Origin of the sequence: Streptomyces sp. Ag109_O5-10, from assembly GCF_900105755.1 — a bacterium.
In the GTDB taxonomy this organism is placed as follows: Bacteria; Actinomycetota; Actinomycetes; order Streptomycetales; family Streptomycetaceae; genus Streptomyces.
In genome coordinates this window covers 8,386,140-8,443,165 of the sequence record NZ_FNTQ01000001.1, presented here as the reverse complement: position 1 = coordinate 8,443,165, position 57,026 = coordinate 8,386,140, and the positions used below count along the sequence as shown (strand labels likewise).

Here is a 57,026-nt window from a genome sequence, read left to right as displayed (position 1 = left end):
CGAGCCGCTGAAGCCGAACACCTTCGTGCTGCAGATGGCGCCCGGCGGGAGCCAGCTGCCCAACGGCGAGTCCGCTCCCGGCGGTGACGCCCTCACCGTCGCTCCCGAGGCGGCGAAGGCCGGCGCGAAGGTCGTCGTACGGATGCCTGACTGGTATCCGGACTTCCCCTACAAGTGGGTGAGCTGGAGCGACTGGCTGTCGGCCGTGGACAAGCAGGTCGCGTCGGTGAGGTCCTCCGTGGCCACGAACATCGCCGCGTACGAGCTGTGGAACGAGCCCGACGGCACCTGGGACACCTCGGCGGCGGGCGCCTTCGACGACGGCTGGTCGCGGACGTACAAGGAGGTCCGCGCGAAGGACGCCGGCACCCCCGTCCAGGGGCCCAGCTTCGCGACGTACACCGACGGCAAGATGAGGACGTTCCTCCAGGACGCCGTCGCGAACAACGCCGTGCCCGACGTCATCAGCTGGCACGAGCTGCAGAGCAGCGCGAACATCGCCGCGCACGTGGCCGACTACCGGGCGCTGGAGTCGAGCCTCGGCCTCAGCCCCCGCCCGATCGCCATCGAGGAGTACGGCACCACGGGCGAGGTCGGCGTCCCGGGCCCGCTCGCGAGCTACGTCGCCAAGTTCGAGCGGGCCGGAGTGCACGACGCCGAGCTGGCCTTCTGGAACCACTACGGCACCCTCGGCGACACCCTCACCGACACCGGCGGCTCACCCAACGGCGCCTACTGGCTCTACGAGTGGTACGGCGAGATGTCCGGGAACATGCTGGTCACCAGGCCTCCGGCGCAGACCGGCATCGACGGCTTCGCCGCCCGCAACGGCGCGGGCAACCGGATCAGCGTGGTCACCGGCGGCTGCACCGGTTCGTGTGCCGTCACCGTCAACGGGCTGTCGTCGCTCTCCGCCTTCGGCAGCACCGTGCACGTCAAGCTGGAGCACACGCCGTCCAGGGGTCGTACGACCGCCGTCTCCGGTCCGGTGACGATCTCCGACACCGACTACCGGGTCAGCGGCGGCTCGATCACCGTACCGGTCACGATGAACGCCTCCGACGGCTACCGCCTGACCATCACGCCGAGCGGCACCGCCACCTCGCTGGCCGGCCGCTACCGGATCACCAACAGGAACAGCGGCCTCGCCCTGGACACCAGCGGCGCGGGCACCGCGCAGGGCACCCCCGTCGTGCAGGCCGCCGTCACCTCTGGCACCGACCAGAACTGGACCCTGGTCGCCGCGGGCAGCGGCCTCTACAAGATCCAGCAGCAGGCGAGCGGACTGCTCCTCGGCGTCACCAACGCGGGCACGAGCGCCGGCGGCACCGCCCTGATCTGGGGCGACAACGGCACCGCCGACCACCTCTGGCAGCTGATCCCGTCCGGCGACGGGTACTACAAGATCGCCAACTACAACAGCGGGCTGCTGCTCGGGGTGACCGGCATGAGCACCTCCCCCGGCGCCCAGGTCCTCCAGTGGGACGACAACGGCACCGCCGACCACCTGTGGAAACTGACCGCCCGCTGACGTACGCCACGACGAACCCGAGCACACCCGTGCGGGGCGGCGACCGGCAGTCACCGCCCCGTACGGCCCGCTCCGTGACGAACCGGAGCACGGTCGTCGTGACGGGGGCTGCTCGCACGCGGACGGAGCCGTCCTCGACAACCTGAGGGACGGATTCCGTACGACCGGCCCACCGCTCGGCAACCGAGACCTCGGGCCGCTAAGTTGTCCGACATGAGCAACCTTGACCGCGCGCCCGTTCCGAGCGTGTGCGGCGGCCGCGGATTCGTCGTCGCCGAACCCGTCCGCGAGCTGCTGAGCCCCCGCCACGTGCAACTCGGCGAGTCGACCGAGGTGCGCCGGCTGCTGCCGAACCTCGGCCGCCGCATGATCGGTGCCTGGGCGTTCGTCGACCACTACGGCCCCGACGACATCGCCGACGAGCCCGGGATGCAGGTTCCGCCGCACCCGCACATCGGACTGCAGACGGTCAGCTGGCTGCACCAGGGTGAGGTCCTGCACCGCGACTCCACCGGCAGCCTGCAGACGATCCGCCCGCGTGAGCTGGGGCTGATGACCTCGGGACGGGCGATCAGCCACTCCGAGGAGAGCCCCCGGCCGCACGCCCGGTACCTGCACGGCGCCCAGCTGTGGGTGGCCCTCCCGGACGCCCACCGCCACACGGACCCGGGGTTCGAACACCACCCCGACCTGCCGACGGTCACGGCCCCCGGCCTGACCGCCACGGTCATCCTCGGCTCCCTCGACGGCGCGACGTCCCCCGGTACGACGTTCACCCCCATCGTCGGCGCGGACCTGGCCCTCGCCCAGGGCGCCGACCTCCGCCTGCCGCTGCAATCCGACTTCGAGTACGGCGTCCTCGCCATGTCCGGCGAGGTACACGTCGACGACGTGCCGGTGCTCCCGGGTTCCATGCTCTACCTGGGCTGCGGCCGCACCGAACTCCCCCTGCGCGCCGAGTCGGACGCGGCGATCATGCTCCTGGGCGGCGAGCCGTTCGAGGAGGAGCTGATCATGTGGTGGAACTTCGTCGGACGCACCCAGGAGGACATCCAGCGGGCCCGCGAGGACTGGATGAACGGGACGCGATTCGGGGAAGTGAAGGGTTACGACGGAGCGCCCCTGCCCGCCCCCGAACTACCGCCGGTGCCGCTGAAGCCACGAGGCCGAGTGCGCTGAGCCGGGATCCCGCGCAGTCAGCCGAATCCCACCGTGGCAAGCTGCGCGGCCGGCATCCCACTGCAGGAGCACCGGCGTCGCACGCCTTCGCCGCCTCGTCCTTGCCGGACAGATCGACGGGACATGGCCACGGAGCCGGCTGACTCGGCTGCTCGCTCCATTGCGGGAGCTCCTTGCGATCTCCCCGGGCGGACGGTGGACGCGAGGCCTGCCGCCCGACCGGCGCGGCGCGGGGCCGGAACGGGGCGGTGCTGCTGGGGTGCGGTGGGTGTTCATGCGCCGATCCCGTACCAGTGGCCGGCTGTGCTGCCGAAGACCGCATCGTGCTCGTGAGTGCTCAAATCCTGGGTGAGTGCCTCGGCGAGGGTGATCACCTCGTCGTAGGGAGCCGCGAGGAGGCACACCGGCCAGTCCGAGCCGTACATGAGGCGATGCGGTCCCAGGACCGACAACAGGACCTCCGTGTAGGGGCGCAAGGCGCGCAAAGGGGGCGCGTCGGTCCGGGTGACCAGGCCGGACAGCTTGACAGCGACATTGGGAGAGGCGGCCAGCTCGGTCATGAGCGCCGTCCAGGCGGACAGGCCGTCCGCGTCGATCACAGGATTACCCGCGTGGTCCAGCACAAAGCGGACTTCGGGCAGTCCGCGAACGGCCTCTACGGCGTCAGGTAGTTGATCCGGACGGACGAGCAGTTCGTAGACGAGCCCCGCAGTGGCCACCGCCCGCAGGCCACGGCGGACGTCCGGCTGCGACAGCCAGCCGGGATCGGTCTCACTCTGTGTCGCGTGCCGGATGCCGACGAGGGCCGACCCTCCCGGCCCGTCCCGTAGCGCGGCGAGGCGTTCCGCGACGGCGGCGTCGGCGAGATCGGTCCAGCCCACGACCGCCTTGACGTGCAGGTCCGCGGCAGCCAGGGCGAGCAGTTCCGCCGTCTCCTGCTCGGTGGGCAGCGTCTGCACGACGACGGTGGCGTCGATCGCGTGCCGGTTCAGCGCCGGGCGCAGGTCGTCGGCTGAGAACGTGCGGTTCAGGGCGGCGAGACCATGGGTCCAGGGCTGGTCACGGACCTTGAGGTCCCACACATGGTGGTGGGCGTCGATGCGCGGGACGTGCGGGGCTCCCGCTGCGCGCTCCGCTTCTGAGGGGTCTGGCTCAGTGGCCGGGGGCACCAGCGGAGCGGGGTGCCGTCCCGTGGCGCTCACTCCTCCCTCCGCAGCCGCAGGCCGTCCATTCCGCCGTCCACGGCCAGGCACGATCCGGTGGTGGACGCGGCAGCGGGAGAAGCCAGGTACGCGATCGCGGCAGCGATTTCGTCGGCACTGACCAAACGGCCGTGCGGCTGTCGAGCCGCCAGCATCGCGTACTCGGCCGCCGGGTCCGGAGCCCGCTCAAGAAGTCGGCCGATCCACGGGGTGTCCGCGGTGCCGGGGTTGACAGCATTGACCCGGATGCCGTCCGGCAACAGATCGGCGGCCATGGCCCGGGTCATCGCCACCACTGCTCCTTTCCCGGCCGAATACAGTACCCGCTGCGGCAGCCCGGCCGTGGCGGCGACGGAGCCGACGTTGACGACCGCCGCGTGTGCCGAGGCACGCAGGGCCGGCAGCACGGCCCGGGTCACCCGCACCATGCCGACGACGTTGGTATCCAGTACCCGGTGCCACTCCTCGTCGGAATTGTCCTCGACCTTCCCCTGCGCCCCGATCCCCGCGTTGTTGACCAGGACGTCGAGCCCACCCAGCACGGAGACCGCCTCGTGGACGGCGGCCACGACCGCGGCGTCGTCGCGAATGTCGGCCCGCAGGTGGGCGGCGAACCGCCCGGGAGCCCGCTCGGCCAGGTCGAGTACGACCACACGTGCCCCTTCGGCGGTCAGCAGTCGGGCGGTGGCCAGGCCGATGCCCGAGGCACCGCCGGTGACCAGGGCGGTGAGTCCGCCGAACGTACCCCCCTCATGACCTGCGGAACGAGTCGATGTCATGTGCGGCACCTTCCTTGGGTGGGTTTCCGGTTGCTGCCGTACGGCGGCGCACGGCTCTTGTCCGGTGCACGGACCGCGCTCAGGGGACCGGCGTGGCCGAGTCCAGCAGCCCCGCCTCGCGGAGCTGCGCCCACATCTCGGCCGGAATCGGGTGGCGGGCCAGTTCCAGGTTGCCCGCCACCTCCGCAGGCGAGACGGCACCCACGACGACCGAGACGACGGCCGGGTGCCCGAGAGGGAACTGCTGGGCCGCGGCCCTGAGCGGCACGTCGTACCGGGCGCACACCTCCCGGAGGGCCAGCGCCCGGCGCAGCACCGCGTCCGGGGCGGGCCGGTAGTTGTACGGCGCGCCCGGACGGGGGTCGGCGAGCAGGCCCGAGTTGTATACACCGCCTGCAATGACCCCGACACCTCGCGAGGTGCACTGGGGCAGCAGGTCGCCGAGCGCCGGCTGCTCGAGCAAGGTGTACCGGCCGGCTATCAGCACCACGTCCAGGTCGGCCCGCCGAACGAGTTCCGCGAGCGGGGCGCTGTGGTTCATCCCGGCTCCGACGGCGCCCACGACACCCTCGTCCCGCAGCCGCAGCAGGGCCGGCACCGCGTGCCGCACCGCCTCGTCCAGGTGCTGCTCCGCATCGTGCACGTGCACCACGTCGAACCGGTCGACGCCAAGACGCTTCATACTGCCTTCGAGACTGCGCAGTATGTCGTCACGTCCGAAGGAGGGCCGGGGCGCCGTGCCCGCGCCGATCAGCCAGCCGACCTTCGTCGAGAGCTGCACCCGCGCCCGGTCCACGGTAGCCAGTGCCCGACCGACCCGCTCTTCCGACAGGCCGTCGCCGTACAGAGGTGCCGTGTCCAGCAGCGTCGCACCGAGCTCGACACTTGTACGCACGGTGGCCGTCGCGGTGTCCGGATCCACGGAGCCGTAGAGGTTGCCGATAGGGGCGCAGCCGAGTCCGAACCGGGGCAGGGCGGGCCGGTCCGGGCCGCCCTGCCCCCGTTCGGACCGGTCCTGGCCGGCCCTCAGTTCTCCCGTGCCGCGCGCCATTGCTCGAACTCCTCCCTGCTGTCCGGGGTCAGGGGGTAGTAGTCCGACAGCCGTGCCCCCGCGTCTATCCGCGTGCGACTGAACTCCTCCCACTGTTCGTGGTCGAAGGCACTGTCGATGACCTGCTGGGCCTTCGACACCGGGACCACCACGGCACCGTCGTCATCCGCCACGACCAGGTCGCCCGGGAGGGTGAGCACGCCTCCCGCTGCCACGGGTACGTCGTACGCCCAGGGAAACAGTTCGGACTGCGACGCGTAGTGCGGGGTGCTGCCCGCGCACCAGATGGGAACGCCCAGCTGCCGCACTCGGGGCGCGTCCCGGATCCGCCCGTCGACGACGATGCCGGCACCGCCTCGGCGCTTGAAGTAGCGCACCAGCATGTCGCCCAGGCATCCGGTGAAAGCACTGCCGTAGGCCTGCACCACGAGGACGTCGCCCGGCTGGACAGCCTCCAGCACCGCCCACAGGGCGGTGCTGCGCTCGACGTACTCCTGCGCGAGGCCGCTGGCCACGTCCTCGCGCTGCGGCATGAACTGCAGGGTGCGGGCCGGGCCCGTGATCTTGTTGCCCGGCTGCAGGGCGGTCGGTCCGGCCATGTAGGTGCGCCGGATGCCCAGTTCGTGCATCTTGGCGCAGGCGGTGGCCGAGCTCACCCGGTTCAGCCGCTGCACCAGTGCGTCGTCGGGTCGCTCCCACGGCTCGCCGCGCACCGGAAGGTCCCACACGGGGGGAGCCTCGGGGCCGGCACAGGAACCGGCGTCGGGGTCGGTGGAGTGCGGAACGGTCGCTTCCATCAAGGTCTCCGGAAGGTCGTGGGGGAGGTGTGATGTGTAAAGGGGCGGGCGTGGAGCTGCATGTCCAGGCGCAGTCGGATGCGGCGCCCCGGGGGCAGGGTGACGTGGAGACTGTTGTCGTGCACCGGGGCCGAGTCGCTGATCTCCTCGCCGGCCGGCAGGTGGTAGTCGTGGGAGTCGCCCGGGTACCGGCCGTCCCCGCGGTTCCAGCGCGCCGAGGTGATCAGGTGCTCGCCGAAACCGCCCGCCAGCAGCCGCAGTCGGCGCGTGTGCACCGCACTGACGTTGACCAGGTGCACGGTGGTGCTCCCGGCGTCGAGGTGTTCGACGAGGGCCGCGACGTCGGGAGGCAGGCCCGGGCGCGCGGCGTCCAGATCGTCGTAACGGATCCGGGTGAGGGGCAGACCGCCGTTGTAGAGGGTCTGCGGCGCTCCGGTGGTGAGCTGGGTGAGCACCTCGGTCACCACCGGGTTGACTCGCTGCCACCGGTGCAGGTCCTGGTCGTCCGACCCGGGGGTGTCGGCCGCGATGAGGGCTGTCCGGTGGGACACCTGTGCCAGGGCCATCCGCAGTGCCCGCTCGGGGTAGTCGGAGTTGTCGCCGTCGAGGTAAGCCAGCCACGGAGGTTCGTGTCCGGCCTCCTCCTTGTCACGGAAGGCATGTACGGTGCTCCACTCGTAACCGGAGTGGGCGCGAACCGCCTCCAGGCGTGCGCGGTCCTGATCCTGCATGCCGAACCACCACAGCCAGGTCCAGTAGGCGACTTGCGCGGGCTGATGGTCGAACCATCCGTCCGGGCCCAGGCGGGTGGGCAGCGCGTTGACGGTCCGCCCGTCACCCAGGCCCACGGCGTGGGCCCAGCCGGGACGGCGGGTGGCGTGGGTGTCGAACGGCATGCCGGTGCGGCGCTGGTCCCACACCTGGTCCAGAGGCCGCCGTGCGAGGTCCAGCCGGTCGGCGCCGCCGTCCACCATTCCGGCGCTGATGGCCCCCACCAGCGCGGCCGCACCGACCGAATGCACACCGTGCGGCCAGGTCCAGCCGTAGTGGCCGCCGAACCACCGGCCGTCGTGGTACTCACCGACCCGGCCGGACAGGCCGACGTTGTCGGGCATGGCGCCCAGTGCGTCCGCTCTCTCGCGCCAGGCGTCGACGTATTCCAGCACCCAGGCCGCCAGGCGCGGGTCGTGGTCGTAGAGCCAGGCGTTGACGACGAGAGCGGCGGCCGCGAGGTTGACCGCAGTGTCCCCGCGGCCCAGCCGCTCGCGCATGTGCCGACCCATCCGGGCGGCGTTGTCCCCGTGGGCCAGGTCGTCCCACGTACGAACGCCGGGCACGTCACGCAGGGGCAGGCCGTAGGGCCGCATCGTCTTCTGCTCATGACCGAACCGGTCGTCCCACTGGGGTCCGAGACCGGGCCGCGGGCCGTCCGAGCCGTTGTGCGGAGCGCGCAGGGCGCGGATGCCGGCGTCGTAGTTGCCGGTGTCGCTTCCGGGGAGGTACTGCTCGGCGAAGCGGACGGCCCGCTCCCGGAAGCGCCGGTCGGCGGGGTCCGCAGCGCAGATGCCGTAGAACATCAGCAGCGCCTCACCCTGGTGGAACCAGTCGTATCCCCGCTCGAACTCGTCCCGGTACAGGCCCAGTTCCGTGAGCTGCCGGGTCACTCCTTCCCAGTGGTGCTTCGCGGCGGGCAACAGGTCGTCGGCGCCGCCCAGGCGGTACAGGGCGGGCCAATTGAAGAACGCTTCGTAGAAGTCGTCCCCGCCGTCCCGGTCGACGAGGGCGCCGGAGAAGCGCAGCCGTCCGTCGGCCTCGGTGTAGCGGTCGCTGAACAGCCGCCACGCGGCGTCGAGTTCGTCGAAGAGCCGGCGCTGGAGCACGGCCCAGGCGGGAGGTGGTCCGGTAGGCACGGAGGCGGTGATCTCGATGGGCGCCGAGCAGGCCGGGGTGGCACCGTCGTGTGCGGTCATGTCAGCCCTTCATTGCGCCGGAGGTGAGGCCGCCGATGATGTGCCGTTGCATGATCGCGAAGAAGGCGAGTGCGGGAGCGACGGCCAGGAGCAGGTTGGGGAAGACCACCTCGTAGTGCGTCGAGTATTTGCCGACCGCCGCGTAGACGCCGGTGGTGACGGTGTACAACCCGCTTCCGGGCCCCAGGATGATCTGCGGGTTGGCGAAGTCGTTCCACACGCTGAGGCTGTGCAGAATCACCGCCGTCGCCACGATCGGCCGCATCAGCGGCAGTACGACCAACTGGAAAGTGCGCAGCCTTCCCAGGCCGTCCACGGCGGCGGCCTGGTCCAGCTCCCTGGGGATGGTCCGGATGTAGGCGCTGTACAAGAACACCGACACCGGGAGCGTCAGCGCGGTCTCGAAGAGCACGAAGCCGGTGACGGTGCCCATCAGCCCCAGGTACTTCAGGACGTAGACCACCGGGATCAGCAGCACCTGGCTCGGTACGAAGGTCCCCGCCACGAACAGCAGCAGCAGCGCGGTGTGCCACCGGGTCGTGCCGCGGGCGATCACGAACGACACGGGGGCGGAGACCACCAGCGAGAGGACGTTGACGAGCAGGACGAAGAGCAGCGTGATGGCGTAAGCCCGCGCGACGTCGAAGTCCGGATCGGTGAGGGCGGCACGCAGAGGCGCCAGGGTCAGGCGGCCCAGCGGCAGGCCGAACGGGGCGTCGCGGATGTCCTGTTCGGACTTGAAGGCGTTGACCACCAGCAGCCACAGCGGGATCACCATGAAGGAGACGGCAAGCAGGAGCAGCGGCAACCGCCAGAACGGCGCCTTCGACAGCATGTGGTGCCGGCGGCGTCCGGGCCCGGTGGGGGACGCCGGCTGCGGCAGGTCCGCGGCCGGGACGATGACGGGTGCCACGCCACGGGACGCCAGGGGCGGTCCGGTGGTGGGTTCGGCAACCATGGTCACGCCCCCGCTCTCTCGTCGGCGCGGCGCCGCAGGAACGTGATCGCCAGCGCGGCGATGCCGGTCACCACCGTCAGCACCATCGACTGGGCGGAGCCGTACCCCAGGGCGTTGTTCTGGAAGGACTGGGCCAGGATCAGGTAGGCGGCCGTCTCCGTGCTGCCCGCGGGGCCGCCTCCCGTCAGCGAAAGCACCAGATCGTAGGAGCGCAGCAGGGTCACCAGGGTCAGCACGACGTTGACGGTGACCACCGGCGCGATCATCGGGAGAGTCACGCTGCGCAGGATTCGGCCCCGGCCGGCGCCGTCGATCCGGGCGGCTTCCAGCAGGGATGCAGGAACGGTGTGCAGACCGGCGATGTACAGCACCAGGGTGAAACCGGACCCCGACCAGACCACGACACCGATCAGGCTCGCCAGTGCCCATCCGGGCTGGGAGAGGAAGGGCAGGCCGGCATGTCCGGCCGCGCGCAGCGCACTGTTGACGGCCCCGTTCGTCGACAGCAGGGCCGACCAGAGGAAGCCGATGATCAGTGCGCTGATGACGTACGGGTAGAAGAACACGGTGCGCAGCAGGGTGTTCGTGCGGCTCGGGGCGGAGATGGCGAGCGCGAGTGCGAGGCCCACGGCGTTGACGGCGACGGTACCGACGACCGCCAGCACGCCGGTGATCCAGGCCGCCTGGCGCACCTCCGGGTCGTGCAGCAGGCTGCGGTAGTGATCCAGGCCGACCATCGCGGGATGCGCCGTGTAGCCGTCCCAGTCGGTCAGGCTGAGATAACCCGACAGCACCAACGGCACGATCACCATGACAGCGAAGAGAACAACCGCCGGAATGGTCATGACCAGCCCCGTCAGGCGGTCCCGTCCGCGTGCGGTCGCGAACAGACCCCGCAGGGCCCGCACCGGCCGGGCGGTGGTGGAAAGGCTCATCTCGCGTGCGCCTTCAGCCAGGTGTCCACCTTGTTCAGCCCGGTGGTCGCGTCGCCGCCCGTGTACAGGCCCTGCACCTGCCTGTTCTGCTCGGCCTCGAACCCGGCCGGCATCTGGTAGGCGCCGCTGCCGACGATTGCCTGGTGGCCCGCCGAGTCGTCGAGGAGCTTTTGCACTTCGTCGGCCAGCGGGGAGAGCTTGTAGGGGTAGCCGGTGCGGAACGAGGAGTCCTGCTTGAGCTGGCCGGCCACGGCGGCGTGGTCGGTGGTCAGGAACTGAACGAGTTTCTCCGCGGCTTTCTGGCGGTTGCTCGCCTTGAAGATGCGGTAGTTCGCTCCCGGCGTCACCGACAGCCTCGGCGTGGCGGAGTCGTTCAGCTGGGGCGCTGGGAATACGCCCACTTTGAAGTCCTTCTTCGCCTGCGCCTCCGCGGCCACGAACCAGCAGCCCATGGGGTACATCGCTGCCTTGCCCGAGAGGAAGTCCGTCTCCGCTTCGGCATACTTGGTGCCCAGAGCCTGCTTGTCGAGGTAGCCCTTGTCCAGCCACGACTTGTACAGCTTCATGGACGCGCCCAGGTCTGTGCTCAGGGACCGTTCGCCTCGTGCGGCCTGCTTGAACCACTCCGGATCGGCCGTGGTCACCGTCGGCGCGAAAAGCATCATCACCTGGGCCTGGGTGACCCACTCGCCGGCCGTCTGCATGGGCAGGTATCCGGAGGCCCTGAGCTTCCTCATCGCCGCCGTCAGCTCCCCCATGGTGGTGGGCGGTGCGGTGACACCTGCCTTGGTGAACGCCTCCTTGTTGTAGAAGACGAGCGACTGCACCTGCTGCCCGATCGCGACGTCGTACAGGTGGCCGTCCAGACGCTGGGCGTCCGCCATGGGTGCGTTCGCGGCCCAGTTCAGCTTCGACAGGTCCCGCAGGTACGGAACCACCTTGTCGCTGTGGGAACCCTCCACGACGTCGGGAGCGTTCCCGGCCGCCAGCAGCTGCTGGAGCGTGCTGTCCACGGAACCGTCGGCGGCCGTGGGGGAGTCGATCTGGACCTTGATACCCGGATTGGCCTTCTCGAAGGGAGCAACCAGCTCTCGCCAGTAGGCCCTGGTCAGGTTCGGCGTGATGTTCACCAGCATCCGTACGGTGCCGGTGGCCCCCGAGTCCGGGTCGCCGGACGAGTCCCCTGCGAACCCCCCGCCCCCGCAGGCCGTCGTCAGACTCAGGCCCAGAAGGATGCCGACCGCAGCGTTGATGGATCTTCTTCGGCCCATGTTCGCTCCTATCGATTATCGTCTATCGATAGGCGATATGATGAACCTCGTCGTTCAGCGGTTGTCAAGAGCTGCACCGCAGACGCACGATCATCGATAAGATGTGAAAACGTTCCGAGACCCAAGGGGGCTGTCATGGCGGGCGTCGGTGAACCGTTGACGCGGGTGCTGCTGTCCGACCAGGTGTACACCCGGGTCAGGGGTCTGATCATCGGCGGAGACCTCAAGGCCGGGGATCGGCTCGTCGAAGCGGAGATCGCCCGCGACCTGGGGGTGAGCCAGGCTCCGGTTCGGGAAGCGGTGAAGCGGCTCGTCCACGAGGGCCTGGCCGATCACATCCCTCGGCGCGGCAGCTTCGTCGCCGACGTGTCCTCGCAGGACGCGGACGCCGCGCGGGCCGTACGGGTCATCATCGAGGAGTTCGCGGCCCGCGCGGTCGCTGAGCGCTGCACCGCTGCAGCCATGGAGGGCCTGAGCTCCCAGGTGCGGGCCATGCGGGAAGCCGCCGCCGCAGGCGACATCGGACGGTTCAGGGACGCTGACATCGGCTTTCACAGAAGCCTGTGCGAAGCCAGTGGCAACCCGTTTCTCACGCGGATCTGGAGCCTGATGGAGCCCAGCCTCCGTGCTCTGCGCGTTGTCTCCGACCCCCTGTTCACCGGTGACTGGACACAGATGGCGGACCACCACGGCGTGCTGCTGGAAATCCTCGAGTCGGCCGACGCCGATCGTGCCGCCGCCGCGTTCGCGGCACACGCCCGCGGGGACGACGGCATCCTCGACCACGGCTGAGCGCCGGCGGCGACGCCGCCGGACACCCCCTGCTGCTCGGACAGTCGTCCCCGCCACCCTCTCCTGACCTCCGCCCCGGCCCTTTCACGAGGTGCGGTGTGAAGCGGAGGCGATCAGCCCCGCGCACAACACTGCGGGTCACTCCACCTGGTCGGCTCCGATGACGTCGGGTGCGCGCCTCCATCGGCCGGCCTTGCGCACCCGGAACACGCAGCCTGCGCAACCTCCGACCGCACCGTCCTGCCCTCCGCCGCAGTCGAGGCCGTGTCCGCCAGGCCCGCGCCGCACACCGCTCGGTTCGTGTCTTACGCGATCCCGCGCTGGAGTCCTATATTGACCATCGACTCGCGATTATCGATAGGCGATGGGATAGACCATGCAATGGAGACATCGCGCACTGGCCATCGGAACCACGGCAGCGACCGTGGTGACCGCACTGGCGACCGCCCTCCCGGCAACCGCGCAGGCAGCCGCCCACACCACCCGCTATGTGAGCAGTACCGGATCCGACAGGAACCCCGGCACCGCTCACCGTCCCTTCCGCACCGTGCAGGAATGCGCCTCCGCCGCCCTGCCCGGCGACACCTGTGTGATTGCTTCCGGTATCTACCGGGAGTCCATCAGGCCGGCCCGGAGCGGCACCGACTCCGCCCGCATCACCTATCGCGCCGCGCCCGGTGCGGACGTCGTCGTCGACGGCAGTGACCCGGTCACCGGCTGGGCCCCCGTCACGGCTTCCGACGTGACCCAGCTCCAGCAAGCAGACCCGACGCTGACCGGCTCGGACTTCGCCGTGGCAGCGGCCGCCGGCAAGATCTACCGGACCGACATCGACCTCGACCCCTCACTGCCCGGCAACCAGCTCTTCCTCGACGGCACCATGCTCGGCGAGGCCCAGTGGCCCTACCCCGGCACCGACCCGACCAGGCCCGAGTACAACTCGGCCGACGCAGGCACCGACGACACGCTGTACGACGACGCCTTGACCCAGCCCGACGGGTACTGGAAGGGAGCCCGGCTGACTTCGCACAACTGGTTCGTCAGCCAGACCGGCACGGTCACCGGTTCGCGTGCCGGTTCCGTGACCGCGACGGGTCTGTCCACCGCGTGCGTCAGCCTCAGCCCCAACCAGCGGAACCTGTACGCCCTCACCGGCAAGCTCCAGGCGTTCAGCCACGCCGGTCAGTGGTTCTACGACCAGGACGCGCACCGCCTCTACATATGGATGCCGGACGGCGGCAGCCCGGTCGCACACACCGTCGAGGCCAAACAGCGCAATGTCGCCGTCGACCTGTCGGGACGTTCCTACGTCTCCGTGGTCGGCATCGGTGTCAGGGCAGCGACCGTCCGGACCTCTTCGACGTCGACCCACAATGTCCTGGACGGCATCGAGGCCACATACGTCTCCCACTACATGGACCTGAAGACCGACCCCGCCAAGGTCACACCGGCCGACCCCTGCGACGTGCTGACGGCGGGAGAGACGACCAGCGGCATCCTCCTGGGCGGTAGGTCGAACACCCTGAGGAACAGCCGGATCGACTACAGCGCCGGCAACGGGGTCGTGCTGTCCGGCTCCGGCAACGTGGTGACGAACAACCTCATCACCCGGGTCGACTACCGAGGCAGCTACGCCGCCGGGATCAACGTGCTCGGACGCGACCAGACCATCACGCACAACACTGTGATCAACAGCGGCCGAAGCGACATCAACATCGACAACAAGGTCGCCGGCACCACGGCCTCCGGCCACGAGATCGCCTACAACGACCTCTCCGACTACGGGAACCTGGTCGTCGACGTCGGCGCGATCTACATCTGTTGCCAGGTGAATCTCGCGGGGACGGCCATCCACCACAACCACCTGCACGACGCAGCGCTTTTCGCGGCCAGTGCCCCGGCTCCCGGCGTCTACCTGGACCTTTCGACCTACAACAGCACCGTGTACGACAACGTCGCGTGGAATCGCACGACCTACGGGGTCGTGCTGATCAACCCCAACGGGGGCAGCACGACCGGCAACCGTATTCTGAACAACACCAGTGGCACGGACCGCAAGTCCGTCAGTCTCTTCGGCGGCACCTACTCGGACACCGAGGTGGCCAACAACATCGGGGACGCCGACACCATGGAGGGCGTGTCGTCCACCAACAACCTGCCTCAGTCGGCCGGCCCGCAGTTCACCGATCCTGCGGCCCACGACTTCACCCTCACTTCCGCCTCACCGGCCCGCGATTACGGCTTGGTACGGCCCCCGGCCACCGACGGATACACGGATCCGCAGCCCAGTGCGGGTGCCTACCAGTACGGTGCGCCGGTCTGGCGCGCGGGCATCGCCGCCGAGACGACAACGGTGCAGGCGGAGTCGTACGCCGACGCAAGCGGAGTGACCACCCACGCCGCCGGCACGGGCACCGTCCTCGGCAGCTTCGACGGCGGCGACTGGACCCGGTACGACAACGTCGACTTCGGCAGCGGCCGTGACCTCCTCATCGCGAGCATCGGCAGTGAACAGCCGTACTCCGGAGGCAGTTTCGAGATCCGGATCGACTCCGCCACCGGCCCGCTAATCGGCACCGTCACCGTGGAGAGCACCGGCGCCTGGGACACCTATCTGGATCAGACATCCACGATCACGTCCACGAGCGGGACGCACGATGTGTACATCAAGGCCCTCGGTACCGCTCCGGGTGTCGCCAACATCGACAACTTCTCGCTGGCACGACTGATCCATCGCTAGCGGGCACCGGACCCATGTCCGCCGTGACCGGGTGAACGGAAGGACAGCGGCGCACGGCAGTGATCCAGCCCGTGCGCCGCAGGTCCGACACCTCGGAAGCGGTGTCCGTTCAATGGGCAACGGTCAAGGCCCTCGCCTCGGTGATCCGCTCGCCCGAGTAGGTGATCTCCGACGCCTTCGACCAGCCGAGGCCCGTGACCGACACACCTGCGGCCGTGAGTCGTGCTGGTGGACAGCGCCCGCCACCAGATCGACCTGATCAGTTCCGAGACCGGCCGCGGCGACGCCCGGTCCACGTCCCGGTCTGCTTGGCACCGAGCGGTCTCGCTGCCCGAGACGGCGTCAGACGAGTTCCAGGCCGCCGTCCACGGTGACGACCTGGCCGGTGGCGTGCCGTCCCGCGGGGTCGGCCATCCGCAGGACCCAGTGGGCGATCTCTTGGGTGCCCGCGATGCGGTGGGTGGGGATGCGGTCGCGTTCGTAGGCGTACATGTCGTCGGCGGCCTCGGGGGTGAGTCCGGCGTGCAGCATGACGTCGGTGAGGGTGGGGCCGGGGGCGACCGCGTTGACGCGGACTCCCTCCTCCGCCAATTCCAGTGCCCAGCTGCGGGTCAGCTGTTCGACGGCGGCCTTGGTGGCCGCGTAGTGCGCGCCGCCCGGCATAGGCCGGTGCCCGTAGGTGCTGGAGAGGTTGATGATGGTGCCGGAGGTCTCGCGCAGGTGTGGCAGGGCGGCGTGGGCGAGGAGACTCGGCGCAACGACGTTCAGGGCGAGCAAGTTCGTGACAGTCTGCTCGTCGGTGTCGGCGAGTCTCATCACCGCTGTGGCACCCGCGTTGTTGACCAGGTGGTCAATGCGTCCCCACCGCCGTACGGCGGTCCTGATCACCTCGGCGGGGGCTCCCTCGGCGCAGACGTCGATCGCCAGGACGCCGATGCGAGGGTGAAGTGCGGCGGTCTCCGTCAGCGGTGCCTCGCGCCGTCCCACACCGAGCACGTGCGCGCCCGCTTCGGCGAAGGCGACTGCCGTGGCCCGGCCGATGCCGGAACCGGCTCCGGTCACGATGGCCACATGGCCCGCGAAGGTCAAGGCGGAAAGGTCTGCGGACATCACATGTTCCTTCTGTCTTCACTGGTATGCACACTCAAAACAGTGTGACCCCCTCAGCGATCGTACATCGAACAGTGTGACACGGTTGGCGACTCGTCACGCGGCGGGGCAAGCACCTTCACCAGGCCGCCCAGGTCGCCGGTGTGGGCGGCCGTCCGGAACACCACGGCGAGGCGGTGGTGCGACTCGACGGGGACCGGGCGCTCCCGACCGGACTCCAGCCGGGCCTGTGCCCGGTGCACCACCACGCGCGCGTTCGGGGCGGTGGTCCGCAGCAGGGACGCGAGTTCGGCGCTGGCGTGGCCGAATCCCTTGCGCAGGACGTAGCCAGGTGGAGTCCGTGGGCCCCGTGAGATTTCCCCCCGGGGACCGCTCCCCGAACCAGTGGGGTTTCCGTGGGCCACCCCGTGGGGGCCCCGCGGCCGAGCCCACGGGGTTCACTCATGATCCGCCGTCCGACCCAGCCTGTACCCGCCACGGCACGAGGACGTTGATGTCGTGGTCGGCAAAGATCTCACTGACGGTCGCTCTGGTGTGGTCCCCGGCACCGGCGTGCGGCGGGGTGCCGTTCTGCCGACGCCGGGGTCGCCGCGGCGGCTCATCTGAGCCGGGGAGGGCGCGTCCGGTTCAGTTCCTGGCGCGGCGCTGGGGGGCGGCCGGTGTTTCGGGCAGGTGGCGGGACGCCCAGCCCGCCAGCTCGCCGAGGATGGGCATGAGGGCCGTCCCGTCCGGGGTGAGCCGGTAGCGGACCATGACCGGTGGTCCGGACTCGACCTCGCGCACGGTGAGCCCCGCGCCGGACAGCTCGGAGAGGCGCTCCGAGAGGACGGAGTCACTGATGCCCTCCACCGCGCGCCGCAAGTCGGCGTAGCCCAGGGGCCCGTGCTGCAGCGTGGCCAGGATGATGCCGTTCCACCGTTTACCGAGGAAGCCGAACGCCCTCGTCAGCGCCCCGTCGCAGGACGCCGGGTGGTGCTGCCCGGTGAGGGCGTCGCCCGTGCGGGGCGACCGGGGGTCCGCTGCTTCCGTCATGTCTCCAGGATAGCGAGGGTGCTACGCTCCGCCTTGCCACTCTGTTTTCCGAAGTAGCATTGACAGAAAAAGCTGCTTTGCATTCAAGAGCTAGGAGAGTTCGACGTGACCACCTCGGTCCCTCTTTCCCGGGTCGGCGCCGACGCCCGGGCTGCGCTCTTCACCGACGCGCGCACCGCCTACTCCTTCACCGACACACCGGTCGACGACGCGACGCTGACCGGCATCTGGGAACTGGCCCGCTGGGCCCCGACCGCCGCGAACCTTCAGCCCCTGCGCGTCCTGTACGTCCGCACGCCCGAGGGCAAGGAACGCCTGCTGCCGCACCTCGACGAGGGGAACCGGCCCAAATCGGCCTCCGCCCCCGCCGTCGCGGTCCTGGCCGTGGACGACCGCTTCCACGAGCACATCCCGCGCATCCTGCCGATCAGGCCCGAGCTGCGGGAGCACTTCGCCGCCGATCCCGCCCAACGGGACGGCATCACGTCCTTCAACGGCCCTCTGCAGGCGGGCTACTTCATCCTCGCCGTCCGCGCCTGCGGCCTCGCAGCCGGACCCATGGCCGGCTTCGACGCGGCGGGCATCGACAAGGAGTTCTTCCCCGCCAGTTCCTGGCACTCCGTGCTCGTCGTGAACATTGGCCACCCTGCGGGCCCTGCGGAGTTTGACCGCATGCCGCGCCTCGCGCACGAGGATGCCGTCGCCTGGGCCTGAGCCGACGGGCTCTTTCCTCGCCGACGACCGGGCACGACCGCCTACTGTGTCAGGTTGCCGGGGAGCAGGCTGAGCATGCGCACGTTGGTGTCGCTCCGGTACCCGGCGTGGCGGTGCAGATGACGAGCCGCAGCGGCTGGGCGGGGGCGACCAGGGTCTGGCAGTGCAGCTCCGGCGTGCCGAACCGGGGGTGGAGGAAGCGCCTGGGCGCGTGGGACGGTCCCAGGGCGGGGCGCTCGCGCTCCGGGGCTCCGGGTGCCCGCGGCCGGCTCGAGAATGCCGTTCCTCCCCGCTCTCCCCGGGACCGCGGCGAGGGTCAGGGGCGGGTACTCACGAGGAGTACGGTGCCCACGAAGGTCAGCAGGGTCAGGGCGGTCACGGCGATGAGCAGCCACCGCATCCACCGGAGGCTGCTGCGGTGCAGGGCCGAGTCGGCCTGGGCGATGCTGTCGGCGATGTACACCAACTGCCCACGCGGCGGCGCGTATCCGCCGTCGTAGAAGACACGACAGTAGAGCGCAATCTCGCCGAGCAGGAACGACCAGTGGTCCGGGAGGACCAGGCGTCGGGCGGAGCGGGCCGTCCCGCGCAGGTCCGTCCGGCGCGCCACCCACATGGGGAGCCGCTCTCCACCGCGCCCCCGCTCCGGTCCGGTCGACCGGCTGTCGTTGCCCATCTCGTCACCGTTCGTCACGCGGCACACTGTTCGGGTGCATTCGTCAACTGCTGTGCCAGTCAGGACCGGTGAGGACGCAAAGGTGTGACACGAGGGTGGCCTGGTGTCAGCGTCTGACGACGTTCTCCAGTTCCCCGCCCGCGGCGAACCGGGCCAGCTGCCGTCGCACGAGCGCTTCGAGACGGGGCCACAGGCCGGGAGTGAAGGCGCCGACGTGCGGGGTGATCAGGACGCCGGGCGCGGTCCAGAGCGGGTGGCCCGGCGGGAGCGGTTCGGGGTCGGTCACGTCGAGGGCGGCCAGCAGTCGGCCGCCGTGCACCTCCTTCAGCAGGGCGTCGGTGTCGACGACCGCGCCCCGGGACACGTTGACGAGCAAGGCGCCGTCCTTGACGCGGGACAGCAGTGCGGCATCGAAGAGCCCGTGGGTCGCCGCCGTCAGCGGAGTGCACAGCACGATCACGTCGGCGTCCGCGACGAGCCGGGGCAGCAGCGACACGGAGCGCACCGGCCCTTGGGGTGTGTCCCGGTCCGCGCGCCCGACGCGGGTGACGGCGCAGCCGAAGGGCGCCAGGAGCTCCTCCAGGGCGGAGCCGACGGCGCCGTGACCGACGATGAGCACGGACCGTTCGTAGAGGGTGGAGAAGGTCCGCGGGTCCCAGTCCTCCCGGTCCTGGGCGCGGAGCGACTCCGGTATGCCGCGCAGGCTGGCGAGGATCAGCGTCAGGGCCAGCTCGGCCGTGCCGGCAGTCGGCACCCCCTTCGCGTTGCACAAGATCACCTCACGGGGCAGCCGGTCCAGTGCCGCCCGCAGCTCGTCGGTTCCGGCGCTGAGCGCCTGCACCGCCCGCAGCCGGGTCATCCGGGCCAGCGGCCGGGCAATGACGCCGATGTCTTTGGTCAGCGGGGGCACGTAGAACTCGACCTCCGCCGGGTCCGTGGGAAAAGCCGAAAGGCCGTCCCACCGGGCGTAGTCGAGGCCCGGGGGCAGATCGGCGAGGCGGCCGAACTGTGCGGGCAGCCATACCTGGGGGGATCGCGCGGTCATGACGACGTACTCCGCTCTCACGACGTTTTCCGGGGCTCCGGTCCGGTCCCGGAAACGTCCCGAAAGGCCGCGGGCGGAGCCGGACCATTGACTGCGCACCATGTGCTTCTGTGACAACGGTTCGCGCTGCGGTCGCCTGTCCTCGCTGTCACACACTATGCCCATACGTTGTCATGTCAGGCATGCACACTATCCTCAGCGGACCGTCGGGCCTCCGACGGGAATCCGACTCCTATGCGGTCACCGCGGAGTTCTACGACATCTTGCAGGCCGACGCGGACGAGGCCCGGGTCCGCCGGCTCTACGCACGCCAGATCGCCGACGCCCGCACCGGCGTGCTGGACGTCGGTGCCGGTACCGGGCGAGTGACCATACTGGCCCTCGCCGACTCCTGGGCCGACGTGCACGCCGTCGAACCGGCCCGGGCTATGCGTACGTCACTGCTGACCCGGCTCGCGGCCCTGCCCTCCGAGCAGCGGGATCGGGTAACCGTGCACCCGCACCCCCTCGACGAGACCGCGCTGGACGCGGTCGCGGACGTTGCCGTCTGCCACAACATGGTGGGTTGCCTTCCACCCGGCGTACGCGAGAAGTTGTGGCCCGCACTCGGCAGGGCCCTCACCCCCGGCGGCTCGCTGTTCGTGCAGCTGCCGCCGGCCCGGCTCCCGGCCCGCACCGTCGTGCGCCTGCTCGCGGACAAGCGGGTCGGCGCGCACGTCTACGGCGGACGCATGACAATGTCAGCCGCCGGCTACCGCATCCGGACCCGCGCCGACTACTGGGTCAGGGACGCCGAGGACGTGCTGCGGGAACACACCGAGACGTTCTGGATGTGGCCCGCGACGCGCGCCCGGCTGACCCGCGAGCTGGGAACGCACGGATTCGTCCCGCTCCCGGGGTACGAGGAGTCGGAGCTGCTGGCCGTGACGCTGCGCGGCCGCCGGTGAGACGCCGCACCTCAAGAGCCCCTCGGGTGCCGCACCGCCACAACCCGGCCCTCCGCGCGGTCATCCGCACGTCCCCACCGCACGGTTCGCCGTGTGTGCCACACCGACTGGGACGGGATGCAATGCGTCGCATGTGAAGACGTTCGTGGTCGTCGAGGGCGTGGTCCGGCCGCCGGCGAGGCCGCGGAGGAACTGTGCGCGCACGGTCACGACGGACCCTCGTCGTCGCGGTTGCGGACCGGGTCCGGGTCGAGGGTGATGACCGCGCCGACCGGCCCCGGTGCCGGAGGACCAACCCGGCGCGTCCGTTGACCGGCCAGGTGTCCGCGATGTCCGCGGCTGGGCGCGGAGCAGGGTGAGCACGCTCCGGGCCGCACCGAGGTCCGCGCCCGCGACGTCGCGTCGGCTCTGGGACGCGGCACCGACAGCGGCAGCATCAACACCGTCCGCAGCACGCTCGACCGCCTCGTCGGCGCCTCGCGCGTCCAGCGGGCCGGTCGCGGACTGTACCGCGCCGTCATGCCGTGAGCCGGCCTCCGGGCCCTGCGGGCTCCTCTCCTCGGCGCGGTTCGCCGCGGGAGACGAATGCCTGCCTCGGGTGCTGCACCGACGCCAGCGACACGATGTCGCGGCCGTAGAGAAGGGCCGTCACCCACACGGCGAACACACGCGTCTTGCGCTCCCAGCTCGGTATGGCCAGAACGTGGTAGCCACGGTGCATCAGCCAGGCGGGGAACCCCTTGATGACCAGGCCCCGGTACTGGAAGATGCCACGGCCGAGCCCGAGTGTGGCCACCACACCGAGACTGCGGTGCACGTAGTCCTTGGTCGGACGGCCGCGCAGCGACGCCAGGATGTTCTTCGTCAGCAGCTTGCCCTGGCGGACGGCGTGCTGGGCGTTGGGCACGGTGTACACGCCCGGCCTCCCGGCCGCGAGATCGGGCACCGAGGCGTCGTCCCCCGCCGCCCAGGCGTCGGGCACCACCTCGGTGTCCTTGGTGACCCGCAGATCCGCCTGTACGGTGAGCAGGCCCCGCTCGTCGACGGGCAGGTCGCTGTGGTTGTGCACGATCGGGTTGGCGGCGTTGCCGGCCGTCCACACCAGCAGGCCAGAGTCGTACTCGGTGCCGTCCGACAGCCGCACCCGGCCGTCCTCGGCGGAGACCAGCTGGGTGTTCAGGTGCACCCGCGCCCCCCGCTTCTCCAGCGAACGCACCACCCAGGCGCCCGGCCGGTCCGCGACCTCGGGCAGGATGCGGTCCCGTGCCTCGACCAGGTGGAAGACCGGTTCGTCCGCGCCGATCTCCGGGTACTGCTTGAGCAACGCGGTCGCCAGGGCCAGCAGCTCACCGAATCCCTCCACTCCGGAGAATCCGCCACCGACGACGGTGACGGTGAGCAGTTTGGTGCGTTCGGGCCCGCGCGGCAGACCGGCCGCACGGTCGAACGAGGTGAGGAGGCGGTCGCGGATCGCCACCGCCTCCTCGACGTGCTTGAGTCCGTACGCCTGATCGCTCAGCCCCGGGATCGGGAAGGTCCGGGTGACCGCCCCCGCCGTCACCACCAGCACGTCGTAGTGCAGGTCGAGGGATGGCCCGGACTCCGGTCGGACCGTGACCGTGCGCGCGCTGTGGCGGATCTCGGTCACCGAGCCCGCCACCAGACGCGTGGAGTGGAGGTGACGGCGGAGCGAGACCGCAGCGTGCCGGGCCTCCACCGAACCGGCCACGACCTCGGGCAGGAAGGGCTGGTACGTCATGTACGGGCGGGGGTCGACGACGGTGACGCGCGCCTCGCCCGGCCGCAGCCTCTTCTCCAGACCCCACGCGGTGTAGAAGCCCGCGTACCCGCCACCCACGATCAAGATCTCACGCACGGTGTCCTCTGTTCCCTCTCGGTCCTCACCCTCTAGACCGGTCGTCGGCACTCGGTGTGACACGGTGGCCGGATCACGTGCCAGGGCTGCGGGCGCGCCCTCTTCACCCGCATGTCAGTTTCATAGATCAGGGACGTGCGGGGGCCGTACTGGATGGTGTACATCCTGTTGGACCACTGGCCGGCGCCGCAGTCGAGGAGTCAGCCGAAGAACTGCAGGATGAAGGCGCGCTCGAATGCCCGGCCGGAGGTGCAGAGGACGTCCTCGTCGGGGGAGGCGCGCGCGGTGAGCTCGCCGGCCTGACCGGCCCTCCCCGCAGGCGAAGTCCCGGCGCGACCCGCCGGCCGGGCGAACGAGCGGCGGCGCCGGCATGCAGGTTGGAGGGGCACGGCGTATTCCGTATCCGGGCCGGCCGCGGCTCAGGCGGGGAAGGCGAACAGCCGGTACTCGGATGTCGTCGTGAAGCCGAAACGCCGGTACAACGGTTCGCCCGCAGGGCTGGCCACCAGCGCGGCGCAGCGCATCCCGCGCTCCCTCCCCACCTGGAGCGCGGTGGCCGTCAGGGCCGCACCGACGCCCCGCCGGCGATGTGCTTCGCTCACGTGGACGAGGAAGATCCCGGCCACCCCGTGGGCGGTGATCACCACGGTCGTCCCGACCACTCGGCCGTCCAGCACGGCGGCCAGCCGGATGATGTCGGCGTTGTCCGCGCGCCGCGACTCGATGCGCACCATCTCCGCCTCCAGCCGGGGATCGACACCCATCGAGGCCCGGTACGTCCGGACCAACTCGGCCAGCCGTTCGTCGTCCCGTACCGACTCCACTCGCACACCGGTGCGAGCGGTGCGCGGGACCGTGCCCGGGTCGACCGGTTCGTCGAGCGGGAGCACCATCACGGGGAGAACCGTGAGCTCTCGTCCACCATGGCACCGCAGGACGTCGGCGGTGTCCTCGGGGCTGTCGGGTCCGACCCACCACCACCAGGGAACGTTCGCGAACTCCTTGCGGACGGCCGTCACGTCCGCCTCGTCCGCGGACACCGACCGTACGCGTACGACGCCGTTGAACTGCGGGGTGGCAAGCCCGCTGCGGAACCGGTCGACGGTGTTGCCCGCTCGGCTCTGTGTGCCCCATCCCATGAGGTACTGACGGAAGTTGGCGAACACCGAGGCCATGGCGCCAGGTTCCCGCGAAGCCTCAGTGCTTCGTGTCGCGTTGTTCGACGTGCCGATCGGGCTTGCCGGATCCACCATTGCCGCTGTCTTCCTCATCTCGTGATTCTGCACACCACAGTGTGCGTCGTGGTTGCGGCCGGCGTTCCGCGGCCATGGCTGTCCTCCGCAGCGCGGATCATCGCCGTCTTCGGAAGTCCGAGGGCGGCCGGCGTTCGGGCTCCCGAAGGCACCCTCCATCCGGTCGCCTTACGTGGCGCGGCCGGGGGGCGATTCACTCATGACGTAGTCCCTGCGGTCGCGTCGAACGCCACAGTGCCGGCAGGGTCAACAGGGTGGCACCGAGGGAGACGGCCGCCCCGATGCCGGCTATGGCCAGCAGGGTGCTCCAGTTGTGCGTCACAGGCCTTCCGGCGAGATCGAGCAGCGTGCTGCCGAGGGCCGTCCCGATCGACTCCGCCACGAGCAGACCAAGTCCGACGGGGAGTACGGACTGCAAGAGGACGGATGTGGCGAGCGTACGACGGGGCGTGCCGAACGCGACGAGTACGGACAGGACTCGTGCGCGCTCGCGGACCTGTTCGAGCGCACCGAGCAGCATGCTCGCTGCGATCAGTACCAGCACCGCGGTTACCCCGGCCAGCAGGGCCCGCCTGACTCCGTCGAGGGCAGGGTCGCCCTGGGACTTTCCAGGAAAGTCGACGCTGAAGGCCGGGTCGAGCCGTGCTGCCGCGGTGCGGATGTGGTCCTGCACGTCTTTGAACCCGGTCGCGTAGGTGAGGCTGACCGTGCTGACGGCGTGTGCGACGGCGGTGTGCCCGGCCGCCCAGGGAGTGGCCAGCAGGGTCCGTTCAGAGGAAACCTCTGCCGGACAGGCGGGGGTCGCACGGACCGTTGCGGTGATGTGCGGCACTGTCCAGTGGGGGCCGTACATGTCCATGCGCAGTTTCGTGCCGGTCGCCCACGTGGACATGTCGGGCATGGTGTCTGTGGCCGGAGGAGCGGTGAGAAAGGCGTCCCCGTCCGAACAGGAAGGCAACTGTGCCAGCAGGCGCAGACGAGCGCAGTCGGCGATGAGGACGGTCTGAGGGAACCCACCGTTCAGGGGGCTCACCGACAACTCCTCGAACTCGATCGCCCGTCGGACACCAGGAGTCGTGGCGAGCACCGGGGCGTACTGCGTCCCTCGCGTCCCGCCGTCGTCGAGGCGGGCGACAGCGACGCGTGTGGAGGCGGAGGGGCCGTGTGCCCCTCGGGCGGTGCTGTCCACCGGGTTCTGCGAGAGTCCGGTGAGGAGGGTCTGGAGGGCCACGGCCCCCGCCACGGCAACCGCGATTCCGTTGACCGAGCGGGTGGCGGAGTCGCCGTTCAACTGCAGGCCGCGCAGCGCTAGTTGCCAAGGCAGCGGGCCGAAGCCGCCGAACAGTCGGGTGAGGCGCTCCACGGCCCACGGCAGCACCGCGGTGACTCCGACGAGCAGCGCGAGGATGCCGATGAGCACCAGGACGACACCGGAGGTGCCGTGCAGGTCGGCAGGGCTGCGTACGGAGATCCGCAGCAAAATCAGTCCGAGCAGGGGAAGTGCTATGCGCCACCACAGGCGTCGCGAGATGCTGCCGGACTTCCGGACGACTCCGAGGGGCTCTACGGCCACCTTGTGCATCGACAGTTGTGTGATGCCGAGGGAGAGCGTGAGTACGGCGACGACCACGAGCGCCGCCAGCAGGGGCTGTGGCGTGAGATCTTCGGTGAAGACACCGAGCCCCTGTATCTCCACCGTTCCGGCGAACTGACGCCCCGTCATGAAGAGGACCGCACCCAGGGCGATACCTGCCAGTGTGCTGAGCGCCACCTCGCCTGCGGCGATGGTGGCGGTCATCCCGCGGTTCGCGCCGACCAGGCGCAGGGCGGCCAGCCGCCGGTCCCGTCGCTCACCACCGAACCGTACGGCCGCGGCGATGAAAACACCGACGGGGAGGAGCAGGACGACGATTCCTGCGATGCAGACGAGGACGAGTTCGGGGGGAAGGGGCTTCTTCGCGTAGGCCTTGCCGAAGTGGTCGAGCCGTCGCGTTGGCCCAGCATCGGCCGCCATGTGGTTCGCGACCAGATAGAAGACGTGCTCGCCCGGGTCGAGCAGACCTGCATCGCCGATCTCACCCGCGACGGGATGGGCGAGGCGCTCGCGCAGCAGGCCGTCTCCCGGTGCGGCCAGCAGTTTGTGCAGTGCAGGAGAGACGACCATGTCCCCGGGGCGTGGGTAGCGCTGGACTCCGGGCGGCAGCGGTGCCGCAGGCCCCTCCGGCTGCACCATGCGCCCTCGGATCTTCTCGCCCCGGAACACGGTGTCGATGTCCCTGACAAGAACGGTGTGATCCGAGCGCGTGATGGCGCGGTCGCTGAGGTTGACATCGATGCGGTGGTGGATCCGCTGGTCCCGGTGGTGTCTGACGGTCGGCACCGACGCGGCGAACAGCAACATTGCCACCCCCAGCCCCACGCCGACAGCTGTAAGAGACGTACGGATCGCGCTGCCCCGCCCGCCGAAGAGTGCGAGTCGAGCGCCGAGGGCGAGCGCGCGGAGAGCTCCGAGGCGCCGACGTGCGGGTGGGCTCACAGTGTTCCTCTCGTACGACTGGGGACAGGGTGCCGTCTCGCGGCGCAAGGGTGGGCAGCGCAGGGGCGTGAACGCCATCTGCGGTGTCCGTCACACTCTGACTGATGGTGCAGGCGACTCCTGTTCGACGACGTCTCATCGCGTCGGCAATTCCGGTCCACGAGCGACGTCCGGCCGGGTCGGCGAGGATCACCCACGCCCCGCCTCGTGCACACCCGTCGCCCATCACGAGGTGGGGCGAGGCCTGCCTCGTTCCTCGCCTGCGCGAGGCGGTGACCGCCCTCGTGCGGCTGGACCGAGCGCATCGGATCCAGGCGCTGTATGCCGTCACCCATAGGCGCGCGGCCCCCGCGGGTTCGTGATGGCTGTCGGTTCTGACTCACCGTGCCCGTGCGATGTCGAGGACGTCCGGAAGGGCTCGGCGGGAGCTGATGCCGAGCTTCACGTAGACCTTCCGCAGGTGCCATTCCACGGTATGGGGGCTGATGAACAGCTCCGCGCCGATCCGCGCGTTCGTCATGCCGTCGGCGGCGAGGGCCGCGACCTGCGACTCCTGCGGGGTGAGAGCGTTCTCCGGTGTGGTCTCCCGCGCGGTCACCTGCTCGCCGGTGGCGATCAGCTCACGGCGGGCCCGTTCGGCGAACGCGTGAGCCGGCATCGCGCCGAACATGTCGTAGGCCGTGCGGAGATGCTCGCGGGCCTGCGCGCGGCGCTGTGCGCGCCGCAGCCACTCGCCGTACAGCAGGTGGGTGCGTGCCACCTCGACGACAACCCCGCCGCGGCCGAATTCCCGGATCGCCGTGCGGTACAGGCGGTCGGCCGCCTCACCGTCGGCCAGCAGCGCCTCACTGCGAGCCCTCGCACCCCGCGCCCACCCGGAGTCGGTGGCGCGGGTGAGTTCGGTGAGGCGGGCCAACGAGGCCCGAGCCTGGTCGAGTTCACCGCAACGCGTCGCGGCCTCCACATGTTCGACCAGCGACAGACCGGTGAAGTTGAACCCGTCGTGCTCGATACCGGTGCGGGCGGCTTCGATCGCCTCTTCGTAGCGGGCCAGTCCGTTGAAGAGCACGCCCTGGATGTAGCCCATGGCACCGAGCAGGGATACTTCGCCCCGCTGCACGGCGCGCTCTCTGGCTTCTTCGATGATGCCGGCGGCGACATCCGCTTCACCCCGCCACGCGGCCAGGACGAGCGCGGCGTACTTGTGCGGGGCGTGGCCGGTCGCGGTGGCGATCGCGTCGGCTTCGTCGATCATCCGGTCGGCCTCGGCGAAGTCGCCGTAGTGGATGTGCACCCCGCCCGCGTAGATCAGAGCCGGCGGCAGGCTGCCGAGTGCTCCGATGTCGCGGGCCAGACGCACTGCGCGAGTCGAGAGTGTGTCCCAGGCATGCAGGTCCCAGGCCCAGTGGATGAACGACTCGAGCGCGACGGGAGCCAGCAGCAGCCACCGTACGGTCGCCTCCCGGGTGTGGAGCTCTTCGTGCTCGAGCAGGTCGAGTGCCTCGCGCAGGGCCGGGACGGCCGTCTCCGGGCCGTCCGCGAGCAGGGCCGCCACACCGTCCAGGAGAGCGTCCGCGGCCCTGGATCCCGAGGAGGGCGCCCCGGACGCGCGGGCCGCTATCGCCGCGGCGCGGGCGCCTGTCGGACCATGGACCCGGCCGGCGAAGATGGTCGCGCTGATCGCCTCCAGGTACGTCTCCCGCGCCAGGGGAGATCCGGCCGCGGTGAACTGTGCCGCCGCGTCCAGGAGCAGTGGTGCCGCCTCGTCGCTGCGGCTGCGGGCGAACAGGATTCTGGCCCGCAGACGTGCCAGGCGGGCCCGGTCCAGGACGCTGAGGGGATACAGGTCGGCCACCGCGGCCAATTCCGTGGCCCGTTCGGGCGCGGCGGCCGAGAAGTGCGCCTCGGCCGCCGCAAGGGCCCGGCGCCCGCGCGGCCAGGGATCGGGCGTCACCTCCACCGCGCGTTCCAGCAGAACCGCCTCGGCCGCGATGCCCCCGCGCTGCCGGGCACGGTCGGCGGCCTGCTCCAGTCCCGCGGCGACCTCCTCGTCCGGCCCGTCGGCCGCCTGCGCGGCGTGCCAGGCGCGCCGGTCAGGGTCCAGGAGGGGGTCCGTGGCCTCGGCCAGGGCCCGGTGCACCGCACGTCGATCCTCCGGCTCGGCTCCGTGGTAGACCGCCGAACGGACCAGCGGGTGCCGGAACCGTACGGGCTCGCCGAACTCGATCAGGCCGGCCGCCTTGGCCGGTGCGGCGTCCGGAGTGATGCCGAGGGAAGCGGCCGCGCGGATCAACAGGCGCACGTCGCCCACCGGTTCCGCCGCAGCGATCAGAAGCAGGGTGCGGGTCGCGGCCGGCAGCGCGCCGAGCCGTGCGGCGAAATCACGCTCGACACGGCTGGCCACCGGCCCTTGGACGACCGGGGCACTCGACGCGTCGACGCCGTAGGCCAGTTCGGCGGCGCTGCGGCCGCGGGAGAATTCCAGCAGTGCGAGCGGGTTGCCGTGTGTCTCGGCCACGAACCGGTCCCGGACCCGCTCCTCCAACCGTCCCCCCACAGCTCCCTCCAGGAGTTCCCCGGCCGAGGCGGCGTCAAGTCCCCCCAGTTGCAGCGCCGGCAGGCCCGCGAGCGCGGACTGCCCCTCGGGGTCGCGCACCGCGAACACCATGGCGACCGGCTCCGCGAGAAGTCGCCGGGCCACGAACTCAAGTGTCTGCAACGACACTTGATCCAGCCACTGGGCGTCGTCCACCAGCACCAGCACCGGCCGGGTCTCCGAGGCGCGGGTGAGCAGGGTCAGAACGGCGAGGCCGACCAGGAAACGGTCGGGCGGATCGCCGACCGCCGTCCCGAATGCCACGCGCAGGGCGTCACGTTGGGGTTGCGGCAGTTCTTCGACACCGTCCAGGAACGGCGCGCACACCTGGTGCAGACTCGCGTAAGGGAGCTCCATGTCGGCCTCGACACCGCGCGCCCAGGTCACCTGCACCCGGGAAGCCCGCGCAGCCGTGTACTCCAGCAGCACCGACTTGCCGATGCCCGCCTCGCCCCGGACGACCGTGACGCGGGAACCGCCGGCCTGAAGGCCGGCCAGCAGGTCGTCGAGCGCCGTGCACTCACGCTGCCGGCCGACCAGAGCGGGAAGCGGGCTGGCGATCATGCGACTCGGCTCCTCGGCGGGATCCGGGGAGAACAGTGCTCCCACAGCGGTGTTCGGAAGAATCCTTGTCACGGTACCCGCGGCCCCTCCCCCGCGGTGCGGACAAACGGTGTGACTACTTCCACGCCCGGAAACACGCTGAGGTTGTCACAAATCGGGGCCCTGTCCGGTCCATCCCAACCAATGATCCTGTCCGTGCGCTGTCATAGGAGGACCCATGTCTTCGCTCGGACACCAGCTCACCACGTCCGTCCCAGTGGTGGGAACCGGTGCGTCAGGCCTCCGAGCGGCCGTCGAAGTCGCCGAGGCCGGTGTGCGGTCGTCGTGGTCACCCAGCAGGCCCGCGAAGACGCCCAGGCCGGCGCGGCGCGGGACGATGCCGAGTGGGCGCCCGCCCCTGCCCGCCTTGGCGACACCGGGGAGCGGCACTCGGCTGAGACGTCGCGGCAGAGCCGCTGTCGAGGCCCGGACGGCGGACATCGCCGTGCACATCGACATCGGCGGCTTCTCGGACCTGGCGCACGCCTGCGACCTCAGACCCGCGCGCCCCCGGGCGACCATCCAGTGTGCTCGGGAGCGGCTCCGGCCCCGGGACTGCCACCACCGGTCCGAGCGCCCCGGCGCCGCGCCCGTCCTGCCGGACGCCACGGTGTGGTCCGCGAGGACCGGCGTGCGCCGCACACCCCTGTGGCCCGCCCCGACCGGAATCACCGAGCCGTGACGCGACGCGTCCGACGATGCCGGACCCGCTGTGTGAGGGCGATCGACCGCGGCGCGAAATCTTTGTGCGCCGCCCTGTCACAGATGCCGGGCTCGCCCGGTCAGGAGGGTACGAGCCACGCGGCCGGTGCCGTGGACTAGTGCCGCAACAGGCAACGTTCGCCCCGTCACGACGCCCGGCACGCACTCTCGCCGCACCGGCCGAAAGCCCAAGTACATCCAGTACGAGGACTTCCGGCCGGCACGCCGAGAGCACGCACCGGACGCCGCTCCTTGACGGGCAAACGTTGCCTGCCGCGGCACTAGGTCGCCGCAGACCCGCCCGGCACCGTGCGAGATCAGTGAAGGGAAAGTCCATGAAGGTCGTAGTGATCGGCGGAACCGGACTCATCGGTTCCAAGGTCGTCTCCAAGCTCGACGAACACGGTCATGAGGCGGTGGCAGCCTCCCCGAACACCGGAGTCAACGCGGTCACCGGAGAAGGCCTGGCCGACGTCCTGAAGGGCGCCTCCGTCGTCGTCGACGTCTCCAACTCCCCCTCCTTCGACGACGACGCGGTGATGGAGTTCTTCCGCGCCTCCACCACCAACCTGCTCGCCGCGGAGGCTGCCGCCGGCGTCACACACCACGTGGCTCTGTCCGTCGTGGGCACCGACCGCCTCCAGCAGTCCGGCTACTTCCAGGCCAAGCAGGTCCAGGAGGACATGATCCGGGACTCCGGAGTGCCGTACTCGATCGTCCACGCCACGCAGTTCTTCGAGTTCGCCAAGACCCTCGCGGACTCGGCGACCAGCGGTGAAACGGTGTCCGTCGCCCCCATCAAGATCCAGCCCATCTTCTCGGGCGACGTGGCCGCGGCCGTCGGCCGCACGGCGGTCGGCACTCCGGTCAACGGAATCGTCGAGGTCGCCGGCCCCGACACCTTCACCCTGGAGGACTTCATCCGCAAGGCCCTCACGGCCCACAACGACCCCCGCACGGTCGTGACGGACCCGAAGGGTCTCTACTGGGGCGCCGCCCTCAAGGAGTCCGACCTGCTGCCCGGCCCCGACGCACAGCTCGGCGAGACGCACTTCGCCGACTGGAGCAGCAAGCAGTAACGGCGAGCCGGGAGCCCACGGCCCCGAAATCGCAGCAACCTCAAGCCAGTTCATCTCCGATCACTCGACTATCAGGATTCCTCCATGGACGCGCGCATCGACTACTTCGGCAACGCTCTCGCGGGCAAGGTCATGAAGCACCTCAACTCGGCCGGAGCCGCTGTGCACTCGGCGCTTCCCGTCGCCACCCAGGAACTGGTGAAGATCCGGGCCAGCCAGATCAACGGCTGCGGCTTCTGCACCGACATGCACACCAAGGACGCCACCGCCGCGGGCGAGGACCAGCAGCGGCTGCACCTGGTCGCCGCCTGGCGCGAAGCCACCGTCTTCACCGACGCCGAGCGCGCGGCGCTGGAGGTCACCGAACAGGGCACCCGCATCGCCGACGCGGCGGGCGGTGTGTCGGACGAGGCCTGGGCCAACGCCGCGAAGCACTACGACGAGGACCAGCTCGCCGCGCTGATCTCGTTGATCGCGATCATCAACGCCTACAACCGCATCAACGTCATCAACCAGCAGCCCGCCGGCGGCTACAGGCCCGGCATGTTCGGCTGACCCGCCGGTCCGCCGGACGCCCACCGTCCGTCTCCCGCTCGCCCCGGCCCACCGAGCGGGAAACGGACCCTCGGACACCCTGCGTCCTCACGACGCCACACCGCGTACCGCAGCCCCCCGGGTGCCACGCGGAGGACCACGCACGAACCACCGCACCCCGGGCATACGTGACGCGCCACCCGGTGCACCCGTGCGTAGACGAGAAGACCGACCCGCCGCACCCGCTGCCCGGCACGAACGTACCGGCCGCCTCCTGGCCCACTGTCCCAAGGAGACGACATGCACCCCTCCCCCGCCCCGAGCGACCCGGCCTTCCTGCGCATCGCCAGCGCCCGTGGCCGATGGACCCTTCTGGCCACCGTCCTCGGCTCCAGCGTGGTGCTGCTCGGCTCGACCGTCACCAACGTCGCGCTGCCGCACATCGGCGACGACTTCGACGCCGACCTCACCGCACTCCAGTGGACCGTGAACGCCTACATGCTGACCCTGGCGGGACTCATCCTGCTGGGCGGATCCCTGGGCGACCGCTTCGGCCGGCGCCGGATCTTCGTCCTGGGCATCATCTGGTTCGCTGCGGCGTCCCTGCTGTGCGGACTGGCTCCCGACACGACCGCGCTCATCGCCGCCCGCGCGCTCCAGGGCGTCGGCGGCGCGCTCCTCACCCCCGGCTCACTGGCGATCATCGAAGCCTCCTTCCACCCGGACGACCGGCCGCGCGCCATCGGCCTGTGGTCCGGGTTCGGCGGCATCGGGGCGGCACTCGGGCCGTTTCTCGGCGGATGGCTCGTCGACGGCCCCGGCTGGCGCTGGACCTTTCTGCTGACGATCCCCCCGGCGCTGCTGTGCGTGCCCCTGGCAATGCGCCACGTCCCGGAGTCCGTCGGCAGGCCTCAGCAGCCCACCGTCCCGGCCGGTAACCACATCCCGTCCCGGCGGGGGTTCGACCTCGCCGGTGCGGCGCTGGGCGCGCTGACGCTCGCTCTGGCCACCTACGCGCTGACCGAAGCCCGTTCCGGCGGGCCCGTCGCCCTTGCCGCGGCCGCGGGCAGCATCGCGGCCGGGGCCGCGTTCCTGCTGGTGGAGCGGCGCAGCAGCGACCCGATGATGCCCCTGTCGATCTTCTCGTCGCGGCCGTTCACGGCCATCAACCTGATCACCCTGTGCGTCTACGCCGGGCTGGGCGGGTTCTTCTTCCTGACCGCCCTGCAACTGCAGATCGTCGCCGGCTACTCGGCACTGGCGGCGGGCGCTGCCATGTTGCCGAGCACGGTACTGATGCTGCTGTTCTCCGCCCGCTCCGGGACGCTCGCCCAACGCCTGGGACCGCGCATCCCGCTCACCGTCGGCCCTGTGGTGTGCGGGGCGGGCATGATGATGACGGCGCGGGTGGGCACGCACGCCTCCTACTACGCCGACGTTCTGCCCGCCCTGCTCGTGATGGGGACGGGCATGGTCATCATGGTCGCTCCGCTGAGCGTGACGCTGCTGGCCTCGGTCGAGGCCGCCGACGCGGGCCTGGCCAGCGGAATCAACAACGCGGCCGCACGCGCGGCCGGGCTGGTCTCCGTGGCCGCGCTGCCGCTGCTGGTCGGCATGAGCCCGGACGCCTACCGCTCCCCCGGCTCCTTCGACACGGCGTTCAACCGGGCCATGCCCCTGTGCGCGGGTCTGCTGGCCATCGGAGCGGTGATGGCCTTCGCCCTGCTGCGCGAAACCGCCGGCACCTCTCACGCACGGCACGGCCGGGCTCACGGCTGGCTGATGGAGCCGCCGCTGGTGTCGCGCTTCGCCCATCACCGGGTTCTCGACTAGTAGGGCTTGGTCAGGTTCATTTGTGGATGGCGTGTCCGTTGGTCGGTGGGTGTCGTTGAGGTGGTGTGACACCTGAGGAGATGGTCGGGGTCCGGGAGGCCCTGGAGGCGTTCACGGCGGAGTTGTTCGACGGCTTCTTCCGTGCTGACCAGCGGCGATGGGGACAGGTTTATGTGCGGGGACTGTTGCTGAACGGTCGGCGCAAGTCGGTGGAGCCGATGGCGGCCCGCCTCGGCGAGGACGGCAACCGGCAGGCACTGGCCCACTTCGTGACGACCAGCCCGTGGAATCCGGCGCACGTGCAGGCCCGCCTGGCCTGGAAGATGCAGGACGCGATCCGGCCGGAAGCGCTGATCGTCGACGACACCGGGTTCCTCAAGGACGGGGACGCCTCGGCGTGCGTGTCCCGGCAGTACACCGGAACCGCGGGCAAGGTCACCAACTGCCAGGTGGGAGTGTCGCTGCACCTGGCCACCGACCGTGCCTCGGCCGCGATCGACTGGCGGCTGTTCATGCCGGCCGGCTGGGACCCGGCCTCGCCCGAGGCAGATGCGGCCAAGGTCGCCCGCCGCACCCGCTGCGGCATCCCCGCCCAGACGGGACACGTGGAGAAGTGGCAGCTGGCCCTGGACATGATCGACGAAGCACGGTCGTGGGGCATCGACGTTCCCCTCGTCGTCGCGGACGCCGGATACGGCGACGCCGCCGCCTTCCGCAGCGGCCTGGAAGAACGCAATCTGCCCTATGCGGTGGGCATCTCCGGCCGCCACACCGCTCACCCTGCCGATGCCCGGCCCGTCCAGCCCGCCTACGCGGGCACCGGCCGGCCGTCGAAGATGCAGTACCCCGACCCGCCGCAGAGCGTGAAGGACCTGGTCATCGCGGCCGGCCGGACGGCCGCTCGGCCGGTGTCCTGGCGAGAGGGATCCCGGCCGGGCAACAGCCGAAGCGGCTTCAGGCGCATGTACTCGCGGTTCGTCGCCCTGCGCATCCGTCCCGCCGGACGCGGCATCCGCAAGCCGGCCGACGAACCGGAACTGCCCGAGCGCTGGCTGCTTGCCGAATGGCCAGCCGACGAGAGCGAACCGGTGCAGTTCTGGCTGTCCAGCCTGCCCTCCGGCATGCCTTTGGCCACCCTGGTGCGGCTGGCCAAGCTCCGCTGGCGCATCGAGCACGACTACCGCGAGATGAAACAAGCCCTGGGACTGGCCCACTTCGAGGGCCGCACCTGGAACGGCTGGCACCACCACGTCACCCTCGTCTCCGCCGCCCACGCCTTCTGCACACTCCAACGGCTGGCACGAGACCCAAAAGACACGGCGCAGGACTGAGCCTCTACCAGACCGTCCGCGAGCTGCAAACACTCCTCGCCCTCTGGACCGGCGCCTGCCCCACCTGCCACCACGACATACCCACCCCAATACGAACCTGACCAAGCCCTACTAGTGCCGCAACAGGCAACGTTCGCCCCGTCACGACGCCCGGCACGCACTCTCGCCGCACCAGCCGAAAGCCCAAGTACATCCAGTACGAGGACTTCCGGCCGGCACGCCGAGAGCACGCACCGGACGCCGCTCCTTGACGGGCAAACGTTGCCTGCCGCGGCACTAGGTCGAGAGCCCAGATCCCCCGGCCGGGGCGCATGTGCCAGCCGGTTCCCGCCCCCTCCCCGGCGGGAACCGGCTTCGTCCGTAGGCCGGGCCGGTCCTGCGGGTCGGCAGAACATCAAACCCCGCCCCCTCCGCCGCAGGACAGATGAAGCACCGCCACATCGTCCCGAAGCCCGCCGAACGGGGCGGCCAGCAGCGATACGCCGCCTACCAAGGCATCGACGAACGTCTGCGCCTCCAGATGCGCGAGCCGACCGGCCAGCCTCAGCAAGCCCTCCTCCCCGAGCCGTCCGCCGGCCGTACGACCTTCGTAGAGTCCGTCGGTGAACAGCACGATGCCGTCCCCGTCCGACATCGCCGTCTCGCTCTCCCGCCAGTCCCCTTGCCCGGGGAAGAGTCCCAGCGGGAGACCTGGCGGCGGCTCCACCCAACGGACCTCTCCTCCGTGCCGGTGCAGATAGCCCGGATGGCCGGCGGTGACCGTCCGCAGGGTGCGGCGGTGGGGCGACAGGACCAGGGACACCACGGTCGCGTAGGTCTCCTCCTCCGCTCGTTCCGCGGTCAGGATGCGTTCGAGCAGATGGAGTTGTTCCAGCTGGCTCTGCCCGCACAGCACGGCCGTGCGCCATGCCAGGCGCAGGTGGACACCGAGGGCGGCCGCGGCGGCACCGTGCCCGGACACATCGCCCATGACCACGTGGGCGCTGCCGTCGTCGCCGCGCACCACATCGCAGAAGTCACCGCCCAGCAAAGTGTGCGCCCGACCCGGCGCGTAGTGGAAGGCGGTCGTGAAGCCGTCTGCCCGCAGCGTCAGGTCGGGCAACAGGCCCCGTTCCAGCAGGGCGTTGTCCCGCGCTATCTCCTCGCCTGCCACGGTGCGCCCCGCGACGGCACGTTGCGGCGCCGCCCAGATCTTCCGGCTGAACTCGTCGGGAGCGCTGCGGCGGTGATCGGCCCAGCCCTGCGTCGAGCCGGCGACAGGGCGGAAGGCGTGCGACGCGTGCGTGCCCTCGAGAACGAGCACGGCCGCGTCGGGGGCGTGGCGGCGTACCAGGGTGACGACGTCGGCCGAGGTCCGTCCGGCCGGTGTGCTGCCCACCAGGACGCACAGCGGGCCGTGGGCGCCGGACGTGCGGCATACTTCCTCGACGCTCGTGTGGCAGACCAGCGCATCGGCCAGCCGGTCCGGAAGCAGCCGCCGGACGTGGACCGCGTCCTGTTCGTCCTGGGACAGCAGAACCACGCGGAGGTCGCGGCAGAAGGAGGAGCCCCCACGGGGACGGGCCTCGAGAGCCCGATGTCCTCCACAGCGATCGACGGCCGGAACGTCCGGCCGCGGAATGGGGATGCTCATGTGTGGTCTTTCGTGCGGCGAGTGGCGATGGCGGCTCCACGCACGAGTGTCGGCGGCTCGCGGAACGCACGCCCTTTTTCTCCTGCCTGGCCCGATCTGTTCGCTCATGAGACAGGGGCACACACGTATCTGTGACACCAAGATCTCCATCCACGAGCCGCGCCACAGCAGTTGAGAGGGACAGCGGCAACAGGCCGATTCGCTGTCACGAACCGGGGCGCTGTCCAGTCAATGAAGAAAGGGCGGAACTCCTCGCGGAGCCCCACCCACCTTTGCCGCCATCGCCGTCGGCAGAGAACGGAGATGAGACCTCATGTTCAGCACACCCAGAGACTCAGACTCCCGCATCTGGTTGGTCGGGCTGCCGTGCCGGTCGGACGACTCCCGGATCGTCTGGCTGTACTACGTCGTCCGCGAGGCGCCGGACAGCGCCGAAGCCCTGTGCGCAGCGGTGCGCCGGGCCCACAGCGCCTCCGAGCGGGACGCCTGCGGCCAGGGGCCCGTGGAACCCGACCGCGCCGAGGTGCGGCGAATACGACACCACCTCCTGGGCGATTTCGCCCTGGAAGCCTGCTGAACCCAGGACGTGTCAGCCGCGGCCACGCCCCGGGCCACCCGTCCTGCGGGTACGACGTCTCCGGCTGTCACAAGCGCGCCCCGTGTCCGGTCAGTACGGGGATTGGTGTCCGACACGATCCGAGGAGGACCAGGAAGATGTCCCAAGGCGTTGATCTTCAGGCAGACCCCGCCACGGTTGCGGCGTCGCTCACGGCCGAGGCGACGGCTCTCGAGGGGCGGCTGCGCCAGCTCCGTGAGGCCGTTCACGTCGTGAACACACGTATCGCGTCGATCGCCGAGTCCCTCCAGACCCTGCGCGGCACCGCGACGACACACGGCGCAGGTGAGCGTCGCTCCGGATCCCCGGAGGACGCCCTCCCTCGCGACTGAACACTGCACGAGCCTCTCAGGCCCGCGCCGGTACCTCCTGAAGCACCCATTCGTTGCCGTCCGGGTCGCTGAACTCGGCGTAGGAGTGATAGTCACGACGCTGCGGGTCGGGTCCCTCGACCCGCTTCTCATCGGTGCTGCGGTGGAACACACCGCTCGTGTCATGGAAGATTCCGCCGGTCACCACGCCCCTCGTGGCGAGCTCCCGGCAGGCCTGCTCGATGTCGGAGACGACGAGGTGCAGGCCCCGCACCGAGCCGGGGGCGGCCGTGGTGACTCCGGTCCCGAACAGGATGGAGCACGCCGATCCCGGGGGCGTCATGTGCACCACGCGATAGGAGGCGTCGATGGCATGGTCGGCATCCAGTCGGAACCCGACGGCCTCGTAGAACGACTTCGCCCGGTCGATGTCCGAGACGGGCAGTACCAGGACGGCCAGCCTGAGCTGCATGACGTCGGCGCTCTCGCCGGCGGGCAGGTTGCCCGCATCGGCTGACGCGCCCTCGCCCGCGGTGCGGGTGTCGGCCTGCGCGGTGTCCTCAACCTCCTCGATCTCCACCCTGTACCGGTGGATCCCGGTCCGCGGGCCGCTGGCCACGACGGTCCAGCCTTCCACCACGCGCCAGATCGCGTCGGTGCCTCGCAGGTACGTGCCGTCCGGCGCGGCGGCAGCCCGCAGTTCGGCATCCAGTGCGGGCTGCCGTTCCGGCGGCACGTGGAGTTCCAGGACGAAGCGGCGCAGCGACCGTGTGCCGTGCGCGGCCTCCGCCGCGGGCAGTGGTACGGCGGCTATCTCGCGGAGCCCGCCGAGCAGGGTGACATGCAGTGTCGTCATGAAACCGTCACCGGTTCCCTTCCGTGCCGGCCCGCACGATCACGCGTGCTCCTCGTCGTTGACCCAACTCATCAGCTTGCGTAGCTCCTTGCCGGTGGTTTCCAGCAGCAGTTCGGAGTCCTGCCGCTTGTACTCGGCGTACTTCTTCAGACCGCCGTGGTACTCGTCCATCCAGTTCCCGGCGAATGAGCCGTCCTGGATCTCGGCGAGAACCTTCTTCATCTCGGTCTTGGTGGCGTCGTTGATGATTCTCGGGCCGGTGACGTAGTCGCCCCACTCGGCGGTCTCGGAGATCGACCAGCGCATCTTCTCCAGTCCGCCCTCGTACATGAGGTCGACGATGAGCTTCAGCTCGTGCAGGCACTCGAAGTAGGCGATCTCCGGCTGGTAGCCCGCCTCGGTCAGCGTCTCGAAGCCCGCCTTGACCAGGGCTGACACGCCACCGGCGAGCACGGCCTGCTCACCGAACAGGTCGGTCTCGGTCTCCTCGGTGAAGGTCGTCCTGATGACACCCGCACGGGTGCCACCGATGCCCTTGGCGTACGACAGGGCCAGCGGGAAGGCGCTTCCCGTGGCGTCCCGCTCGACCGCCACCAGGCACGGAACGCCGCGGCCCTCCTCGTACTGGCGACGCACCAGGTGGCCCGGGCCCTTGGGGGCGACCATGCATACGTCCACGTTCGCCGGCGGCTCGATGAAGCCGAAGCGGATGTTGAAACCATGCCCGAAGAACAGCGCGTCGCCGTCCTTCAGGTTCGGGGCGATGTGCTGCTGGTAGATCTCGCCCTGGAGCGGGTCCGGGACGAGGATCATGATCACGTCGGCCTCGGCAGCGGCTTCCGTCACCGTTACCACACGCAGGCCCTGCTCCTCGGCCTTCGCCCAGGACTTGGAACCCTCGTGGAGCCCCACGCGCACGTCCACACCCGAGTCACGCAGCGACAGCGCGTGGGCATGACCCTGGCTCCCGTAACCGATGACCGCGACCTTGCGGCCCTGGATGATGGACAGGTCGGCGTCGGTGTCATAGAACAGCTCGGCCATGGCAATCCCCTCGCTCGTAGCCGCCCGCATCGAGCCGCGGGGAGGAACACCCGCCGTCGGACGGCTGTCGAAACACTATCTCATTCAATGTTGTCACACGTATTGCACTGTGCGGGTTCAACACCTAGGCGACGCATCCTCGAAGGAGCAGCGAAGAACCCGCTGAACTCCGGCTTCGGGAGCCGACGAGCGTGCCGACGACCCCGACACACGGTGCCTTCCAGCGCCGCGTCGCCACCACCTACGTCGCGTTGACGAACAGGCGAGGGCGAGGCTGATGTCCTGCGTCCGGGCCCGGACCGTCGTCGCACTGCCCGTCTCCAGGACCGTGCGCAGCGGAACGCCGGTGCGGTGCAGCACGGCCGCCATGCGGGCGTCGTCGGGGTGGATGACGCCGTAGACCTCGGGTACGCCCAACACGACGGCGGACCGGCCGAGTTCTTCCAGGAGCCGGGTGCCCAGCCCCCTGTTCTGCCAGGTGTCCTCCACCAGCAGCGCTGCCTCGGCATCACCGTCGTCCGACAGCAGATGCCCTATCGCGACGAGCCGCTCTCGCGAGTCCCGTACCGCCAGGTGCACCGAGTGGGGCCGGGACAGCAGCGGCCCCAGGTAGGTGTCGGGGTCGCCCATGGCCCGGTGGTAGCGGTGCCACCGGGCGGCGGCGGAGCACCGGCGGTGCAGTGCGGCCACACGGGGCTCGTCGTCCTGGTCGACGCGTACGATCCGCAGTCCCTGTCGCATGTCCCTCTCCCTCGCCCTCGGTACACCGCCGGCCGGCTCCGGCCCAGTCATCAGACCGGGAGACACGGGCCGTTGTGACGTGTGCCGGTGCCAGGGGCGCTGCGGCTTTTCCGCGGGCTGTCACATACGCCTGGACCCCTCGGTCTTCTCTGCGAGAGCGGGTCGGGCCCGCGGGACCGCCCGGGACGCGCGGCTCTCACGCGTCCGCCCTCAGCGACTTCGAGAAAGGCGGTTCCATGCCGATCGGCTCATTCACCGTTCTGGACGCCGGACCCTTCGACGGGGTGGACCCCGACGACTACGTCAGGGCGGCCATGCAGTGGCACTTCGGTCCCGAGACGGGGTCCCGGTACTGGCTGGAACGGGCCGACCGGCTCGGTTTCGACCCCCGCCACGACGTGAAAGGCGTGGCGGACCTGGCGCTCTTTCCCGATCTGACGGACGAGCTGCGCGATGTGCAGGTGTCCGATCTCGTCCCCCGCGGCTACGGTCCGCAGGCCCGACCACTGCACGTGTTCGAAAGCGGCGGCACGACCGGGGCACCAAAGCGGGTCGTGCAGATGGACGACTGGGCGCGGCACGGCAGCGAGCAGGTGACCCGCCGGCTACGGGACCACGCACTGCCGGTCGGCGCGCTGTGGCTGACCGTGGCGCCGACCGGCCCGCACCTCGTGGGCGATGTGCTGCAACGGGCCGCGGCAAGTCTCGGCAGCCCCGGGCTGGGGGTGGACATGGATCCCCGCTGGGTCAGGAAGCTCCTCGCCGCGGGCCGTCGCGACGAGGTCGACGCCTACACCGACCATCTCGTGGACCAGTGCCGGCGCATCCTGCTCGGCCAGGACATCGGTGTCATAGCCGCCACCACCCCGATGCTGGAGCGCCTCGCCCGGGACAGCGACCTCGTGGAGGCCGTCAACGGCAAAGCCCGGGCGATCATCTGGGGTGGCACCCACATGGATCCCGACACCCGGGACCTGTTGCGGACCGAGGTGTTTCCCGACGTGCCACTGATCGGCATGTACGGCAACACCATGATGCTCACCGCGCTTTTGGAGCGGGTCGGTCTCACGGCGTCGGAGCCGTGTGTGTTCGACCCCGTCTCGCCGTACGTCTTCCTGAGCATCGTGGATCCCGACACCGGGCAACAGGTGGCGGAGGGCGAGCGGGGACAGGTGGTGGTGAGCCACGTCAGCAAGTCCATGCTGATCCCCAACAACAGGGAGCGGGACACCGCGTTGCGGGTCCGCCCGGCTGACGGCCACGCCGGGGACGCCGTCGCCGACGTCGCGCCGGTTCCCGCGCTCGAGGGTGAGACGGTCATCGAGGGAGTCTACTGATGGCCCCCGTACCGACCACCGAGCCGCTGCACCTCGACGCCCTGGGCCCGCGGGGCACCTACCGCACACGCGTGCCGAGCACGGTGACCGACGTGGCCGGTGCACCGATCGCGCGGCTGAGTCTGGTTCCCCCGCTGTACGTGGCTCGGGCGATCGACGCCCTGCGCCAAGCACCCCCGATCGCCGCGTCCGACCTGGAGACCGTGTTCGCCACCGCCGGGGAGGCCTTCGCCGCGGGCACCGTGGGGGGCTTGAGCGTCCGGGAATACGAACGTCACGTCAGCCGGACCTCGGGCACACCGCTCGCCGTGGTCCGCGCCGCGACCCGGGGCACGGCGCACTTCGTCCGACACGCCGCCTCGTCCGCCGACCGTGGAAGGCCGCGCGGCGCCGCCCGCGACCTCAGCGACCCCGTCCTGCATGAGACGCACACGGTGTGGGCGCGTCAAGGCGACGTGTTCGCCGTCAACGCGTCCGGCAACCATCCCGGCGTACACCGTGTCTGGCTGGAGGCACTGGCGCTGGGTTACCGCGTCGCCGTGCGCCCGTCCCGGCGCGAGCCCTTTACCCCCTACCGGCTCGTCGCGGCACTGCGTCAGGCGGGAATCCGGGACGACCAGCTCATGCTGCTGCCCACCGACCACGCGACCGCCGACACGCTCGTCCACGGCGCGGACCGGGCCGTGGTCTACGGCGGCGACGACGTGGTGACCAAGTACGCGCACGACGCGAGGATCCTGCCGCAGGGGCCGGGACGGTCGAAGATCCTCGTCACCGCGGACACCGACTGGCGTGACCATCTGGACGCCCTCGTCGCGTCCGTCGCCGGCGAGAGCGGCACCGCGTGCGTCAACGCCACCGCCATCCTCGTCGAGGGCGACCCGGCTCCGCTCGCCGAAGCCCTCGCGGCACGTCTGGCCGTCCTGCCCAGTCTTCCCCCGCAAGACGAGAGGGCCCGTCTGCCGGTGTGTCCGAAGGAGCGGGCGCGAGCCCTCAGCGTGTATCTGAAAACGGTGGCGGCCGGGACGCACGCCTGGCTCGGCAGCGACGGGATCGCCGACGACCTCGGAGACGGGAGCGCCGTGCTGCGCCCCGCCGTGCACCAGACCGCGAGCGCCCGCGCCCCTCAACTGGGCACCGAACTGCCCTTCCCCTGCGTGTGGATCGCCCCCTGGACCCGCGCGGACGGCGTGGCGCCGCTGCGCAACACGCTGGTGCTGTCGGCACTGACCCGGGACCGGGACCTATGGGATGCCCTGGTCGCGGAACCCAGCATCGCCAACGTGTACTTCGGCGATCAGCCGACCCACTGGATGTCGCCGGGCGTCCCCCACGACAGCTATCTCTCCGACTTCCTGATGCGGAGCAAGGCGGTGTACGAGGGCCCGTCCTGAACGGCGCTCGCCTCCTCGGCGCGGGCCCGCGGTGAGCGGCGCCCGCCCCTCGGCAGGGCGACGACCGTCGCTCCGACCGTCCGGCGTGGTGGTCCGCGGTCACTCAGCGCATGCCCGCGGGCCACCGCGCCTTCACCGTGCCGGGCCCGTGCCCGTTGTTCTTCCCCGCGCTCAGTGGGGCAGGACCAGCATCACGGCCGTGCCGAGCGCCATCGCCCCTTCACCCACGTGCCGTGACGGCGTCGCCGCCGCGGCACGGCGCGCCGCGCTCACGGCCGAGCGCAGCGAGGGCATGGGACGGGTCAGCGACCACAGCGCAAACGCCAGCAGACACGACGCCAGCGTCAGCGTGATCACGGAGCCGCCGAGGGGGACACCAGCGCCCGGAGCGCCGGGCCCGGTGAGGTGCGCAGCCGACCCCAGGTGTGCGTGCGCCGGTCCGGTCCCGGTGTGCGGTACGCGCAGCATCCAGGCCATCGCGGCCATACCGGCCGCGTGCGGCAGCCGGTGGGTCATCGCCGCCCTCCTCGCGGCCTCCCGACGGCCGACAGGCAGGAGAAACCACACCGCGCCCGCGGTGAAGACACCGCCGGCGACGGCAGCGGGCCCCGCGCGGACGTCGATCCAGGGCATCGCCGCCATGGACACGGCCATGGCGACGGCCAGCAGCCGGTCCACTCGGACACCGAACCCGGTCCCGGGGGACCCGACGCCCCGCGCCAGCCCATGCAGGAGCACCGCCACGAACAGCAGCGTCAGCAGGCAGTGCACCAGGACGACGGGCGTGCCCATTCCGGCTCCGTGCCCGGTCAGGCGGTGGGGCGCGGTGCCCGCAGGTGGGCGCGCTCCGCCAGTTCCTTCTCGTCGACCAGTTCCAGCATGGGCTTGCCCGGAGCACACATCATGGTCACCACGAACCGGGTCCGCGCGTCGGAAAGCGCGTTGCCGTCCTGGTAGTGGATGGCGTCTCCGCCGGGCTCCCAGAAGGTGCCGCCCGCCTCCACCACGCGCTCGGGCTCGCCCTCGAGCTCGAAACGGACCGCGCCCTCGACGACGTAGCCGAAGGCGGGGCCGGAGTGCCGGTGCGGGGGCGTGCCCGGGTCGCCCGGCTCCCACTCGACGAGAATGGTCATCGCCGACGCCCCCTCCGGGACGGCGATCGGTGCGGCGTCCTGGAGCACCTTCGCCGCCGTCATCCAGCCGGCGTTCCCCTCCTGGTCGCCGTGCCCGTGGTGCCCGTGGGCGGAGTGGTCGTGTGCTGTCATGTTGTCCGACACTGTGTCGCACCTTCCGTAGGCGTGAACATCGTTCGTCACTGGTGACCGGGGACCGGGCACATGTGTGACAACCGGCCCCTCGCACCGTCCTTTCACCTGTCGATCGCGGTCTTCCGAAGCACGGGGCCGGCAGTGGTCCGGGAGGGCAAACCTGGCGGATCGGGCGCGACGATTGCCACCGTGTGATCGGGGATCGCGAAAGAGATAGCGTGAGCAGATGCGGCCCGCAGCGCGTAGCCTCCCCCCTCGCGCGTAGCATGTAGGGCGCAAAGCCAGAAGGGACGACCCATGCGCGCCGGCGCCCACCCCGACACGTTCGACCGCGGTCTCGACGACTTCCTCTCGGCCAGACCCCGGTTGTTCGGCATCGCGTACCGCATCCTCGGCAGTGCCGTCGAAGCCGAGGACGTCGTCCAGGACGCCTGGCTGCGATGGCAGAACACCGACCGCGCGCAGATCCACGAACCAGCCGCCTTCCTGACCACGGTCACCACGCGGCTCGCGATCAACCTGGCCCAGTCCGCGCGGGTACGCCGGGAGTCCTACGTCGGGCCTTGGCTCCCCGAGCCGGTCGACACCACCCAGGACCCGCACCTGGGGGCGGAACGCGCCGAGGCGGTCGAGCTGGCGGTGCTGCTGCTGATGGAGAAGCTCAACCCGGTCGAACGCGCCGCCTACGTGCTGCGGGAGGCGTTCGACTACCCCTACCAGCGGGTCGCCGACATCCTGGAGACCAACGACGCGAACGCTCGGCAGCTGGTCAGCCGGGCGCGCAAGCACCTGGGCGCCGAGCGCAAGGAGCGCGTCAGCCCCGCGGCCCACCGGCGTCTGCTCGAAGGCTTCCTCTCCGCCGCGCGCACGGGAGATCTCGCCACCCTGGAGGACCTGCTGACCTCGGACGTCGTCAGCTATGCGGACGGCGGCGGCATCCGCGGCGCGTCCAGGATCCCCGTCATCGGCCGCGATCACGTCTCGCGATACCTGGCTGCCTTCGCCCCGCGGTTCTGGCCGGACGCCGAGACCCGGTTCGTCGAGGCAAACGGCCGGCCCGCCGTGCTCGTCGCACGGGACAAGGCCCCGGTGGCCCTGTTGTGCGTGGACGCGTCCGAGGCCGGCATCGAGCGCATCATGTGGGTGATGAACCCGGTCAAGCTGAACCCCTACGTCCTGTCCCTGGGGGCCTGACCCGCACCCCTGCACGCCGTCCCCGGGTGCCTGACCCGCCGGCCCGCCGCACGGGGCCCGGGCGCTTCACCACGGGAACCACAGGTCGGCGTCGACGGTCCCCTCCTTGCGGGCGGCGAATCCGGACAGGCCGTTCTTGACCGCGTGCTGCGGAGGCAGGGCCGCGACCACCGGATGGTCGGCCCGCGCGACCCGTCCGGTGCTCTCCCCCGGCGCGTCGCGGAAGTACTCGGCGTTCACGGACCCGTACTGCGCCCACTGTGCCGGCAGGTCGTCCTCGTGGAAGACGGCCTCGACCGGGCAGACCGGCTCGCAGGCATGGCAGTCGACGCACTCCAAGGGATTGATGTACAGCGTGCGCTCGCCCTCGTAGATGCAGTCGACCGGGCACTCGATCACACACGCCCGGTCCTTGACGTCGACGCACGGCTCAGCGATGACATAGGTCATCGTCCCCACCTCCCCTTCGCCGGCCGGCGGTTGCGGACCGCACGGCCTTCGTGCGCCCGGCCGGTGTGCGGTCTGACCGGCCCGGCCGCCGGGGTGTGACACCGACAGGCGGGCCCGGGCCAGGGCGGCGGTGTCACAAACCGTCCCTCCACCTGGTCGTAGCAGGTGACCACCCCGAGCGATGGGAGCAATCGTGGTTGCCACCGAACAACGTCTTTCCACCACCGTGCTGGTGATCGGCACCGGCGGAGCGGGCCTGCGCGCGGCCATCGAGCTGGCCGAGGCCGGCGTCGATGTCCTCGCCGTCGGCAAGCGCCCCAAGGAGGACACCCACACCTCTCTCGCCGCCGGCGGGATCAATGCGGCCCTGGCCACGATGGACCCCGAGGACACCTGGCAGCAGCACGCCGCCGACACCCTCAAGGAGAGCTACCTCCTCGGCGACCCCCGCACCGCCGAGATCGTCACCCGGGGAGCCGCCCTCGGCATCGACGACCTGGAGCGCTACGGCATGGCCTTCGCCCGGGAGGAGGACGGCCGGATCTCCCAGCGCTTCTTCGGCGCCCACAAGTTCCGCCGCACCGCCTTCGCGGGCGACTACACGGGCCTGGAGATCCAGCGCACGCTCATCCGGCGCGCGAACCAGCTGGACATACCGGTGCTCGACAACGTCTACATCACCCGTCTCCTGGTCGACGACGGCGCCGTCTTCGGCGCCTACGGCTTCGGCCTTGCCGACGGCAGGCGCTACCTCGTGCACGCGGACGCCGTCATCCTCGCGGCCGGCGGCCACACCCGGATCTGGCGGCGCACCTCCTCACGGCGCGACGAGAACACCGGCGACTCCTTCCGGCTGGCCGCGGAGGCCGGAGCCCGGCTGCGCGACCCGGAACTCGTCCAGTTCCACCCCTCCGGCATCATCGAGCCGGAGAACGCGGCCGGGACCCTGGTGAGCGAGGCAGCCCGCGGCGAGGGCGGCATCCTGCGCAACGCGCTCGGCGAGCGGTACATGAACCGCTACGACCCCGTACGCATGGAGCTGTCCACACGCGACCGGGTCGCCCTCGCCTCCTACACCGAGATCAAGGAGGGCCGCGGCACGCCCAACGGCGGGGTGTGGCTCGACGTCTCCCACCTGCCCCGGCAGACCATCATGAACCGGCTTCCCCGCGTCTACCAGACACTGCTGGACTTGCAGATGCTGGACATCACCCGGGATCCCATCGAGGTCGCGCCCACCGCGCACTACTCGATGGGCGGGGTGTGGGTGCGCCCCGAGGACCACAGCACGGACGTGCGGGGCCTGTACGCCATCGGTGAGGCCTCGAGCGGACTGCACGGCGCCAACCGGCTCGGCGGCAACAGCCTCATCGAGCTGCTGGTGTACGGCCGCATCACCGGACAGGCGGCCGCCGCCTACTCGGAGTCCCTGACCGCGCAGCCGCGCTCGGCCGCCGCGGTGGCCCAGGCGCGTGCGGAGGTCGACGACCTGCTCGCCGCGGACGGACCTGAGAACGTGCGTGCCCTGCAGCGCGCGGTCCGCAACACCATGACCGAGCACGCGGGCGTGGTCCGCGACGAGGAGGGGTTGCGCACCGGGCTGGCGGAGCTGGACGCCATCGAGAAGCGCATGGAGAACGTCGGCGTCCATCCGGACATCGCGGGTTTCCAGGACCTCGCCCACGCCTTCGACCTCAAGTCCTCGGCACTGGCGGCGAGGGCCACACTGGAAGCGGCGCTGGAGCGGCGCGAGACGCGCGGATGCCACAACCGCAGCGATTACCCCGACATGGATCCCGCGCTGCAGGTGAACCTCGTCTGGTCCCCGACCGACGGCATCACCCGCGAGCCCATCGGCCCCGTCCCCGACGAGATCGCGGCCCTGATGGAGGACGTCTCGGCGGACGGAAAGCTCGTCGAATAGGAATCACCCTGCCCGGGAGAGGATTTCCGGCTTTTCGAGAAAGGTGTCACAGCGCCGATCAATTCCCGGTCATATCTCGTGCAGGTGGCAGATGAGAATGAGTGAAAGGAACGTCCCCATGAAGGTCGTAGTGATCGGCGGCACCGGACTGATCGGTTCGAAGGTCGTCAGCAAGCTCAACGAACACGGCCACGAGGCGGTGGCGGCCGCCCCGAACACCGGCGTCGACACGCTGACGGGCGAGGGCCTGGCCGAGGTGCTGGAGGGCGCGGCCGTCGTGATCGACGTCTCCAACTCGCCCTCCTTCGCGGACGACGCCGTCATGGAGTTCTTCCGTACCTCCACCGCCAACCTCCTCAAAGCGGAGGCGAACGCCGGTGTCACCCACCACGTCGCCCTGTCGGTGGTGGGTACGGAACGGCTCCAGGAGAGCGGCTACTTCCGTGCCAAGCAGGCGCAGGAGGAACTGATCAAGGCCTCCGGGATCCCGTGGTCGATCGTGCATGCCACGCAGTTCTTCGAGTTCATGAAGGGCATCGCCGAGTCGGCGACCGAGGGTGACACCGTCAAGCTGGCCCCGGTGAAGATCCAGCCCGTCTATTCGGACGACGTCGCCGCCGCTGTGGGTCGCACCGCCGTGGGCACGCCGGTCAACGGTGTGGTCGAGGTGGCCGGTCCCGACACCTTCCGGCTGGACGAGCTGATCCGCAAGGGCCTTGCCGCCAAGAACGATGCGCGTACGGTCGTCGCCGACGCGCACGCCCCGTACTTCGGTGCCGAGTTGCAGGAGACCACGCTGCTTCCCGGCCCGGACGCCCGCATCGGCGAGACCCGTTTCGTCGACTGGCTCGCCCAGCAGCGGTAGGCGCGTCTTCCTGGGCCTGTCGTGCCACGACCCGTGGCACGACAGGCCCATTTTTTGTACGGCGCCGTAGATCAGCCGGCGCGTACGGCCGATTCCGCATCCACGCCGCTGAAAAGTGCTCCCAAAAGCACTGTCACAGCGTCCTTGGTCCCTCGGTCGTCGAGGTGGAACGATCGCCGGGTCTGTGAGCGCCTCGTGGCCGCATTCCGACAACCCGGGCCCCGGAGGAACGGAGTCAGAGGGACATGTATCCAGAGGCACCTCCCGCGGACAGGAACCTAGCCGAGGCCGTCACCACCTTCGTGGAACTGCGGCCACGGCTCTTCGGTATCGCCTACCGCGTCCTGGGCAGCGCGACGGAAGCCGAGGACGTCGTGCAGGAGGCGTGGCTGCGCTGGCAGCGGACCGACCGTTCGGCGGTGGCCAGCCCTGCGGCGTTCCTGTCGACCACGACGACGAGGCTGGCCATCAACGTGGCGCAGTCCGCCCGCGTGCGCCGCGAGACCTACATCGGGCCCTGGCTGCCCGAGCCCATCGACACCAGCATTGACCCGGTGGCCGGCGCTGAACGCGCCGAGGCCCTGGAACTCGCCCTGCTCCTCGTCCTGCAGAAGCTCACGCCCGTCGAACGGGCCGCCTACGTGCTGAGGGAGGCATTCGAGTACGGCTACTCGGAGATCGCGGAGATACTTCGCCTCACCCCGGTCAACGCCAGGAAGATCGTGAGCAGGGCGCGCAAGCACCTCACGGACGACGAGCGGGACAGTGTCGACGTCCAGGAACACCGCAGGCTGCTCGATGCTTTCGTCGCGGCCGCCCAGGAAGGGGACGTTGCCTCGCTGGAAGCGCTCCTGACGCCCGACGCGGTCAGTCTGTCCGACGGCAACGGGCTGCGCGGCGCGGCCCGCGTACCCGTGGTCGGTCGTGCCCGGGTGGCGAACCTGTCGACCGCCTCGTCACGCTTCTGGCCGACGGTCGAGATCGCCCCCGTGCAGGCCAACGGGCGCGCCGGGGTTCTGCTGTACCGGGACGGCCGGCCCGCCACCTTCATGACCGTCGCTGCCACACGGCGGGGGATCCACCGGGTTCTGTGGGTGTTCACCGCCGACAAGATCGCCGCCTTCCTCGGATCCCGCGCCCACGGCGCGCCCCTGCCCTCGCGTCCCGTGGACGCCGTGGCGCGTGAGCTCACCCGGGAAGGGAACGGTTCCAGCTACGCAGCTTGTCGGGGTTGAGAACTGCCCAGACCTGAACGACCAGCGAGTCCGCGATGTCGAGGGTCAGCACCGCGGCGACCTGGTCGTCGCACCGGGCGACGAGGCCGGTGCGCCCGTTGACCGATCCGGTGCACAGCGTCACACGCCGCTGTTCAGCCAGCAGGACCAACAGGCTGCGGGCGACCTGCTCGCCCCCGCGGACGGGCCGGGTCAGCGCCCGGATCTTGCCGCCGCTGTCGAAGAAGGCCGTCGCATCGGGGGCCAGCAGCGACCGCAGTCGGGGGCCGTCCTGATCGCTGCACGCCTGCCGCACGGCCACAGTGATCTCATCCTCGCGACGCGCCGACACCGGCCGCGCACGCCGCGCACCCACACTCAAGAGGGCCCGCTCGACCGGTTCCACGTCCTCGTCGCACAACGCCCTCAGGGCGTGAATCTCCCGTTGCTCCCCACCAGGCGGTCGCATCAGACACGCCTCGTCCACGACCTGGGTGAGCCAGACGCGGGGGGACGGCATCCGGACCCGCTCCGGATCGGTAAGGCGGTACCACCGCCGGTAGGCCTCGTCGACGACGCGTTCGGCCGCGACGCGGCTGCCGAGCGCGCGGCAGGCGACGTCCAGCAGGTACCGCCGCTCGTCAAGCGACTCGGCGAGCGGTACCGCGCCAACGACATGATCCATGGAGCGACCCCCACGCCGACGAGAATCCGGAGCCGCAGCCGCCGCGACGGCATGACTCAGACGTTACCCGCCCCCGTCCGGACCGGCTGGTCGACCGGCCTGATCAGGACAGAAGCTGCGGCATGATTTCACAACACGCCGATGGTGTGCCACTTAGTGTCACGTCATCGTCGGTGCAGAGAGGCCCGCCGGGTCCGCCATCCGCAGCTGGGCGGGGGGCGGATGCGGCAGGGCCGCGCGGTCACGGGCCCGCAGTCCGTCGAACGCGATCTCCAGGAAGCGTTCCCACGCCCGCGGTTCGCGGTCCAGCAGCGGCTGGGCGGTCTGGTGGATGCCGCCGAGGAGCAGCACGATGTCGGTTCCGGTGATGTCACCGCGGACGGCTTCTTGTTCTCTGGCCCGGGCGGTGAGGTCCTCGACCGTGTCGCAGAGCCGGTCGATGGCTGCGCGTACGTTCGCGTGCTGCAGCGAGGGCCGACCGATGACGTCGCAGAACGCGCGGTCGGCGGCGAGCAGGCCGATTCCGTGTGCCATGAAGTCCTTCAGCGCACGGCCGGCGTCATCGGCGCGCAGGAGCCGGTCCGCCGTCTCGAGCAGCCGGTCGAGCAGCTGCATCATGATCGCCGCGAGAAGGTCGTCCTTCGTCGGGAAGTGCCGGAACACTGTGCCCTTGGCGACGCCGGCCCGCTGGGCGATCGTGTGCATCGACACATCCACCCCGCATTCGGCGAAGGCCTCGGTGGCCGCTCGCAGGAGCAGCCGTCGATTGCGCACGCTGTCGGCCCTGGCCTGCGCTGCCGCTGTTCTCCCGGCCATGACGCCTCCCTCTGAGTGTCACAACATTAACACTGAACATGACCCGCAGGTCATTTTCAGTGTTACTCTGGCACAACATGACCCCTCGGTCATCTTCTCGGGCCGCCGTGTCCTGTCCTCGCACACGACACCGCCTGCCCGTCTCACCCCACTACCCCTTTCGGAGTTGACATGAGTTCCGTTCTCGACCCCAAGGTCGTCCTTGTCACCGGCGCCTCGTCCGGCATCGGCAGGGCGACCGCACTGGCGCTGTCGAAGGCGGGGGCCACCGTGGCCGTCGGCGGCCGCCGGACCGACCGGCTCGAAGCACTGGCGCAGGAGGCGCCCGGGGAGATCCTCGTCCTGGACATGGATGTCAGCGACCCCGAGTCGGTGCGCAAGGCCGTCGACCGGACCGTCGAACGCTTCGGCACCCTCGACATCGTCGTGAACAACGCCGGCATCATGCTCACCGGCCCCGTCCTTGGCGCCGATCCCGCGGAATGGACCCGCATGGTGGAGACCAACCTGCTGGGCTCCATGTACACGGTGCACGCCGCGCTGCCCCACCTGCTGCGCTCCCGCGGCGCGGTGGTCCAGATCTCCTCCACCTCGGGCCGTATCTCCTCGGCCGGCGCCGCGGTCTACTCCGCCACCAAGTTCGGCGTCAACGCCTTCGCCGAGGCGCTGCGCCAGGAGGTGACCGAGCAGGGGGTCCGCGTCGTCGTCGTGGAGCCTGGCTTCGTGTCGACCGAGTTGGCCGACCACATCACGGACCCCACCAGGCGTGCCGCGGTCAAGACCATGGCCGAGTCGATGCGGACCCTTCAGCCGGAAGACATCGCGGCCGCGGTGGTCTACGCCGTCACACAGCCCGACCACGTCGCGGTCAACGAGATCCTCGTACGCCCCACCGACCAGTCCCGCTGATCACCCCTGATCACCCGCGGGGCGGCAACCGCCGCCCCGCACCCTCAGCTTGCAGCCGAGTACGGGCAGGCCGGCCGTCACAGTCGGGCGCCCCGCACGGTCTGAGCTTCGGGAGGCACAGGTCGTGCCTCTGCCCGTACCTCGGCTGAGAGGCAAGCATGAACTCGCGCATCGTTACCGTGGCCGAAGGAAAGCAGCTCGCGCGCTCCGTGGCGATCGGTACACACCGCCTGACAGCCGACGAGCCGGAGCCCGTCGGCAGCGACACCGGCCCCACCCCGGGCGAACTCCTCCTGGCCGCGCTCGGAGCGTGCACGTCCATGGCGGTGCGGGCCTACGCGCAGCGCCACGAGTGGCCGCTGGACCGGGTGGACGTCGCGGTCCGCTTCGACGCACAGGGGCAGGTGGTCAAGAACATCGGGCTCGTCGGGGAGTTGACACCCGATCAGCGGGACCAGCTCCTGGCGGCCGCAGGACGCTGTCCTGTCCATCGGCTGCTGACCAAGGACGTCACGATCATCACGGTGCCCACCCTGCTCGCGGAGCCCGCACCGCTGCCGTGACGCAGGGGGCTCACACAAGAACGCGGGCTGCGGGGTCCGGCTTCACGGCCGGACCCCGCACCCCGCGTCCGTCAGGCGCGTGCCTCCGGCGCTCAGGCGGTCGCCTGCGCCGCCTCGTTGATCAGACGGGCCACGTCACCGGGGCGCGAGACGCTGACCGCGTGGGAGGCGGAGACCTTCACGACGGAAGCCCCGGCCCGCTCGGCCATGTAGGTCTGCACCTGCGGGGGGATGTTCCGGTCCTCGTCCGCCACCAGCACCCAGGAGCGGATGTCCCGCCACGCGGGCGCGGACGCGCCCTCCGCCAGCGCGGCATCGGCCACCGGCCGCTGTGTCGCGGCCATGACGGCCGTGGTCTCCTCGGGGACGTCAGCGGCGAACTGAGCGTGGAACTTGGCCTGTTTGATGTACAGGTCCATGACCTGCCTGCCGTCGGGCAGCGTCACCGGCACGGGCCGGAGCGTGTCGCCGAGGGTGCTGCCGGGGAACTTGCCCGACAGGGTGACGGCGCTCTCGCCCTCCTCCGGCAGGAACGCCGCGACGAAGACGAGCGCCTTGACCTCGGGCAGTCCCTTGGCCGCGTTGCTGATCACGGAACCGCCGTAGGAGTGGCCGACGAGGACGACGGGGCCCTCGACGGATGTCACGATCTGCCGGACGTAGTCGGCGTCGGTGGTCAGTCCGCGCAGCGGATTGGCGACGGCGATCACCGGATAGTCGTGTGCGAGCAGCTTGTCGACGACGCCGTTCCAGCTGGAGGCGTCCGCGAACGCGCCGTGTACGAGGACGATGGTGGGCTTGTGCGCACTCATGGAGAATGGCCTTTCGAGGTGCCGGGGAATGTGGTCGGGTCCGCGGTGTCAGTCGGTTCCGAGAGCCTTGCGCAGCGCGTGGACGGCCTGCTCGATCGCGGCGGTCGACGCCTGGGTGCCGCGGACCGTGTTCAGCATCATGAAGTCGTGCAGGGAGGCGTTGTAGCGGACGGTGGTCGTCGGCACACCGGCCTGGATGAGCTTGCGGGCGTAGGCCTCGCCCTCGTCGCGCAGCACGTCGTTCTCGTCGACGACGACATGCGCCGGCGGCAGGTCCCGGAGGTCGGTCAGCGTCGCCCGCAACGGCGAGGCGGTGATCTGCGCGCGCTCGGCGGGGTCGGTGGTGTAGGCGTCCCAGAACCATTCCATGGCCTTGGCCGTCAGATGCGGGCCGTGCGCGAAGGTCCGGTAGCTCTCGGTGTCCTGGGCCGCGTCGGTGACGGGGTAGTACAGCGACTGGTGCACGAAGGCCACGTCCCCCCGCTGCTTGGCCATATGGGTCAGCGCGGCGGTCATGTTGCCGCCGACCGAGTCACCGGCGACGGCCAGGCGGGAGGCGTCGAGGCCTTCGCCGGCGCCCTCGGTGGTGATCCACCGGGCGGTCGCGTAGGCCTGCTCGACGGCGACCGGGTACTTGGCCTCCGGGGAGCGGTCGTACTCGACGAAGACCAAGGCGGCGTTCACCCCGACGGTCAGCTCGCGCACGAGCCGGTCGTGCGTGCCGGCGTTGCCGAGGATCCAGCCGCCGCCGTGCACGTAGAGGATGACGGGCAGGGGGCCAGAGCTGCCGACGGGCTTGAGGATGCGCACCCGCACGTCGCCGACCTCCGCCGGGACGGTGATCCACTTCTCGTCCACGTCGGGCTTCTCGATGGGCTGGGCCTGCACGTCGTCGAGCAGGTTGCGCGCGCCCTCGACCCCGAGCTCGTACAGCAGCGGCGGCTTGGCGGTCGCGTCGGCGAAATCCTGCGCGGCGGGCTCGAGAACGATGTCGCTCATGGTGTGTTCCTTCTCTGGCGATTAAGGAGGACTTTTCACACCACGAGACCGGGCCCGCAGCAGACGTGTGACACCAGAAGGTCCCGGGCAGTCGAGCGCGGCCCGGGACCGGACACCGGAGCGGGGGTTAGGAACGGAGTGCGCCGGGCTTCGGCAGCGGCTCGCCGTCCACGAAGAGGTCGACATGCTCGTTGTAGAAGGCCGTCAGGCCCGCGATGCGGTTGGCGTGGATGGTCGGGAAGTCGTACGCCCAGGCGATGTCCTCGTGGGCGGCGGTGGCGCCGTCGAACGACCAGTAGCCGCTCGTCGTTCCCTTGTACGGGCAGCGGGTCACCGTGTCGGTCCGCCGCAGTCGGGTCCAGTCGACGTGCGCGCGGTCGAGGTAGTAGCGCGTCGGCAGGCCGGTCTCGAAGAGTTTGACGCACGCCGGCGCCTCCGCCAGGACCACACCCTCCAGCTCCACGCGGACGCTGCTGGAGGAACGCACGGCGTCCACACGCGAGTACGGGCTCCTGGGGTGGACGAAGACGGGTTCGTCCTCCTCGAACCAGTAGTCGATGGCCGGCCACTCGAAGCGCACCGTGCCCTGGAGCGGCGCCGGGGCGTCCTTCCCCCACACCCAGGCGGCACCGGGGCGCGAGTCCCCGCCAACGGACAGAGTGTGCCGGTGCGCGGTGCCCGCACCGTGCTCCTCGGCGACCCCTTCGTCGTCGAGAACGCCGTCGACGAGGTCCCGCACCGGGATGCTGAACTGCGGATAGGCCTGCCACTCCCAGACGTACAGGGCGCGCCGCGTGTCGAAGACGGTGCGACCGCCGATCACGCCCCTGATCCGGCGGGGCACCGGCTCCACGTGCCCGACGGGCACCAGGAAGCTCGGATGCAGAACACTTTCGGTTTCCATGGTCATCACCTAGGTCGGTCGGAGGTTCCGCGCTCGTTCGGACCGGACGCGGAGAGTGTGTGCACCCGGGACGCCCATCCTCGGGCCGTCACGGTCGCGGGGTTCGTCCGGCGCCGACGCACACAGCGCTGAGCAGGGCTTGCTTCGCTGTCACAGCAGGTGGCGAAGGCCGGTCTGTGCGGGGAGACGGTCCCCCATGGAGAGGAGATCACGCCGTGCACACGCGTACTCATTATGACGCCAACACTCATGACACTAACAGGACAACCTTCTCATGCACACTGTGCACACTGTCACCGAGGGTCGGACCCGGCGGCGGCCGGGCCCGGTAACGCACCCGGCCACGTGAGCCGGTCCCCAGCCGCGCCCGACCGGAATCGCGGCTCCCCTCCCCCACCGCTCCTTCGCCGGAGGATTCGCATGTCAGCCCTGCCCCTGCTCGCCCCCCTGCGACACGTCACGACCGACGTGCTCGAAGTCGCCTATTACGAGACGGGCTCCCCCGACGGTGACACCGTCGTCCTGCTGCACGGTTTCCCCTATGACATCCACAGTTACGTGGACGTGTCCCCCCTGCTGGCCGAAGGCGGATTCCGCGTCATCGTCCCCCATCTGCGGGGGCACGGCCCCACCAGATTCCTGTCCGACTCCCTTCCCCGTTCCGGCCAGCAGGCGGCCCTGGGGGCCGACGTCATCGCGCTCCTGGACGCCCTCGGCATCGAGCGGGCCTACCTCGCCGGCTACGACTGGGGCGGTCGCGCGGCCACGGTCGCCGCGGCGCTGTGGCCCGAACGGGTCCTCGGCCTGGTCTGCGTCAACGGCTACCTGATCCAGGACATCGGCGCCGCCATGAACCCCATCTCCCCCGAACTGGAGGCGGGTTTCTGGTACTTCTACTACTTCCTCACCGAGCGCGGCCGCACCGGACTGGCAGCCGATCCACGGGGCGTCGCCCGGGTCATCTGGAAACGCAACTCCCCCGTGTGGGCCTTCGGCGAGGCCGAACTGGAGCGGGCCGCCGAGGCCTTCACCAATCCGGACTACGTCGACGTCGTCATCCACTCCTACCGGCACCGGCTCGGCCTGGCACCGGGCGCGGACGCGTACGCCGAACTGGAAGCCCGCCTCGCCGGCCTTCCTCCGATCACCGTCCCCACGGTCACCCTGGACGGCACCGCCGACGGCAACTTCCCGGCGACCGACGGGTCATCGACCGCTCACCACTTCACCGGCCCCCGCCTGCACCTCCAGGTCGCGGACACGGGCCACAACCTGCCGCAGGAACGCCCCGAGGCATTCGCCGCGGCGGTACGGGACGTACGGGCCCTGCGACGGGGACACCCCCGCCACGACTGCCTCACCCGCTGACACGCGACCGCGCGGCACCGCGGCCCACGCCGGGCCGACGTCACATCGGAC

General features: G+C 70.4%; 50 protein-coding genes (1 of these 50 only partly in view). 21 read left to right on the top strand and 29 right to left on the bottom strand.

What is annotated here, in order from left to right:
• Positions 1-1,531: the 3' portion of an RICIN domain-containing protein gene (locus BLW82_RS38470; protein WP_093506465.1), read on the top strand. 203 nt of this gene lie to the left of the window's left edge; 1,531 of the gene's 1,734 nt are visible here — the last part of the coding sequence; its start codon lies beyond the left edge, outside the window; the stop codon is at positions 1,529-1,531.
• A 213-nt stretch (positions 1,532-1,744) separates the two neighbouring features.
• A complete protein-coding gene (locus tag BLW82_RS38465) occupies positions 1,745-2,710 on the top strand; it encodes a pirin family protein (protein WP_093506463.1) in 966 nt (321 codons plus the stop codon).
• A gap of 272 nt (positions 2,711-2,982) precedes the next feature.
• Here BLW82_RS38465 and BLW82_RS38460 read toward each other — a convergent pair whose 3' ends face one another.
• The 8 genes from BLW82_RS38460 to BLW82_RS38425 form a co-directional block, all read right to left on the bottom strand.
• Complete coding sequence (locus BLW82_RS38460) at positions 2,983-3,810, bottom strand: amidohydrolase family protein (RefSeq protein ID WP_256216259.1); 828 nt, start codon at positions 3,808-3,810, stop codon at positions 2,983-2,985.
• Between the two features lie 98 nt (positions 3,811-3,908).
• Positions 3,909-4,691, bottom strand: a complete 783-nt coding sequence (locus tag BLW82_RS38455) for an SDR family NAD(P)-dependent oxidoreductase (protein ID WP_093506461.1) — start codon at positions 4,689-4,691, stop codon at positions 3,909-3,911.
• Positions 4,692-4,770: 79 nt separating this feature from the next.
• Positions 4,771-5,742, bottom strand: coding sequence for an aldo/keto reductase (locus BLW82_RS38450; protein WP_093506459.1), 972 nt, complete (start codon positions 5,740-5,742; stop codon positions 4,771-4,773).
• Positions 5,718-6,539, bottom strand: a complete 822-nt coding sequence (locus BLW82_RS38445) for an RraA family protein (protein ID WP_093506457.1) — start codon at positions 6,537-6,539, stop codon at positions 5,718-5,720. Before BLW82_RS38445 ends, BLW82_RS38450 begins: the two co-directional genes overlap by 25 nt.
• Positions 6,539-8,509: a DUF8034 domain-containing protein gene (locus BLW82_RS38440; RefSeq protein ID WP_093506455.1), complete on the bottom strand. Its 1,971-nt coding sequence runs from the start codon at positions 8,507-8,509 to the stop codon at positions 6,539-6,541. The genes BLW82_RS38445 and BLW82_RS38440 overlap by 1 nt, the downstream gene beginning before the upstream one ends.
• A gap of 1 nt (position 8,510) precedes the next feature.
• Positions 8,511-9,467: a carbohydrate ABC transporter permease gene (locus BLW82_RS38435; RefSeq protein WP_256216258.1), complete on the bottom strand. Its 957-nt coding sequence runs from the start codon at positions 9,465-9,467 to the stop codon at positions 8,511-8,513.
• A gap of 2 nt (positions 9,468-9,469) precedes the next feature.
• Positions 9,470-10,402 (bottom strand): carbohydrate ABC transporter permease, encoded by a 933-nt coding sequence (locus tag BLW82_RS38430; RefSeq protein WP_093506453.1) that lies wholly within the window; start codon positions 10,400-10,402, stop codon positions 9,470-9,472.
• Positions 10,399-11,673: an ABC transporter substrate-binding protein gene (locus BLW82_RS38425; RefSeq protein WP_093506451.1), complete on the bottom strand. Its 1,275-nt coding sequence runs from the start codon at positions 11,671-11,673 to the stop codon at positions 10,399-10,401. The genes BLW82_RS38430 and BLW82_RS38425 overlap by 4 nt, the downstream gene beginning before the upstream one ends.
• 135 nt (positions 11,674-11,808) lie before the next feature.
• Between BLW82_RS38425 and BLW82_RS38420 the strand changes: the two genes are divergently transcribed.
• Both BLW82_RS38420 and BLW82_RS38415 read left to right on the top strand, forming a co-directional pair.
• Positions 11,809-12,465, top strand: a complete 657-nt coding sequence (locus tag BLW82_RS38420; RefSeq protein WP_093506449.1) for a GntR family transcriptional regulator — start codon at positions 11,809-11,811, stop codon at positions 12,463-12,465.
• Between the two features lie 376 nt (positions 12,466-12,841).
• The gene (locus BLW82_RS38415; RefSeq protein WP_093506447.1) at positions 12,842-15,205 is read left to right on the top strand and encodes a carbohydrate-binding protein; all 2,364 of its coding nucleotides are present in this window, start codon (positions 12,842-12,844) and stop codon (positions 15,203-15,205) included.
• A 342-nt stretch (positions 15,206-15,547) separates the two neighbouring features.
• On the opposite strand, the gene BLW82_RS38410 is transcribed toward BLW82_RS38415, so the two are convergent.
• Positions 15,548-16,315: an SDR family NAD(P)-dependent oxidoreductase gene (locus BLW82_RS38410; protein WP_093506445.1), complete on the bottom strand. Its 768-nt coding sequence runs from the start codon at positions 16,313-16,315 to the stop codon at positions 15,548-15,550.
• A gap of 627 nt (positions 16,316-16,942) precedes the next feature.
• Complete coding sequence (locus BLW82_RS38400; RefSeq protein ID WP_093506443.1) at positions 16,943-17,347, bottom strand: winged helix-turn-helix transcriptional regulator; 405 nt, start codon at positions 17,345-17,347, stop codon at positions 16,943-16,945.
• 105 nt (positions 17,348-17,452) lie between these two features.
• Between BLW82_RS38400 and BLW82_RS38395 the strand changes: the two genes are divergently transcribed.
• Positions 17,453-18,061 carry a malonic semialdehyde reductase gene (locus BLW82_RS38395; protein WP_093506441.1) on the top strand — a complete coding sequence of 203 codons (609 nt, stop codon included), beginning with the start codon at positions 17,453-17,455 and terminating at the stop codon, positions 18,059-18,061.
• A gap of 49 nt (positions 18,062-18,110) precedes the next feature.
• Here BLW82_RS38395 and BLW82_RS44735 read toward each other — a convergent pair whose 3' ends face one another.
• From BLW82_RS44735 to BLW82_RS38385, 3 genes are all read right to left on the bottom strand, one after another.
• Positions 18,111-18,287, bottom strand: a complete 177-nt coding sequence (locus BLW82_RS44735) for an MmyB family transcriptional regulator (protein ID WP_256216257.1) — start codon at positions 18,285-18,287, stop codon at positions 18,111-18,113.
• 90 nt (positions 18,288-18,377) lie between these two features.
• Positions 18,378-18,755 carry a hypothetical protein gene (locus tag BLW82_RS38390; protein ID WP_093506439.1) on the bottom strand — a complete coding sequence of 126 codons (378 nt, stop codon included), beginning with the start codon at positions 18,753-18,755 and terminating at the stop codon, positions 18,378-18,380.
• A gap of 88 nt (positions 18,756-18,843) precedes the next feature.
• Positions 18,844-19,782 (bottom strand): 2-hydroxyacid dehydrogenase, encoded by a 939-nt coding sequence (locus BLW82_RS38385; RefSeq protein WP_093508494.1) that lies wholly within the window; start codon positions 19,780-19,782, stop codon positions 18,844-18,846.
• Between the two features lie 182 nt (positions 19,783-19,964).
• Between BLW82_RS38385 and BLW82_RS38380 the strand changes: the two genes are divergently transcribed.
• Positions 19,965-20,729 carry a class I SAM-dependent methyltransferase gene (locus BLW82_RS38380; RefSeq protein WP_093506437.1) on the top strand — a complete coding sequence of 255 codons (765 nt, stop codon included), beginning with the start codon at positions 19,965-19,967 and terminating at the stop codon, positions 20,727-20,729.
• A 517-nt stretch (positions 20,730-21,246) separates the two neighbouring features.
• On the opposite strand, the gene BLW82_RS38370 is transcribed toward BLW82_RS38380, so the two are convergent.
• The 4 genes from BLW82_RS38370 to BLW82_RS38350 all read right to left on the bottom strand — a co-directional run bounded on the left by BLW82_RS38370 (position 21,247) and on the right by BLW82_RS38350 (position 29,554).
• Positions 21,247-22,605 carry an NAD(P)/FAD-dependent oxidoreductase gene (locus BLW82_RS38370; RefSeq protein ID WP_093506435.1) on the bottom strand — a complete coding sequence of 453 codons (1,359 nt, stop codon included), beginning with the start codon at positions 22,603-22,605 and terminating at the stop codon, positions 21,247-21,249.
• A gap of 419 nt (positions 22,606-23,024) precedes the next feature.
• Entirely contained in the window at positions 23,025-23,780 is a 756-nt protein-coding gene (locus BLW82_RS38360) for a GNAT family N-acetyltransferase (RefSeq protein WP_256216097.1), read from the bottom strand.
• A 271-nt stretch (positions 23,781-24,051) separates the two neighbouring features.
• Positions 24,052-26,259: an FtsX-like permease family protein gene (locus BLW82_RS38355; RefSeq protein WP_093506429.1), complete on the bottom strand. Its 2,208-nt coding sequence runs from the start codon at positions 26,257-26,259 to the stop codon at positions 24,052-24,054.
• A gap of 514 nt (positions 26,260-26,773) precedes the next feature.
• Positions 26,774-29,554: a helix-turn-helix transcriptional regulator gene (locus tag BLW82_RS38350; protein WP_093506427.1), complete on the bottom strand. Its 2,781-nt coding sequence runs from the start codon at positions 29,552-29,554 to the stop codon at positions 26,774-26,776.
• Positions 29,555-30,038: 484 nt separating this feature from the next.
• Here BLW82_RS38350 and BLW82_RS38345 point away from each other — a divergent pair, with 484 nt between their 5' ends.
• From BLW82_RS38345 to BLW82_RS38325, 5 genes are all read left to right on the top strand, one after another.
• Positions 30,039-30,275: a hypothetical protein gene (locus BLW82_RS38345; protein WP_093506425.1), complete on the top strand. Its 237-nt coding sequence runs from the start codon at positions 30,039-30,041 to the stop codon at positions 30,273-30,275.
• 355 nt (positions 30,276-30,630) lie between these two features.
• Positions 30,631-31,374, top strand: a complete 744-nt coding sequence (locus BLW82_RS38340) for an SDR family oxidoreductase (protein ID WP_093506423.1) — start codon at positions 30,631-30,633, stop codon at positions 31,372-31,374.
• Positions 31,375-31,458: 84 nt separating this feature from the next.
• A complete protein-coding gene (locus BLW82_RS38335; RefSeq protein ID WP_093506421.1) occupies positions 31,459-31,929 on the top strand; it encodes a carboxymuconolactone decarboxylase family protein in 471 nt (156 codons plus the stop codon).
• Between the two features lie 279 nt (positions 31,930-32,208).
• Positions 32,209-33,741: an MFS transporter gene (locus BLW82_RS38330; protein ID WP_093506419.1), complete on the top strand. Its 1,533-nt coding sequence runs from the start codon at positions 32,209-32,211 to the stop codon at positions 33,739-33,741.
• Positions 33,742-33,806: 65 nt separating this feature from the next.
• Positions 33,807-35,072: an IS701 family transposase gene (locus BLW82_RS38325; RefSeq protein ID WP_371131302.1), complete on the top strand. Its 1,266-nt coding sequence runs from the start codon at positions 33,807-33,809 to the stop codon at positions 35,070-35,072.
• Positions 35,073-35,466: 394 nt separating this feature from the next.
• Here BLW82_RS38325 and BLW82_RS38320 read toward each other — a convergent pair whose 3' ends face one another.
• Positions 35,467-36,594 carry a PP2C family protein-serine/threonine phosphatase gene (locus tag BLW82_RS38320; protein ID WP_177233202.1) on the bottom strand — a complete coding sequence of 376 codons (1,128 nt, stop codon included), beginning with the start codon at positions 36,592-36,594 and terminating at the stop codon, positions 35,467-35,469.
• 424 nt (positions 36,595-37,018) lie between these two features.
• On the opposite strand from BLW82_RS38320, the gene BLW82_RS38315 reads away from it, so the two are divergent.
• On the top strand, positions 37,019-37,282 hold the full coding sequence (locus BLW82_RS38315) for a hypothetical protein (protein ID WP_093506415.1): 264 nt from the start codon (positions 37,019-37,021) through the stop codon (positions 37,280-37,282).
• 387 nt (positions 37,283-37,669) lie between these two features.
• Here the strand turns inward: BLW82_RS38315 and BLW82_RS38305 are convergent, their stop codons facing one another.
• The 3 genes from BLW82_RS38305 to BLW82_RS38295 all read right to left on the bottom strand — a co-directional run bounded on the left by BLW82_RS38305 (position 37,670) and on the right by BLW82_RS38295 (position 40,273).
• Positions 37,670-38,104, bottom strand: coding sequence for a VOC family protein (locus BLW82_RS38305; RefSeq protein WP_093508493.1), 435 nt, complete (start codon positions 38,102-38,104; stop codon positions 37,670-37,672).
• 423 nt (positions 38,105-38,527) lie between these two features.
• Positions 38,528-39,532, bottom strand: coding sequence for a ketol-acid reductoisomerase (ilvC, locus tag BLW82_RS38300; RefSeq protein ID WP_093506411.1), 1,005 nt, complete (start codon positions 39,530-39,532; stop codon positions 38,528-38,530).
• Positions 39,533-39,649: 117 nt separating this feature from the next.
• A complete protein-coding gene (locus tag BLW82_RS38295; protein WP_093506409.1) occupies positions 39,650-40,273 on the bottom strand; it encodes a GNAT family N-acetyltransferase in 624 nt (207 codons plus the stop codon).
• Between the two features lie 236 nt (positions 40,274-40,509).
• Between BLW82_RS38295 and BLW82_RS38290 the strand changes: the two genes are divergently transcribed.
• Both BLW82_RS38290 and BLW82_RS38285 read left to right on the top strand, forming a co-directional pair.
• Complete coding sequence (locus BLW82_RS38290) at positions 40,510-41,610, top strand: phenylacetate--CoA ligase family protein (protein WP_093506407.1); 1,101 nt, start codon at positions 40,510-40,512, stop codon at positions 41,608-41,610.
• Entirely contained in the window at positions 41,610-43,004 is a 1,395-nt protein-coding gene (locus BLW82_RS38285; protein ID WP_093506405.1) for an aldehyde dehydrogenase family protein, read from the top strand. Before BLW82_RS38290 ends, BLW82_RS38285 begins: the two co-directional genes overlap by 1 nt.
• A 171-nt stretch (positions 43,005-43,175) precedes the next feature.
• On the opposite strand, the gene BLW82_RS38280 is transcribed toward BLW82_RS38285, so the two are convergent.
• Positions 43,176-43,796: a DUF5134 domain-containing protein gene (locus BLW82_RS38280; RefSeq protein ID WP_093506403.1), complete on the bottom strand. Its 621-nt coding sequence runs from the start codon at positions 43,794-43,796 to the stop codon at positions 43,176-43,178.
• A 17-nt stretch (positions 43,797-43,813) separates the two neighbouring features.
• A complete protein-coding gene (locus tag BLW82_RS38275; RefSeq protein ID WP_093508492.1) occupies positions 43,814-44,269 on the bottom strand; it encodes a cupin domain-containing protein in 456 nt (151 codons plus the stop codon).
• A gap of 300 nt (positions 44,270-44,569) precedes the next feature.
• Between BLW82_RS38275 and BLW82_RS38270 the strand changes: the two genes are divergently transcribed.
• Positions 44,570-45,466 (top strand): RNA polymerase sigma-70 factor, encoded by an 897-nt coding sequence (locus BLW82_RS38270; protein WP_093506401.1) that lies wholly within the window; start codon positions 44,570-44,572, stop codon positions 45,464-45,466.
• Between the two features lie 66 nt (positions 45,467-45,532).
• Here the strand turns inward: BLW82_RS38270 and fdxA are convergent, their stop codons facing one another.
• On the bottom strand, positions 45,533-45,916 hold the full coding sequence (gene fdxA / locus BLW82_RS38265) for a ferredoxin (RefSeq protein ID WP_093506399.1): 384 nt from the start codon (positions 45,914-45,916) through the stop codon (positions 45,533-45,535).
• 193 nt (positions 45,917-46,109) lie between these two features.
• Between fdxA and BLW82_RS38260 the strand changes: the two genes are divergently transcribed.
• The 3 genes from BLW82_RS38260 to BLW82_RS38250 all read left to right on the top strand — a co-directional run bounded on the left by BLW82_RS38260 (position 46,110) and on the right by BLW82_RS38250 (position 49,940).
• A complete protein-coding gene (locus BLW82_RS38260) occupies positions 46,110-47,840 on the top strand; it encodes an L-aspartate oxidase (RefSeq protein WP_093506397.1) in 1,731 nt (576 codons plus the stop codon).
• 118 nt (positions 47,841-47,958) lie between these two features.
• The gene (locus BLW82_RS38255) at positions 47,959-48,705 is read left to right on the top strand and encodes an SDR family oxidoreductase (RefSeq protein WP_093506395.1); all 747 of its coding nucleotides are present in this window, start codon (positions 47,959-47,961) and stop codon (positions 48,703-48,705) included.
• Between the two features lie 245 nt (positions 48,706-48,950).
• The gene (locus BLW82_RS38250; RefSeq protein WP_093506393.1) at positions 48,951-49,940 is read left to right on the top strand and encodes a sigma-70 family RNA polymerase sigma factor; all 990 of its coding nucleotides are present in this window, start codon (positions 48,951-48,953) and stop codon (positions 49,938-49,940) included.
• Here the strand turns inward: BLW82_RS38250 and BLW82_RS38245 are convergent.
• A complete protein-coding gene (locus BLW82_RS38245; RefSeq protein ID WP_093506391.1) occupies positions 49,894-50,604 on the bottom strand; it encodes a sigma-70 family RNA polymerase sigma factor family protein in 711 nt (236 codons plus the stop codon). The genes BLW82_RS38250 and BLW82_RS38245 overlap by 47 nt on opposite strands.
• Positions 50,605-50,763: 159 nt before the next feature.
• Positions 50,764-51,420 (bottom strand): TetR/AcrR family transcriptional regulator, encoded by a 657-nt coding sequence (locus tag BLW82_RS38240; protein ID WP_093506389.1) that lies wholly within the window; start codon positions 51,418-51,420, stop codon positions 50,764-50,766.
• A gap of 171 nt (positions 51,421-51,591) precedes the next feature.
• Between BLW82_RS38240 and BLW82_RS38235 the strand changes: the two genes are divergently transcribed.
• Both BLW82_RS38235 and BLW82_RS38230 read left to right on the top strand, forming a co-directional pair.
• On the top strand, positions 51,592-52,329 hold the full coding sequence (locus BLW82_RS38235) for an SDR family NAD(P)-dependent oxidoreductase (RefSeq protein ID WP_093506387.1): 738 nt from the start codon (positions 51,592-51,594) through the stop codon (positions 52,327-52,329).
• A 158-nt stretch (positions 52,330-52,487) separates the two neighbouring features.
• Positions 52,488-52,892 (top strand): OsmC family protein, encoded by a 405-nt coding sequence (locus tag BLW82_RS38230; protein WP_093506386.1) that lies wholly within the window; start codon positions 52,488-52,490, stop codon positions 52,890-52,892.
• A gap of 92 nt (positions 52,893-52,984) precedes the next feature.
• Here the strand turns inward: BLW82_RS38230 and BLW82_RS38225 are convergent, their stop codons facing one another.
• The 3 genes from BLW82_RS38225 to BLW82_RS38215 all read right to left on the bottom strand — a co-directional run bounded on the left by BLW82_RS38225 (position 52,985) and on the right by BLW82_RS38215 (position 55,607).
• On the bottom strand, positions 52,985-53,704 hold the full coding sequence (locus BLW82_RS38225) for an alpha/beta fold hydrolase (protein ID WP_093506384.1): 720 nt from the start codon (positions 53,702-53,704) through the stop codon (positions 52,985-52,987).
• A 48-nt stretch (positions 53,705-53,752) separates the two neighbouring features.
• Positions 53,753-54,703, bottom strand: coding sequence for an alpha/beta hydrolase (locus BLW82_RS38220; RefSeq protein ID WP_093506382.1), 951 nt, complete (start codon positions 54,701-54,703; stop codon positions 53,753-53,755).
• Positions 54,704-54,830: 127 nt separating this feature from the next.
• Positions 54,831-55,607: a DUF427 domain-containing protein gene (locus tag BLW82_RS38215; RefSeq protein ID WP_093508491.1), complete on the bottom strand. Its 777-nt coding sequence runs from the start codon at positions 55,605-55,607 to the stop codon at positions 54,831-54,833.
• 420 nt (positions 55,608-56,027) lie between these two features.
• Here BLW82_RS38215 and BLW82_RS38210 point away from each other — a divergent pair, with 420 nt between their 5' ends.
• Entirely contained in the window at positions 56,028-56,975 is a 948-nt protein-coding gene (locus BLW82_RS38210; RefSeq protein WP_093506381.1) for an alpha/beta fold hydrolase, read from the top strand.
• The last annotated feature ends 51 nt before the right edge of the window (positions 56,976-57,026 follow it).

Coding starts and splice junctions, on each gene's coding strand:
- BLW82_RS38465 (WP_093506463.1), top strand. CDS start 1,745: ATGAGCAACCTTGACCGCGCGCCCGTTCCGAGCGTGTGCGGCGGCCGC.
- BLW82_RS38455 (WP_093506461.1), bottom strand. CDS start 4,691: ATGACATCGACTCGTTCCGCAGGTCATGAGGGGGGTACGTTCGGCGGA.
- BLW82_RS38450 (WP_093506459.1), bottom strand. CDS start 5,742: ATGGCGCGCGGCACGGGAGAACTGAGGGCCGGCCAGGACCGGTCCGAA.
- BLW82_RS38445 (WP_093506457.1), bottom strand. CDS start 6,539: ATGGAAGCGACCGTTCCGCACTCCACCGACCCCGACGCCGGTTCCTGT.
- BLW82_RS38440 (WP_093506455.1), bottom strand. CDS start 8,509: ATGACCGCACACGACGGTGCCACCCCGGCCTGCTCGGCGCCCATCGAG.
- BLW82_RS38435 (WP_256216258.1), bottom strand. CDS start 9,467: ATGGTTGCCGAACCCACCACCGGACCGCCCCTGGCGTCCCGTGGCGTG.
- BLW82_RS38430 (WP_093506453.1), bottom strand. CDS start 10,402: ATGAGCCTTTCCACCACCGCCCGGCCGGTGCGGGCCCTGCGGGGTCTG.
- BLW82_RS38425 (WP_093506451.1), bottom strand. CDS start 11,673: ATGGGCCGAAGAAGATCCATCAACGCTGCGGTCGGCATCCTTCTGGGC.
- BLW82_RS38420 (WP_093506449.1), top strand. CDS start 11,809: ATGGCGGGCGTCGGTGAACCGTTGACGCGGGTGCTGCTGTCCGACCAG.
- BLW82_RS38415 (WP_093506447.1), top strand. CDS start 12,842: ATGCAATGGAGACATCGCGCACTGGCCATCGGAACCACGGCAGCGACC.
- BLW82_RS38410 (WP_093506445.1), bottom strand. CDS start 16,315: ATGTCCGCAGACCTTTCCGCCTTGACCTTCGCGGGCCATGTGGCCATC.
- BLW82_RS38400 (WP_093506443.1), bottom strand. CDS start 17,347: ATGACGGAAGCAGCGGACCCCCGGTCGCCCCGCACGGGCGACGCCCTC.
- BLW82_RS38385 (WP_093508494.1), bottom strand. CDS start 19,782: ATGACCGCGCGATCCCCCCAGGTATGGCTGCCCGCACAGTTCGGCCGC.
- BLW82_RS38380 (WP_093506437.1), top strand. CDS start 19,965: ATGCACACTATCCTCAGCGGACCGTCGGGCCTCCGACGGGAATCCGAC.
- BLW82_RS38360 (WP_256216097.1), bottom strand. CDS start 23,780: ATGGCCTCGGTGTTCGCCAACTTCCGTCAGTACCTCATGGGATGGGGC.
- BLW82_RS38355 (WP_093506429.1), bottom strand. CDS start 26,259: ATGTTGCTGTTCGCCGCGTCGGTGCCGACCGTCAGACACCACCGGGAC.
- BLW82_RS38350 (WP_093506427.1), bottom strand. CDS start 29,554: ATGATCGCCAGCCCGCTTCCCGCTCTGGTCGGCCGGCAGCGTGAGTGC.
- BLW82_RS38340 (WP_093506423.1), top strand. CDS start 30,631: ATGAAGGTCGTAGTGATCGGCGGAACCGGACTCATCGGTTCCAAGGTC.
- BLW82_RS38335 (WP_093506421.1), top strand. CDS start 31,459: ATGGACGCGCGCATCGACTACTTCGGCAACGCTCTCGCGGGCAAGGTC.
- BLW82_RS38330 (WP_093506419.1), top strand. CDS start 32,209: ATGCACCCCTCCCCCGCCCCGAGCGACCCGGCCTTCCTGCGCATCGCC.
- BLW82_RS38315 (WP_093506415.1), top strand. CDS start 37,019: ATGTTCAGCACACCCAGAGACTCAGACTCCCGCATCTGGTTGGTCGGG.
- BLW82_RS38305 (WP_093508493.1), bottom strand. CDS start 38,104: ATGCAGCTCAGGCTGGCCGTCCTGGTACTGCCCGTCTCGGACATCGAC.
- ilvC (WP_093506411.1), bottom strand. CDS start 39,532: ATGGCCGAGCTGTTCTATGACACCGACGCCGACCTGTCCATCATCCAG.
- BLW82_RS38295 (WP_093506409.1), bottom strand. CDS start 40,273: ATGCGACAGGGACTGCGGATCGTACGCGTCGACCAGGACGACGAGCCC.
- BLW82_RS38290 (WP_093506407.1), top strand. CDS start 40,510: ATGCCGATCGGCTCATTCACCGTTCTGGACGCCGGACCCTTCGACGGG.
- BLW82_RS38285 (WP_093506405.1), top strand. CDS start 41,610: ATGGCCCCCGTACCGACCACCGAGCCGCTGCACCTCGACGCCCTGGGC.
- BLW82_RS38280 (WP_093506403.1), bottom strand. CDS start 43,796: ATGGGCACGCCCGTCGTCCTGGTGCACTGCCTGCTGACGCTGCTGTTC.
- BLW82_RS38275 (WP_093508492.1), bottom strand. CDS start 44,269: ATGACAGCACACGACCACTCCGCCCACGGGCACCACGGGCACGGCGAC.
- BLW82_RS38270 (WP_093506401.1), top strand. CDS start 44,570: ATGCGCGCCGGCGCCCACCCCGACACGTTCGACCGCGGTCTCGACGAC.
- fdxA (WP_093506399.1), bottom strand. CDS start 45,916: ATGACCTATGTCATCGCTGAGCCGTGCGTCGACGTCAAGGACCGGGCG.
- BLW82_RS38255 (WP_093506395.1), top strand. CDS start 47,959: ATGAAGGTCGTAGTGATCGGCGGCACCGGACTGATCGGTTCGAAGGTC.
- BLW82_RS38250 (WP_093506393.1), top strand. CDS start 48,951: ATGTATCCAGAGGCACCTCCCGCGGACAGGAACCTAGCCGAGGCCGTC.
- BLW82_RS38245 (WP_093506391.1), bottom strand. CDS start 50,604: ATGGATCATGTCGTTGGCGCGGTACCGCTCGCCGAGTCGCTTGACGAG.
- BLW82_RS38240 (WP_093506389.1), bottom strand. CDS start 51,420: ATGGCCGGGAGAACAGCGGCAGCGCAGGCCAGGGCCGACAGCGTGCGC.
- BLW82_RS38235 (WP_093506387.1), top strand. CDS start 51,592: ATGAGTTCCGTTCTCGACCCCAAGGTCGTCCTTGTCACCGGCGCCTCG.
- BLW82_RS38230 (WP_093506386.1), top strand. CDS start 52,488: ATGAACTCGCGCATCGTTACCGTGGCCGAAGGAAAGCAGCTCGCGCGC.
- BLW82_RS38225 (WP_093506384.1), bottom strand. CDS start 53,704: ATGAGTGCGCACAAGCCCACCATCGTCCTCGTACACGGCGCGTTCGCG.
- BLW82_RS38220 (WP_093506382.1), bottom strand. CDS start 54,703: ATGAGCGACATCGTTCTCGAGCCCGCCGCGCAGGATTTCGCCGACGCG.
- BLW82_RS38215 (WP_093508491.1), bottom strand. CDS start 55,607: ATGGAAACCGAAAGTGTTCTGCATCCGAGCTTCCTGGTGCCCGTCGGG.
- BLW82_RS38210 (WP_093506381.1), top strand. CDS start 56,028: ATGTCAGCCCTGCCCCTGCTCGCCCCCCTGCGACACGTCACGACCGAC.